The sequence below is a fragment of the Actinacidiphila sp. bgisy145 genome (genome assembly GCF_057708125.1).
This window is the reverse complement of sequence record NZ_JBYIRL010000054.1, coordinates 1-51,127: the sequence shown is the minus strand read 5'-3', so window position 1 is coordinate 51,127 and position 51,127 is coordinate 1. Positions and strand designations below refer to the sequence as shown.

42 protein-coding genes are annotated in these 51,127 nt (G+C 73.7%); 26 read left to right on the top strand and 16 right to left on the bottom strand.

The window, feature by feature from the left end; all coding sequences use genetic code 11:
* Positions 1-98: 98 nt before the first annotated feature.
* The 5 genes from AC3ERT_RS33055 to AC3ERT_RS33035 all read left to right on the top strand — a co-directional run bounded on the left by AC3ERT_RS33055 (position 99) and on the right by AC3ERT_RS33035 (position 6,515).
* Positions 99-1,061 carry a carbohydrate ABC transporter permease gene (locus AC3ERT_RS33055; protein ID WP_335982667.1) on the top strand — a complete coding sequence of 321 codons (963 nt, stop codon included), beginning with the start codon at positions 99-101 and terminating at the stop codon, positions 1,059-1,061.
* A 5-nt stretch (positions 1,062-1,066) separates the two neighbouring features.
* Positions 1,067-1,960, top strand: coding sequence for a carbohydrate ABC transporter permease (locus tag AC3ERT_RS33050; RefSeq protein ID WP_335982664.1), 894 nt, complete (start codon positions 1,067-1,069; stop codon positions 1,958-1,960).
* A gap of 123 nt (positions 1,961-2,083) precedes the next feature.
* Positions 2,084-3,745, top strand: a complete 1,662-nt coding sequence (locus tag AC3ERT_RS33045; protein ID WP_435178565.1) for a glycoside hydrolase family 13 protein — start codon at positions 2,084-2,086, stop codon at positions 3,743-3,745.
* Between the two features lie 150 nt (positions 3,746-3,895).
* Entirely contained in the window at positions 3,896-5,650 is a 1,755-nt protein-coding gene (locus tag AC3ERT_RS33040; RefSeq protein WP_435178563.1) for an NAD+ synthase, read from the top strand.
* Between the two features lie 97 nt (positions 5,651-5,747).
* The gene (locus AC3ERT_RS33035) at positions 5,748-6,515 is read left to right on the top strand and encodes a class I SAM-dependent methyltransferase (RefSeq protein ID WP_435178561.1); all 768 of its coding nucleotides are present in this window, start codon (positions 5,748-5,750) and stop codon (positions 6,513-6,515) included.
* Between the two features lie 52 nt (positions 6,516-6,567).
* Here AC3ERT_RS33035 and AC3ERT_RS33030 read toward each other — a convergent pair whose 3' ends face one another.
* The 3 genes from AC3ERT_RS33030 to AC3ERT_RS33020 all read right to left on the bottom strand — a co-directional run bounded on the left by AC3ERT_RS33030 (position 6,568) and on the right by AC3ERT_RS33020 (position 10,192).
* Complete coding sequence (locus AC3ERT_RS33030; RefSeq protein ID WP_435133053.1) at positions 6,568-7,488, bottom strand: endonuclease/exonuclease/phosphatase family protein; 921 nt, start codon at positions 7,486-7,488, stop codon at positions 6,568-6,570.
* A gap of 503 nt (positions 7,489-7,991) precedes the next feature.
* A complete protein-coding gene (locus tag AC3ERT_RS33025) occupies positions 7,992-8,600 on the bottom strand; it encodes a TetR/AcrR family transcriptional regulator (RefSeq protein WP_335982653.1) in 609 nt (202 codons plus the stop codon).
* On the bottom strand, positions 8,597-10,192 hold the full coding sequence (locus AC3ERT_RS33020; protein WP_335982652.1) for an MFS transporter: 1,596 nt from the start codon (positions 10,190-10,192) through the stop codon (positions 8,597-8,599). Before AC3ERT_RS33020 ends, AC3ERT_RS33025 begins: the two co-directional genes overlap by 4 nt.
* A 260-nt stretch (positions 10,193-10,452) precedes the next feature.
* On the opposite strand from AC3ERT_RS33020, the gene panB reads away from it, so the two are divergent.
* From panB to AC3ERT_RS32995, 5 genes are all read left to right on the top strand, one after another.
* Positions 10,453-11,316, top strand: coding sequence for a 3-methyl-2-oxobutanoate hydroxymethyltransferase (gene panB, locus AC3ERT_RS33015; protein ID WP_335982650.1), 864 nt, complete (start codon positions 10,453-10,455; stop codon positions 11,314-11,316).
* Between the two features lie 339 nt (positions 11,317-11,655).
* Positions 11,656-12,147, top strand: a complete 492-nt coding sequence (locus AC3ERT_RS33010; RefSeq protein ID WP_335982774.1) for a sigma-70 family RNA polymerase sigma factor — start codon at positions 11,656-11,658, stop codon at positions 12,145-12,147.
* Positions 12,148-12,152: 5 nt separating this feature from the next.
* On the top strand, positions 12,153-12,860 hold the full coding sequence (locus AC3ERT_RS33005; RefSeq protein WP_435178573.1) for an anti-sigma factor family protein: 708 nt from the start codon (positions 12,153-12,155) through the stop codon (positions 12,858-12,860).
* A gap of 124 nt (positions 12,861-12,984) precedes the next feature.
* Complete coding sequence (locus AC3ERT_RS33000; protein WP_435132920.1) at positions 12,985-14,037, top strand: ATP-binding cassette domain-containing protein; 1,053 nt, start codon at positions 12,985-12,987, stop codon at positions 14,035-14,037.
* Positions 14,034-14,864 (top strand): ABC transporter permease, encoded by an 831-nt coding sequence (locus AC3ERT_RS32995; protein ID WP_335982646.1) that lies wholly within the window; start codon positions 14,034-14,036, stop codon positions 14,862-14,864. The genes AC3ERT_RS33000 and AC3ERT_RS32995 overlap by 4 nt, the downstream gene beginning before the upstream one ends.
* A 68-nt stretch (positions 14,865-14,932) precedes the next feature.
* Here AC3ERT_RS32995 and AC3ERT_RS32990 read toward each other — a convergent pair whose 3' ends face one another.
* Positions 14,933-18,427, bottom strand: a complete 3,495-nt coding sequence (locus AC3ERT_RS32990) for an AfsR/SARP family transcriptional regulator (protein ID WP_435178558.1) — start codon at positions 18,425-18,427, stop codon at positions 14,933-14,935.
* Between the two features lie 217 nt (positions 18,428-18,644).
* On the opposite strand from AC3ERT_RS32990, the gene AC3ERT_RS32985 reads away from it, so the two are divergent.
* Positions 18,645-19,430: a site-2 protease family protein gene (locus AC3ERT_RS32985; RefSeq protein WP_335982642.1), complete on the top strand. Its 786-nt coding sequence runs from the start codon at positions 18,645-18,647 to the stop codon at positions 19,428-19,430.
* Between the two features lie 26 nt (positions 19,431-19,456).
* Here the strand turns inward: AC3ERT_RS32985 and AC3ERT_RS32980 are convergent, their stop codons facing one another.
* The 4 genes from AC3ERT_RS32980 to AC3ERT_RS32965 form a co-directional block, all read right to left on the bottom strand.
* The gene (locus AC3ERT_RS32980) at positions 19,457-19,651 is read right to left on the bottom strand and encodes a hypothetical protein (RefSeq protein ID WP_335982639.1); all 195 of its coding nucleotides are present in this window, start codon (positions 19,649-19,651) and stop codon (positions 19,457-19,459) included.
* Positions 19,652-19,725: 74 nt separating this feature from the next.
* Positions 19,726-20,445, bottom strand: coding sequence for an NADPH-dependent F420 reductase (gene npdG / locus AC3ERT_RS32975; protein ID WP_335982635.1), 720 nt, complete (start codon positions 20,443-20,445; stop codon positions 19,726-19,728).
* Between the two features lie 45 nt (positions 20,446-20,490).
* Positions 20,491-21,747 (bottom strand): MFS transporter, encoded by a 1,257-nt coding sequence (locus AC3ERT_RS32970; RefSeq protein ID WP_435178571.1) that lies wholly within the window; start codon positions 21,745-21,747, stop codon positions 20,491-20,493.
* Positions 21,748-21,931: 184 nt separating this feature from the next.
* Positions 21,932-22,126, bottom strand: coding sequence for a hypothetical protein (locus tag AC3ERT_RS32965; protein WP_335982630.1), 195 nt, complete (start codon positions 22,124-22,126; stop codon positions 21,932-21,934).
* 117 nt (positions 22,127-22,243) lie between these two features.
* Here AC3ERT_RS32965 and map point away from each other — a divergent pair, with 117 nt between their 5' ends.
* Complete coding sequence (gene map / locus AC3ERT_RS32960; RefSeq protein WP_435178556.1) at positions 22,244-23,101, top strand: type I methionyl aminopeptidase; 858 nt, start codon at positions 22,244-22,246, stop codon at positions 23,099-23,101.
* A 62-nt stretch (positions 23,102-23,163) separates the two neighbouring features.
* Complete coding sequence (locus AC3ERT_RS32955) at positions 23,164-24,198, top strand: SCO2278 family lipoprotein (protein WP_435178554.1); 1,035 nt, start codon at positions 23,164-23,166, stop codon at positions 24,196-24,198.
* 74 nt (positions 24,199-24,272) lie between these two features.
* On the opposite strand, the gene AC3ERT_RS32950 is transcribed toward AC3ERT_RS32955, so the two are convergent.
* Positions 24,273-25,061, bottom strand: a complete 789-nt coding sequence (locus AC3ERT_RS32950) for a bifunctional DNA primase/polymerase (protein ID WP_435178552.1) — start codon at positions 25,059-25,061, stop codon at positions 24,273-24,275.
* 214 nt (positions 25,062-25,275) lie between these two features.
* Between AC3ERT_RS32950 and AC3ERT_RS32945 the strand changes: the two genes are divergently transcribed.
* Positions 25,276-25,926 carry a biliverdin-producing heme oxygenase gene (locus AC3ERT_RS32945; RefSeq protein WP_435178550.1) on the top strand — a complete coding sequence of 217 codons (651 nt, stop codon included), beginning with the start codon at positions 25,276-25,278 and terminating at the stop codon, positions 25,924-25,926.
* 68 nt (positions 25,927-25,994) lie between these two features.
* Here the strand turns inward: AC3ERT_RS32945 and AC3ERT_RS32940 are convergent, their stop codons facing one another.
* Positions 25,995-27,245 carry an NsdA family TPR-like regulatory protein gene (locus tag AC3ERT_RS32940; RefSeq protein ID WP_488180751.1) on the bottom strand — a complete coding sequence of 417 codons (1,251 nt, stop codon included), beginning with the start codon at positions 27,243-27,245 and terminating at the stop codon, positions 25,995-25,997.
* Between the two features lie 309 nt (positions 27,246-27,554).
* Here AC3ERT_RS32940 and AC3ERT_RS32935 point away from each other — a divergent pair, with 309 nt between their 5' ends.
* Positions 27,555-28,457 carry a helix-turn-helix domain-containing protein gene (locus AC3ERT_RS32935; protein WP_435178548.1) on the top strand — a complete coding sequence of 301 codons (903 nt, stop codon included), beginning with the start codon at positions 27,555-27,557 and terminating at the stop codon, positions 28,455-28,457.
* Positions 28,458-28,476: 19 nt separating this feature from the next.
* On the opposite strand, the gene AC3ERT_RS32930 is transcribed toward AC3ERT_RS32935, so the two are convergent.
* Together AC3ERT_RS32930 and AC3ERT_RS32925 are read right to left on the bottom strand one after the other, a co-directional pair.
* Positions 28,477-30,048 carry an HtaA domain-containing protein gene (locus tag AC3ERT_RS32930; RefSeq protein ID WP_435178546.1) on the bottom strand — a complete coding sequence of 524 codons (1,572 nt, stop codon included), beginning with the start codon at positions 30,046-30,048 and terminating at the stop codon, positions 28,477-28,479.
* 111 nt (positions 30,049-30,159) lie between these two features.
* Positions 30,160-31,716: an HtaA domain-containing protein gene (locus tag AC3ERT_RS32925; protein WP_435178544.1), complete on the bottom strand. Its 1,557-nt coding sequence runs from the start codon at positions 31,714-31,716 to the stop codon at positions 30,160-30,162.
* Between the two features lie 173 nt (positions 31,717-31,889).
* On the opposite strand from AC3ERT_RS32925, the gene AC3ERT_RS32920 reads away from it, so the two are divergent.
* From AC3ERT_RS32920 to AC3ERT_RS32910, 3 genes are read left to right on the top strand one after another with little or no spacing between them, the layout of a single operon-like run.
* Positions 31,890-32,900 (top strand): heme/hemin ABC transporter substrate-binding protein, encoded by a 1,011-nt coding sequence (locus AC3ERT_RS32920; RefSeq protein ID WP_435178542.1) that lies wholly within the window; start codon positions 31,890-31,892, stop codon positions 32,898-32,900.
* Entirely contained in the window at positions 32,897-34,018 is a 1,122-nt protein-coding gene (locus tag AC3ERT_RS32915) for a FecCD family ABC transporter permease (protein WP_435178540.1), read from the top strand. The genes AC3ERT_RS32920 and AC3ERT_RS32915 overlap by 4 nt, the downstream gene beginning before the upstream one ends.
* Positions 34,015-34,923: a heme ABC transporter ATP-binding protein gene (locus AC3ERT_RS32910; RefSeq protein ID WP_435178538.1), complete on the top strand. Its 909-nt coding sequence runs from the start codon at positions 34,015-34,017 to the stop codon at positions 34,921-34,923. Before AC3ERT_RS32915 ends, AC3ERT_RS32910 begins: the two co-directional genes overlap by 4 nt.
* Here the strand turns inward: AC3ERT_RS32910 and ddaH are convergent.
* On the bottom strand, positions 34,856-35,674 hold the full coding sequence (gene ddaH, locus AC3ERT_RS32905; RefSeq protein ID WP_435178567.1) for a dimethylargininase: 819 nt from the start codon (positions 35,672-35,674) through the stop codon (positions 34,856-34,858). The genes AC3ERT_RS32910 and ddaH overlap by 68 nt on opposite strands.
* 293 nt (positions 35,675-35,967) lie before the next feature.
* Here ddaH and AC3ERT_RS32900 point away from each other — a divergent pair, with 293 nt between their 5' ends.
* Both AC3ERT_RS32900 and AC3ERT_RS32895 read left to right on the top strand, forming a co-directional pair.
* The gene (locus AC3ERT_RS32900; protein ID WP_435178536.1) at positions 35,968-37,560 is read left to right on the top strand and encodes a phytoene desaturase family protein; all 1,593 of its coding nucleotides are present in this window, start codon (positions 35,968-35,970) and stop codon (positions 37,558-37,560) included.
* A complete protein-coding gene (locus AC3ERT_RS32895) occupies positions 37,557-38,684 on the top strand; it encodes a magnesium and cobalt transport protein CorA (RefSeq protein ID WP_435178534.1) in 1,128 nt (375 codons plus the stop codon). Before AC3ERT_RS32900 ends, AC3ERT_RS32895 begins: the two co-directional genes overlap by 4 nt.
* A gap of 36 nt (positions 38,685-38,720) precedes the next feature.
* Here AC3ERT_RS32895 and AC3ERT_RS32890 read toward each other — a convergent pair whose 3' ends face one another.
* On the bottom strand, positions 38,721-39,788 hold the full coding sequence (locus AC3ERT_RS32890) for a small ribosomal subunit Rsm22 family protein (protein WP_435178532.1): 1,068 nt from the start codon (positions 39,786-39,788) through the stop codon (positions 38,721-38,723).
* A 320-nt stretch (positions 39,789-40,108) separates the two neighbouring features.
* Between AC3ERT_RS32890 and AC3ERT_RS32885 the strand changes: the two genes are divergently transcribed.
* The gene (locus AC3ERT_RS32885; protein ID WP_435178530.1) at positions 40,109-41,725 is read left to right on the top strand and encodes an exopolysaccharide biosynthesis polyprenyl glycosylphosphotransferase; all 1,617 of its coding nucleotides are present in this window, start codon (positions 40,109-40,111) and stop codon (positions 41,723-41,725) included.
* Between the two features lie 8 nt (positions 41,726-41,733).
* Here AC3ERT_RS32885 and AC3ERT_RS32880 read toward each other — a convergent pair whose 3' ends face one another.
* Positions 41,734-42,696 carry a GDP-L-fucose synthase family protein gene (locus AC3ERT_RS32880; protein WP_435132875.1) on the bottom strand — a complete coding sequence of 321 codons (963 nt, stop codon included), beginning with the start codon at positions 42,694-42,696 and terminating at the stop codon, positions 41,734-41,736.
* A gap of 135 nt (positions 42,697-42,831) precedes the next feature.
* Here AC3ERT_RS32880 and gmd point away from each other — a divergent pair, with 135 nt between their 5' ends.
* The 5 genes from gmd (at position 42,832) to AC3ERT_RS32855 (ending at position 48,817) form a co-directional block, all read left to right on the top strand.
* Complete coding sequence (gmd, locus tag AC3ERT_RS32875; protein ID WP_335982920.1) at positions 42,832-43,845, top strand: GDP-mannose 4,6-dehydratase; 1,014 nt, start codon at positions 42,832-42,834, stop codon at positions 43,843-43,845.
* A 129-nt stretch (positions 43,846-43,974) separates the two neighbouring features.
* The gene (locus AC3ERT_RS32870; RefSeq protein ID WP_435178528.1) at positions 43,975-46,194 is read left to right on the top strand and encodes a LamG-like jellyroll fold domain-containing protein; all 2,220 of its coding nucleotides are present in this window, start codon (positions 43,975-43,977) and stop codon (positions 46,192-46,194) included.
* The gene (locus AC3ERT_RS32865; protein ID WP_435178526.1) at positions 46,191-46,994 is read left to right on the top strand and encodes a hypothetical protein; all 804 of its coding nucleotides are present in this window, start codon (positions 46,191-46,193) and stop codon (positions 46,992-46,994) included. Before AC3ERT_RS32870 ends, AC3ERT_RS32865 begins: the two co-directional genes overlap by 4 nt.
* A complete protein-coding gene (locus AC3ERT_RS32860; protein ID WP_435132867.1) occupies positions 46,991-47,815 on the top strand; it encodes a glycosyltransferase family 2 protein in 825 nt (274 codons plus the stop codon). The genes AC3ERT_RS32865 and AC3ERT_RS32860 overlap by 4 nt, the downstream gene beginning before the upstream one ends.
* Before the next feature lie 120 nt (positions 47,816-47,935).
* Positions 47,936-48,817, top strand: a complete 882-nt coding sequence (locus AC3ERT_RS32855; protein WP_335982814.1) for an NmrA family NAD(P)-binding protein — start codon at positions 47,936-47,938, stop codon at positions 48,815-48,817.
* An 88-nt stretch (positions 48,818-48,905) separates the two neighbouring features.
* Here AC3ERT_RS32855 and AC3ERT_RS32850 read toward each other — a convergent pair whose 3' ends face one another.
* Positions 48,906-50,960 (bottom strand): LamG-like jellyroll fold domain-containing protein, encoded by a 2,055-nt coding sequence (locus AC3ERT_RS32850; protein ID WP_435178524.1) that lies wholly within the window; start codon positions 50,958-50,960, stop codon positions 48,906-48,908.
* Positions 50,961-51,127: the final 167 nt, after the last annotated feature.

Below are 51,127 nucleotides of genomic sequence, written 5' to 3'. Positions count from 1 at the left end.
GTCGGGAGACGGCCCCCGCGGGCACCCGATCCGACCCGCGGCAGCATCCGCGCCACCCCAGCGTCAGCTCCACCTCCAGCTTCAGCCGAGGAGCCCCCATGGCGGCGACGACCGTCCCCGAGAACACGACCAAGCGCCACGCCGGGCGCCCGGCCGGCCCGGACCGGCCCGGCGCCAGACGCGGCCTGCCCCGCAAGGCGGCGGCGAACCTCCAGGCATACGGCTTCCTCGTCGGCGCGGTGGTCTGCTTCCTGGCCTTCTCCTGGTACCCGATGGTCCGGGAGTTCATCATGAGCTTCCAGGACAAGAAGCGCGGGGTGACCTCCTGGGTCGGGATGCGGAACCTCGACCGCGTCTACCACGACCCGTTCTTCTGGACCGCGTGGAAGAACACCGCCGAGTACACCGGCTACGCGCTGGTCATCGGCTTCGCGCTGCCGTTCTTCGTGGCGATCGTGCTCAACGAACTGCGGCACGCCCAGGCCTACCTGCGCATCCTGGTCTACCTGCCGGTGATGCTCCCGCCGGTCGCCGGCGGCCTGCTCTTCAAGTACTTCTACGACCCGGACTACGGGCTCTTCGACCACATCCTGAAGACCCTGCACCTGCCGACCTCGCAGTGGCTGGACTCCTCGCACACCGCGATGATCTCGGTGGTGATCGCGGCCACCTGGATGAGCATGGGCAGCGCCACCCTGGTCTACCTCGCCGCGCTCCAGAACATCCCCGGTGAACTGTACGAGGCGGCCGACCTGGACGGCGCCGGGCTGTGGAGCAAGATCTGGCACGTCACCATCCCGCAGACCCGCATGGTGCTCTCGCTGATGCTGCTGCTCCAGATCGTGGCGACCATGCAGGAGTTCACCAACGTCTTCGTGCTGGCCGGCGGCAACGGCCCGGAGAACTCCACGATGACCGTGGTCTACATGATCTACCAGTACGGATTCCGCTACAACAACCTCGGCAGCGCCGCCGCGCTCGGCCTGTTCCTGCTGCTGGTGCTGATCGTCTTCTCGGGCGTCTACACGCGGCTCAGCCGGACCGACGAGCAGGAGGGATGACGGACATGGCAGCCATCTCCACACCGCAGAACCGCACCCTGATCTCCGCGGCGGCGCTGAACCGCCGCAAGGGCCGGATCACCTACCGGATCGTGCTGACCGTGGTGCTGGTCGTCTTCACCCTGGTCTTCCTCGGCCCGCTGTACTGGATGGTCACCGGCGGCCTGAAGTCCGCGAGCGAGGTCGTCGCGAACCCGCCGACGTACTTCCCCAAGCACCCCAAGCCCGGCACCTACCACACCGCGTGGACCCAGCTGAAGCTCGCGCGGCTGCTGTTCAACACGCTGTACTACGCGTTCGGCGCGCTCGCCTTCCAGCTGGTCTTCGACGTCGCCGCCGCGTACGCGGTCTCCAAGCTGCGCCCGGTGTTCGGCAACGTGATCCTGGCCGGGATGCTGGCGACGCTGATGATCCCCTCGGCGGTGCTGATCGTCCCGCAGTACGTCACCGTGCTCGACCTGCCGCTGCTGCACCTGAACCTGGTCGGCACCCCGTGGGCGATCTGGCTGCCGACGGTGGCCAACGGCTTCAACATCTTCCTGCTGAAGCGGTTCTTCGACTCGATCCCGAACGACCTGATGCACGCCGCCGCGATCGACGGCGCCGGGCCGCTGCGCACCCTGTGGTCGATCATCCTGCCGATGTCCCGGCCGATCCTCGGCGTGGTGTCGATCTTCGCGGTGGTCAACGTCTGGAAGGACTTCCTCTGGCCGATGCTGGTGGAGCCCGACCCGGACAAGCAGCCGATCAACCTCGGCATCAACTCGCTGTCGCAGGGCGTCCCGGAGAACGTGATCATCGCCGCGCTGGCCATCTCCGCGGTGCCCACCCTGCTGATCTTCCTGCTCTTCCAGCGCAACATCATGTCCGGTCTGACCGCGGGCGGCCTGAAGGGCTGACGCCCGCGGCACCGCCTGCGCACCACTTCCGCAGCACCCCTCAGCACTCCGCCGCCGGCCCCTGCCATCATCCCCGCGATCGGGGCCGGCGGCGGAGTCCCACCTGCCCGAAAGGACGTTGACGTGGCAGACACCCCTCAGCCCGAGGCCGACGAGAACTGGTGGCGCGACGCGGTCATCTACCAGGTCTACCCGCGGAGCTTCGCCGACAGCAACGGCGACGGGACCGGTGATCTCGCCGGCGTGCGGTCCCGGCTGCCGTACCTGGCCGATCTGGGCGTCAACGCACTGTGGTTCAGCCCCTGGTACCCCTCGCCGATGGCCGACGGCGGCTACGACGTCGCCGACTACCGCGACGTGGAGCCGGTCTTCGGCTCGCTCGCCGAGGCCGAGAAGCTGATCTCCGAGGCCCTCGCGCTGGGCATCAGGACGATCATCGACATCGTGCCGAACCACGTCTCGGCCGCGCACCCCTGGTTCCGGGAGGCGCTGGCGGGCGGGCCCGGCTCGGCCGCGCGCGAACGGTTCTGGTTCCGGCCCGGCCGCGGCGCGCACGGCGAACTGCCGCCGAACAACTGGCCCTCGCAGTTCGGCGGACCGGCCTGGACCCGGACCACCGACCCCGACGGCACGCCCGGCGACTGGTTCCTGAACCTCTTCGACTCCGGCCAGCCGGACCTGAACTGGAACCACCCCGACGTGCTCGCCGAGCACGAGGACATCCTGCGGTTCTGGTTCGACCGCGGCGCCGGCGGCGTACGCATCGACTCCGCGGCCATGGTCTGCAAGGACCCCGACCTGCCCGACCTGCCAGATCCGGGCGCCGGCGCCGAGGCGGCACTGCCCGCGCACCCCTACGTCGACCGCGACGACCTGCACGACATCTACCGGAGCTGGCGGCGGATCGCCGACTCCTACCCGGGCGTGCGCATCCTGGTCGGCGAGGTGTGGCTGCCGGACGCCGAGCGGTTCGCCCGCTACCTGCGGCCGGACGAGATGCACACCGCGTTCAACTTCGACTTCCTGGCCTGCCCGTGGGAACCGGACCGGCTGCGCACCTCGATCGACGTCACGCTCGCCGCGCACGCCCCGGTCAGCGCCCCCGCCACCTGGGTGCTGTGCAACCACGACGTGACCCGCACCGTGACCCGCTACGGCCGGGCCGACACCGGCTTCGACTTCGCCACCAAGGCGTTCGGGATTCCGACCGACCTGGAGCTGGGCACCCGGCGGGCCCGCGCGGCCGCCCTGCTGACCCTGGCGCTGCCCGGGTCGGTCTACCTCTACCAGGGCGAGGAGCTGGGACTGCCCGAGGTCGAGGACATCCCGACCGGCAAGTTGCAGGACCCGATGTACCTGCGCTCGGCCGGCACCAACCCCGGGCGCGACGGCTGCCGCGTACCGCTGCCGTGGTCCGGTGCCACCCCGCCGTTCGGCTTCGGACCGGACGGCTCGGCCGAGTCCTGGCTGCCCCAGCCGGCCCAGTGGGCCGCCCGCACCGCCGAGGTCCAGTCCGCCGACCCCGGCTCCATGCTCTCGCTGTACCGGGCGGCGATCCGGCTCCGCAAGGACACCCCGGAACTCGGCCACGGCACCGCCTTCACCTGGCTGGACAGCGCCCCCGGCGTGCTGGCCTTCCGCCGCTCCCCCGGCTTCGTCTGCGTCGTCAACCTCTCCCCCGACCCGGCTCCCCTCCCCGCGCACCGCACCCTGCTGCTCGCCTCCGCCCCCCTCGCCTCCGACGGCCTCCTCCCGCAGGACACCGCCGCCTGGCTCCTCGCGTAGCGCCGCCTCCCCCTGGGGCCGCCCTCCCCCACAGGCGGCCCCTTCGGTGTGCCCACCCGCCGGAAGTCCCCCGGAAGCCGTGAGAAGTCCCCTCGGAAAGGAGGAGGGCGGGAGCGACATCGCGTCGGGGTGACGATTAGAGTGGGGGGCGTGCCTCAACTACGTCTCGCTCTGAATCAGATCGACTCCCGTGTCGGCGACATCGCCGGGAACCGCGCGGAGGTGGTGCGCCGGGTCCGGTACGCGGCCGAGCAGGGGGCCCACCTGGTCGCGTTCCCGGAGATGATGCTGACCGGCTATCCCGTCGAGGACCTGGCGCTGCGGTCGTCCTTCGTGGAGGCGAGCCGGACGGCGCTGGTGGAGCTGGCCGCGGAACTGGCCGCGGAGGGCCTGGGCGCGCTGCCGGTGGTCGTCGGCTACCTCGGCCGCAGCGAGAACGCGCAGCCGAAGTACGGCCAGCCGGCCGGCGCGCCGCAGAACTGCGCGGCGGTGCTGCACGAGGGGAGGGTCGCGCTGCGGTTCGCCAAGCACCACCTGCCGAACTACGGGGTGTTCGACGAGTTCCGCTACTTCGTGCCCGGCGACACCATGCCGGTGGTGCGGGTCGGCGGCGTGGACGTGGCGCTGGCGATCTGCGAGGACCTGTGGCAGGACGGCGGCCGGGTGCCGGGCGCGCGGGAGGCCGGCGCGGGCCTGCTGCTGTCGGTGAACGCCTCGCCCTACGAGCGGGACAAGGACGACACCCGGCTGGAGCTGGTCCGCAGGCGGGCCCGGGAGGCCGGCTGCACCCTGGCGTACCTGGCGATGGTCGGCGGCCAGGACGAGCTGGTCTTCGACGGCGACTCGATCGTGGTCGGCGCGGACGGCGAGGTCATCGCGCGGGCGCCGCAGTTCACCGAGGAGTGCGTGCTGCTCGACCTGGAGCTGCCCGCGGCCGCCGCCGAGGTGCCGGCCGGGCGGGTCGCGGACGGCCTGGAACTGCGGCACGTGGTGCTGTCCGCCGAGCCGGTCCCGGCGTACACCCCCCGGTACCCCGGCACCGAGGCCGAGCCGCTGGGCGACGAGGCGGAGATCTACGGCGCGCTGGTCACGGGCCTGCGCGCGTACGTCGCCAAGAACGGCTTCCGGTCGGTGCTGATCGGCCTGTCCGGCGGGATCGACTCGGCGCTGGTCGCCGCGCTGGCGTGCGACGCGATCGGGGCGGAGCACGTGTACGGCGTCTCGATGCCGTCGGCGTACTCCTCGGACCACTCCAAGGGCGACGCGGCCGAGCTGGCCCGCCGTACCGGCCTGAACTTCCGTACGGTGTCGATCGCCCCGATGTTCGACGCGTACATGGAGTCGCTGAAGCTGACCGGCCTCGCCGAGGAGAACCTCCAGTCGCGGCTGCGCGGGGTGACGCTGATGGCGATCTCCAACCAGGAGGGCCAGATCGTGCTGGCCCCGGGCAACAAGAGCGAGCTGGCCGTGGGCTACTCCACGCTCTACGGCGACTCGGTGGGGGCGTACGGCCCGATCAAGGACGTCTACAAGACCACCGTCTTCCGCCTCGCCCGCTGGCGCAACGAGGACGCGGCCGCCCGCGGCGAGACCCCGCCGATCCCGGAGAACTCGATCAGCAAGCCGCCGAGCGCCGAACTGCGCCCGGGCCAGGTCGACACGGACTCGCTGCCGGACTACGACGTGCTGGACCGGGTCCTGGAGCTGTACGTCGACCGGGACCGGGGCCGCGAGGAGATCGTCGCCGCGGGGTACGACGAGGAACTGGTCACGCGGGTGCTGAAGCTCACGGACACCGCCGAGTACAAGCGGCGGCAGTACCCGCCGGGCACCAAGATCTCGGCGAAGGGCTTCGGCAAGGACCGCCGCCTGCCCATCACCAACCGCTGGCGCGAGGGCGGCTGACCCCCCGCCGCCCCGGCCGCCCGCAGCGGGGGCGGCAACATTCGGCCCGGCCCGGAACTCTTGCCCGGGCCCGGGGGCGGCTGCTGTGATCCGGCCCATGGATGCTTCTGCTGCGGGGCCCGGGCCGCTGACGGCGACGTACGACCGGATCGGGGTCGGGTACCGGGACGTGCGGCGCGCCGATCCGCGGCTGGCCGCCCTGATCGACCAGGCGCTGGGCGGGGCGCGCACCGTGGTCAACGTCGGCGCGGGCGCCGGGTCCTACGAGCCGGCCGGCCGGGAGGTGACCGCGGTCGACCCGTCGCAGGTGATGCTCGACCAGCACCCGGGGGCGCGGAAGGTGCTGGCCGGCGCGGAGCGACTGCCCTTCGCCGACGGCGCGTTCGACGCCGCGATGGCGGTGATGACGGTGCACCACTGGCCCGACCTGCGCCGCGGCCTGGCCGAGCTGCGCCGGGTGTCGCGGCGGCAGGTGCTGTTCACCTACGACCCGTACCACCGGCCGGAGTTGTGGCTCCTGACGGAGTACCTGCCGGAGATCGGCGCGTTCGAGCGGGCCCGCTTCACACCGCTGGCGACGGTGGTGGCGGCGATGGACGCGCACACGGTGCTGCCGTTCCCCATCCCGCACGACTTCACCGACGGCTTCCAGAGCGCGTACTGGCGCCGCCCGGAGCTGTTCCTCGACCCCGACGTGCGCCGGGCGAACTCCACCTTCGCCCAACTGCCCGCCGCCGTCGTCGAACCGGCGATCGAGCGGATGCGCGCGGACCTCGCCTCGGGCGCCTGGCACCGCCGCCACGCCGACCTGCTGGCCTTGGACGCCGTCGACTACGGCTACCGCCTCCTCGTCGCGGGGGGCTGACCCCGCCCGGCAACAGCGCCGCGGCAACGGCAGCGCGGCAACAGCGCGTTGGTCAGGGGACGTCGAGCCGGGCGGCCACCGGCAGGTGGTCGCTGCCGGTGCGGGGCAGCGTCCAGGACGAGACCGGCTCGATGCCCTTGACCATGATCTGGTCGATCCGCGCCATCGGGAAGGACGCCGGCCAGCTGAAGCCCATGCCGTTGCCCGCGGCGCCCTGGGTGGAGCGCATCTGCGAGGTGACGGAGGCGAGCGCGCGGTCGTTCATGGTGCCGTTGAGGTCGCCGAGGAGCACCACGTGCGGCAGGGTCTCCGCGGCGATCGCCGAACCGAGCGCGTCGGCGGCCCGGTCGCGCTGCCCGGCGGTGAACCCGGCGTCGAACTTGACGCGTACGGACGGCATGTGCGCGACGTACACCGCGACCTTGCCGTGCGGGGTGGCGGCGGTGGCGCGCATCGCCCGGGTCCAGCCGAGCCGGATGTCGACCGGACGCACCGAGCTGAGCGGGTACTTGCTCCACAGCCCGACGGTGCCCTGCACCGAGTGGTAGGGGTAGGCGGCCGCCAGGTCGCGGCTGTAGCGGGCGACCTGCCCGGCCGCCAGCTCCTCCAGCGCGACCACGTCCGCGTGCGCGGCGATCACGTCCTTGGCGGTGCCGTCCGGGTCGGGGTTGTCGGCGTTGACGTTGTGCGTGAGCACCGTGAGATTGCCGCCGGTCCCGGCCTTGTCGGTGAGCAGCCCGCCGAAGAGGTTGAACCAGACCGCGGTCGGCAGCAGTACCGCGATCAGCGCGGTGACCGAGCGCCGCAGCAGCGCCACCACCAGCAGCACCGGCACGAGCAGGCCGAGCCAGGGCAGGAACGTCTCCAGCAGGCTGCCGAGGTTGCCGACCCGGTTGGGCACGTCGGCGTGGAAGAGCAGCAGTCCGGCGAGCACGACGGCGACCACCGCCGTGACGATGCCGCGCCGCCACATCCCCGCGGGCCGCCACCACCGCAGGAAGCGGGCGCGCAGCCGGTCCCGGGCCCCGGCCGCCCCGGCGTCCGGCCCCACCGGGTCCGTGCCGTCCGTGCTGGTGTCCGTGCCGTTCTGCGCCTGGGTCATAGAAGTCCTTGCCTGCCTGCCACTTGCCGGTGCTTCGAACCCTAGAGCCTGCCGCGGTGATCGCCGCGACCGCCGCGGCGCCGCGCCGCCCGGCACGCGGATCCGCCCGGCACGCGCATCCGCCGTACCGCACCTCCGTCGTACCGCCGCGGGCACGCGCGCCGGTAGGGAGCGCCGTCGTACCGTCACCGGTCGCCGACTCCGAGCGACCGACTCTACGGGATTCGTATGTGAAGCGACGGTCAGGTGCGGGTCGCGGGTTCCGCGGGCGGTACGGATCGCCCGGACTGTGACGAGACCTGGACATAAGCGGCCGGCGGCCGTTGGCCGTTCCGGTGGTCGTGACGGTGGCCGTTCCGGCGGCCGTTCGCGGGTCAGGCGCGCGGGCGCATCCCGTCCAGCAGCGTGTCCACCACCCGGTCGGCGAGGTCCGCCGGGAGCGACGCGTCCGGGTAGAGCGTGGCGCGGGACAGCACCGGGCCGACCACCATGTCGCAGAGCAGTTCCAGGTCGGCGCCCAGCTCGGGGCGGATCTCGCCGCTGGCGATGCCGCGTTCCAGCACCGCGACGAGCATCCGGCGGCGGCCGGCGATCACGGTGTCGTGGTAGCGCTGCCACAGGCCGGGGTTGCTCCGCATCTGCGTCACCATGGTGCGCAGCAGCGCCGACTCCCGCTTGGCGAGGCCGCGCCGGCGGATGAACTCCACCGCGCGGACCAGGTCCTCGCGCAGGTCGCCGGTGCCCGCGCCGGCCGGTGGCGGCGGGCCCTCGACGGTGGCGAGCACGTCGAGCAGCAGCGCCTCCTTGCCGGGCCAGCGCCGGTACAGCGTGGCCTTGCCGACGCCCGCGTGCCGGGCGATGCCCTCCATCGTCAGCTCACCGATCTGGGTGCCGTCGGCGATCAGCCGCAGGACGGCGTCGATGACGGTGCCGTCGACGGCGGCGTTGCGCGGGCGTCCGCGGCCGGAGAGGCCCTCCGTCACTGCTCGGCACCCACCATCTCCCGCTCTCCCGAGCCGCCGCCGGGCGCCGGGGACAGCGCGGACTTGGGCGGCAGGAAGACGTAGGCGACGACGCCCCCGAGGATCGCGACGGTCGCCGAGGCGGTCGCGGTGATGTGCATGGCGTGGATGAACGCGTCGTCGGCGGGCCGCACCAGGCTCGCGCCGCCCGGACCGAGGCGCTGGGCCACCCCGAGGGTCGCCTCGATGGACTCGCCAGCCGCGTGCCGCTGGCCGGCGGGCAGGTGGCCGAGGTGGGAGCTGATGCCGTTGCGGTAGACGGTGGACATCACCGAGCCGAGCACGGCCACCCCGAGGGCGCCGCCGACCTGGCGGAAGGTGTTGTTGACCGCCGAGCCGGACCCGGCCTTCTCCCGCGGCAGCGCGGACATGATCATCACCGTGGCGGGCGGCATGATGTGCGCCATCGCGGTGCCCATCACGAAGAACAGCACCTCCAGCTCCCAGATCGGGGTGGTCCGGCCGAGCAGGAGGAAGCCGAGGAAGGCGATGCCGGTCAGCACCATGCCGCCCGCGCACACCGCGCGGGCGCCGATCCGGTCGACCAGCAGCCGGGCGCGCGGCGCGAAGATCATCTGCGAGGCGGCGAGCGGGATCAGCAGCAGCCCGGAGCGCAGGGCGCTGTAGCCGCGCACCGACTGGTTGTAGAAGACGACGAAGAAGGTCACGCCCATCAGCGCGAAGAAGACCAGGCCGATCGCGGCGACGGAGGCGGCGAACTGCCGCTTCTTGAAGTAGCGCACGTCCAGGGCGGGGTGGTCGCTGCGGGCTTCGTACCAGACGAACACCCCGAGGATGGCCAGGCCCGCCACGGAGGTGCCCCACACCTCGGGGCGGGTGAAGTCGCCGTACTGGCCGCCCTTGATGATGCCGTAGATCAGCAGTACCAGGCCGGCGATGGACAGCAGCACGCCCAGCGGGTCGAGCCGGCCGGGCCGGGGGTCCTTGGAGTCGGGCACGATCAGGAACATCGCGATCAGCGCGACGACCACGATGGGCACGTTGACCAGGAAGACCGAGCCCCACCAGAAGTGCTGGAGCAGCAGCCCGCCGGTGATCGGGCCGACCGCGATCGCCAGGCCCACCACGCCGGCCCAGATGCCGATGGCGCGCGGCTGCTCCTCGCGCTCGAAGACGTTCATGATGATCGCCAGGGTGGCCGGCATGATCAGCGCGCCGCCCAGGCCCATCACCCCGCGCCACGCGATCAGTTGCCCGGCGGTCCCCGCGAACGCGGAGAGCGCCGAGCCGCCGCCGAACACGAACATGCCGGCGAGCAGCACCTTCTTGCGGCCCAGCCGGTCGCCGAGCAGCCCGGCGGTGAACAGCAGGCCGGCGAAGACCAGGGTGTAGGAGTTGATCGCCCATTCCAGCTCGCTCTGGCTGGCGCCGAGCCCGGTCGGGGCCGGCTGGGCGATCGTCTTCATCGCCACGTTCAGGATCGAGTTGTCCAGCACCACGACCAGCAGGCTGAACAGCAGGACGGTGAGGATCGCCCAGCGGCGGCGATGGATCACCTCGGGCACTTTTGTGACTATCGCATCAGCGGCCATCCCCCGAGCCTACCGCTTTTACGATACGACCCCGTCTCGTATCGCAAAGCCCCGGCAAAGCCCCCAGCTCAGCCACGGATCGGCCGCGGCAACCGGGAACGGTCACGGGGAGGGGGTTGCCCGCGGGCGGCGGCCGGGCGGGTCCGGGGGTTTCCCGGCGGGTCCGGGGGTTTCCCGGCGGGGCCGGGCGTGCCAGCATGGGAGGTGGTCCGGGGACGCCGTCAGGGCGCCTCGAGATGACAACTGAAGGAGCCGTCACCATGACGCAGCTTCCGGCTGCCCAGAAGGCCGCCGACAACCCGAAAGCCCTCTACGGCGGGTCCGGCACCCGCCGCGTGACCGTGCGCGACCTCGGCGCCGCCAAGGAGCGCGGCGAGAAGTGGCCCATGCTCACCGCGTACGACGCGATGACCGCGTCGGTCTTCGACGAGGCCGGCATCCCGGTGCTGCTCGTCGGGGACTCGATGGGGAACTGCCACCTCGGCTACGACACCACCGTGCCGGTCACGCTCGACCACATGGCGATGCTGTCCGCCGCCGTGGTGCGCGGCACCCGGCGGGCCCTGATCGTCGCCGACCTGACCTTCGGGTCGTACCAGGAGGGCCCGGTGCAGGCCCTGCGCAGCGCCACCCGGCTGGTAAAGGAGGCGGGCGTCGGGGCGGTGAAGCTGGAGGGGGGCCGGCGCTCGCTGGCGCAGACCGAGGCGCTGGTCGAGGCCGGCATCCCGGTCATGGCGCACATGGGGCTGACCCCGCAGTCCGTGCACACCCTGGGCTACCGCGTCCAGGGCCGCGGCGACGAGGCGGCACACCGCCTGGTCCAGGACGCGAAGGCCGCGCAGGACGCGGGCGCCTTCGCGCTGGTGCTCGAACTGGTGCCGGCGGAGGTCGCCGCCGAGATCACCAACGCGCTGGAGATCCCGGTGATCGGGATCGGCGCCGGGCCGGACACCGACGCGCAGGTGCTGGTGTGGACCGACATGGCGGGGATGACCGGCGGGAAGGTGCCGCGCTTCACCAAGCAGTACGCGGACCTGCGCCGCACCCTGGGCGACGCGGCGAAGGCGTACGCGCAGGACGTGGTGGGCGGGGAGTTCCCGGCGGCGGAGCACACCTTCCACTGAGCGGGGAGCACACCTTCCACTGACCTGACGCAGGCGGGCGGGTCCGGTACGCCGGGCCCGCCCGGACTTTTCACCCCGCGATCTGAGACATTCCGCCCCCGCGCCCGTATGGACCGGTGAGCGCCGCGGCCGCGGCGACCCTCCACACCTCCGGGAAGCCGTCCGCCGATGTCTCGATCCGCGATACGCGAACTCGACCGGGAGCCGCCGGTGCGGCAGGATGCGCCCGTGGACGGACCCCCGCCGGAGATACCGGAACAGGCCGGCGCGGTGCGCCCGCCCGGTCCCGGCCCGGAGCCGGACCTCGGCCCCGACCGCTCGGGCCCGGAGGAAGACCTCATGCGGGCCCTGTACCGCGAGCACGCGGGCGCCCTGCTGACCTATGTCCTCAAGCTCGTCGCGGGCGACCGCCACCTCGCCGAGGACGTCGTCCAGGAAACCCTGCTGCGGGCCTGGAAGAACGCCGCCCGGCTCGACCCGCGGGCCCGCTCCCTGCGGCCCTGGCTGATCACGGTGGCCCGCCGGATCGTCATCGACGGCCACCGCAGCCGCCAGGCCCGCCCGCCGGAGACCTCGCCCGCCGTGCTCGACCAGCTGCCCGCGCGCGACGAACTGGAGCGCTCGCTGCGCCTGATGACGATCTCCGACGCCCTCCAGGACCTGTCCGAAGCCCACCGCGAGGCGCTCGTGGAGACGTACTTCAAGGGCCGTACGGTCAGCGAGGCCGCCGAGGAGCTGGGGCTGCCGCCGGGGACCGTGCGTTCCCGGGTCTTCTACGCGCTGCGCGCCGCACGGAACGCGCTGGAGGAGAGAGGGGTGACCACCTCGTGACCCCCATGCCGCCCCATGTGGACGTGGGCGCCTACCTGCTCGGGGCGCTGGACGACGCGGAGATGTCCGCGTTCGAGGAGCACCTCGCCGAGTGCGACGCCTGCGGGCGGCAGCTCGACGAGCTGAGCGGCGTGGTGCCGGTCCTCGCCGAACTGCGCGCGGACGGTGTCGGGATGCCCGGGCCGCCCGGCGACGCGCTGCTGGAGCGGATGCTGCGGCAGGTCGCCGGTGAGCGCCGGGCGCGGCGCAGGCGCCGGCTGGTCGCGGTCGCGGTGGCCGCGGTGCTGGTGGTCGGCGGCCCGGCGATCGCGGTGCTGGCCACCCGCGGCGGTGGCTCGGCTGCCCCTGCTGCCGCCGCGCAGGACTCGGCGAGCGACCCGTCGACCGGGCTGTCGGCGGTGGTGGGCCTGACGGACAAGGCGTGGGGCACCGAGGTGAGCCTGCGGCTGGCCGGGGTCTACGGGCCGGACCACTGCCACCTGGACGCGGTCGGCCGCGACGACTCCCGGGAGACGGTCGCGACCTGGTCGGTGCCGCAGGCCGGCTACGGCACGGGCGCGCATCCCCAGGCGCTGACCGTCAGCGGCGCCACCGGCATGCACCCGACGGCGATCAACCGGTTCGAGGTGCGCACGGCCGACGGCACCCTGCTGCTGACCATCCCGCAGTCCGGCACCCAGCCGACCGACCGGCCGCGCGGCACCACCGGCTGACCTGCGGCGGTGCCCCCCGCCGTACCACCGGTCGGGCGGGGCGCCGGCCGCCGACATCCCGCCGACAGGGCGCTGTCGGCGGGATGTCGGTGCCGTGTCGGTGAGCCCGTGCAGGGTGGTGGACATGACGACGCGACTGACAGACAACGGTGGGACCGCCGCCGTCGAGGTGCGCGGTCTGGTCAAGCACTACGGACCGACCAAGGCACTGGACGGGGTGGATCTGGAGGTGCGCCAGGGCACGGTACTCGGCGTGCTCGGCCCGAACGGGGCCGGCAAGACCACGCTGGTACGGGTGCTGTCCACGCTGGTGCAGCCGGACGCGGGCACCGCGCGGGTGGCGGGCTTCGACGTCCTCAGGCAGCCCCGGCAGCTGCGCCGGGTGATCGGCCTGACCGGGCAGTACGCCTCGGTGGACGAGAAGCTGTCCGGCCGGGAGAACCTGTACATGATCGGGCGGCTGCTGGACCTGCCCCGCAAGGACGCCCGGGCCCGCGCGGACGAGCTGCTGGAGCGGTTCTCGCTCACGGAGGCCGCCAAGCGGCCGGCGATGCAGTACTCCGGCGGGATGCGCCGCCGGCTGGACCTGGCGGCGAGCATGATCGGCCGGCCCGCGGTGCTCTACCTGGACGAGCCGACCACGGGCCTGGACCCCCGCACCCGCAACGAGGTGTGGGACGAGGTGCAGCGGATGGTCGCCGACGGCGCCACGGTGCTGCTCACCACGCAGTACATGGAGGAGGCCGAGCAGCTCGCGAACGAGCTGACGGTCATCGACCGCGGCCGGATCATCGCCGGCGGCAAGGTGGCCGAGCTGAAGGCGAAGGTCGGCGGCCGGACCCTGCGGATCAGGCCGAGCGAGCCGGCCGCGGCGGCCGGAATGGCCGACGCGATCGCGTCGGCGGGCCTGGACGGCGTCGCCGGCGCCCGGATCGACGAGGACGGCCTGGTCAGCGTGCCGATCCTCAGCGACGACCAGCTCACCGCGGTGGTGGGCGTGCTGGGCTCGCGCGGCTACGGCATCGCGCACATCGACACCCATCTGCCCAGCCTGGACGAGGTGTTCCTCGCCATCACCGGCCAGAAGTCCTCGGCGGCGCCCGGGGAGCAGCAGGACGCGGACGGCACGGCCGACCGTGCGCAGGACACGACGGAGAACGTGGAGGTCCCGGTATGAGCACCGCGACGGCGACGGTGACCGCCCCGGCGCGGGTCGCCTCGGACGAGGGCAGGATCGGCCTGCGGGCCAACCTGCGGCACATCGGCGCCCTCGCGCGCCGCAACATGCTCCAGATCAGGCAGGACCCCGAGTCGATGTTCGACGCGGTGCTGATGCCGGTGATCTTCACCCTGCTGTTCGTGTACGTCTTCGGCGGCGCGATCTCCGGCAAGGGCCACCAGCACGAGTACGTGAACTACGTGGTGCCCGGGCTGATGGCGATGATGGGCATGAACCTGTCCATGGCGGTCGGCAGCGGCATCAACGACGACTTCCGCAAGGGGGTCATGGACCGGTTCCGCACCATGCCGATCGCCCGGTCCACGGTGCTGATCGCGAAGATCGTGGTGGAGGTCGGCCGACTGCTGATCGCGATCGCCATCCTGCTGGGCATGGGCTTCGCGCTGGGCATGTCCATCGGGACGGACGTGATGCACCTGGCGGCGGCGATCGTGCTGTCCGTGGTCTTCGGCGCCTCGCTGATGTGGATCTTCATTCTGCTGGGCCTGACCATGAAGACCGCCCAGGCGGTGCAGGGGGTGGGCATGCTCGTACTGATGCCGTTGCAGTTCGGCAGTTCGATCTTCGCCAGTCCGACCACGATGCCGGGGTGGCTGCACAACTTCACCAAGGTCAATCCGCTCTCCAACCTCGCGGACGCCTCCCGGGCGCTGATCAACGGCGGGGCGGTGGCGCACTCGGTGTGGATGACACTGGCCTGGGCGGTCGGCATCACCGCGGTCACCGCGCCGCTGGCGGTCGCCCGCTTCCGCAAGAAGACCTGATCCACGGCGGGCCCCGGCGGGCGGCCCGGCCCGCGAGGAGCCCGGCCCGTACGGGCCCCGAGGAGCGGTCAGTCCACGTCGCACATCAAGGCGACGGCCCCGGCGACGTCGAGGCCGTCGCCTTCGGCGTACGCGGCGGCGTAGCCGTCCTCGCCGAGCAGTTCGCGCAGCCGGGCGCGGGTCCGTTCGATGTCCCGCTTCTCCAGCGGCGGGATCGCCACCGGCCGCAGCCGGTCGTGCGCCGCCAGCAGCCGGACCGCCCGGGTCAGCCGGGCCGGCCCGGCGCCGGGCTCGGCCGCACCGAGGAGCAGCAGCAGTTCGGCGACGGCGGGCGTCATCACCATCGCCACCCGGGGGGCGATCACCCGGGCCAGCGGGTGGGCGTTCATCGCGTTGACGCCCGCGGAGAGGATGGCCAGGCCGCCGGCCGGGTCACCGGAGCGGCCGACGAGGTAGCCGCGGACGCCCTCGAGCATCCCGTCGACGAACCCGGGCACCGGGAAGGCGTTCTCCTTGCTCTCCGCGACAGTCCGCTCGACCAGGGCCAGCGCCTCGGGCACCCGGTCCAGCCGGGAGAGCAGGCCCGCCAGCTGCACCCGGCCGTAGAAGGCGGCGCCGAAGCTGGCGTTGCCGAACCGCTCGGCGTCGGCGATGCCCTCGCGCATCACCCGCTCGCCCTCCTCCACCTCGCCCAGGCTCGCCAGCGCCTCGCCGAGCCGGACCAGCACCACCGGCACGTGCTGGTGCGCGCCGACCTTGCGGGCCAGCACGATGCCCTCGCGGCAGCAGCGGGCCGCGCGCTGCCAGTCGCCCATGTTGCCCGCCGCCTCGGCCTCCCCCGACAGGGTCTCCGCGGTGCCCCACTCGTCGCCGATCCGCTCGAACAGCCGCCGGCTCTCGCCGATGTCGGCCAGTGAGAGGTCGAGCCGTTCGCTGATGTCGTTGTTCACCTTCGCCCGCAGTTGCAGGGTGTAGGCCAGCTCCCAGGTCCGGCCGAAGCGCCGGCAGCACTCGATGGTCTCGTTCATCAGCTCGTGCACCCGGTCGAAGTCGCCGGAGAAGAACGCCCCGAAGGCGCGGGTGATGCCGGGCTGGCGGGCCGACTGCGGCAGGTGCGGCGGGTAGGTCTCGATGAGGGCTGCGCCGGCCCGGATGATCCGCTCGTTCGACCACCAGTCGTCCTCGCCGTCATGACTGGACAGCTCCATGACGTGGACGTAGCGGCGGGCCTCCAGCAGCTGTTCGCCCTCCAGCGGCGGCGGGTCGTCCAGCAGGCCGCGCTCCAGCGGCACCAGGCTCGGCGGCTCGGCGAACGGGTCGGGGCCGAGCGCGACGACCGCGGCGGGCCAGTGCCTGCGCTCCGAGACGTAGTTGCGCACCTCCCAGAACCAGGCGCAGCCGATCACCAGCAGCAGCGCCTCCTGCTCGTCGCCGCCCGCCACCGCCCGGCCCAGCGCGGCCCGCAGGTTGTCGTGCTCGGTCTCCAGCCGCTCGAACCACAGGAGTTGGCCGCGCTCGCGCAGCTTCGGGTCGGCGGTGCGGACGTACTCGCGGAAGTGCACGATGTGGCGGCGCTCGATCAGGGCGCGCTCGCCGGACGCGTCGAGCCGCTCGGCGGCGTACTCGGAGATGGTCTCCAGCATGCGGTAGCGGGTGCCGTCGCCGCGCTGGTCGGCGAGGACCAGGGACTTGTCGACGAGGGAGGCGAGCAGGGCGGCGGTGTCGGGCGGGGCTATCCACTCGGCGGGCGCCCCGCGGGCGGGGTCACCGGTCACGGGGTCGGCGGTTCCGGGGGCCGGGTCGGCGCAGACCGCCTCGACCGCGTCCAGCGTCCAGCCGCCGCGGAAGACCGCGAGCCGGCGCAGCAGCACCCGCTCGGCCGGCTCCAGCAGGTCCCAGGACCAGTCCACGACGGCGCGCAGCGTCTGCTGCCGCGGCAGGAGCGTACGGCTGCCGCCGGTGAGCAGGCGGAAGCGGTCGTCGAGCCGGTCGGCGAGCTGGCGCGGCGAGAGGCTGCGCAACCGGGCCGCGGCCAGCTCGATCGCCAGCGGCAGGCCGTCCAGCCGCCGGCAGAGCTCCGCGCACGCCACCGGGTCGTCGTCGACCCGGAAGCCGGGGCGGGCGGCGGCGCCGCGGTCGGCGAGCAGCCGCAGCGCGGTCGGGTCCGGCAGCGGGTCCAGCGGCCGCACCAGCTCGCCCGGCACGCCCAGCGGTTCGCGGCTGGTGGCGAGCACCGACAGGCGCGGGCAGGAGGCGAGCAGCGACGCGGTGAGGGCGGCGGCCGCGTCGATGACGTGCTCGCAGTTGTCCAGGACGAGCAGCAGTTCGCGGCCGGTGCAGTAGTCGACGAGCTGCCGGGTCGCGTCGCGCGCGCCGGCCGCCTCGGCCGCGAGCGCCACCCCGGCGGCGCTGCCGTGGTGCAGCAGCGTCTCGCGCAGCCCGAGCGAGCTGATCACCGCTTCGGGGAGGGTGCGCGGGTCGCTGACCGGGGCCAGTTCGGCGTACCAGACGCCGTCCGGCCAGCGGCCCGCGACCAGGTCCCCGGCCTCCTGCGACAGCCGGGTCTTGCCGGTGCCGCCCGGCCCGGTGATCGTCACCAGCCGGCCCTGCGCCAGGTCGTGCCGCACCGCCGCGAGGTCCCGCTCCCGGCCCACGAAGCTGGTCAGCCGTGCCCGGGCGTTGCCGGGCGCGCCCACGGTGCCGCCGCGCGGTTCCGCCCCGGCGCCGGGCGTGCGGTCGTACGTCCACCCGGCGGGTCCGGAGCCGTTCGCGCCGGGCGGCGGCGCGGTGTCCGGGGTGCGCGCGGCGTCCGGGGCGGGCTCGGCGGGCGGGGGCTGGACATGCGGGGGCTGAAGGAGTTCCGCGTGCAGGCGGCGCAGCTCCTCGCCGGGGTCGGTGCCGAGTTGCTCGGCCAGGTCCCGGCGGACCGCCTCGTAGGCGGTGAGGGCTTCCGCGGTGCGGCCGGCGGCGCGCAGGGCCCGCAGGTGCAGGGCGCGCAGCGGCTCGTCCAGCGGGTGCGCGGCGGCCAGTTCGGCGAGTTCGGGCAGCACCTGCCCGGCCCGGCCGAGGGCGAGGTCGGCGGTGAGGCGGTGCCGGTGGGCGTCCAGCCGCAGGGCCTCGCTGCGGACGGCGGCGGTGCCGCGGTCGGGCAGGTCGGCCAGCGCGGGGCCGCGCCACAGCGCGAGCGCGTCGCCGAGCAGCCCGCCGGCCTTGACCGGGTCGCCGTCGGCCAGGGCCCGGGCGCCTTCCTCGGCGAGCCGCTCGAAGCGGTACAGGTCCACGTCGTCGCGGGCGGCCTGGAGCCGGTAGCCGCCGCCGAGCGAGGCGACCGCGTCGTGGCCCAGCGCCCGCCGCAGCCGTCCGACCAGGGCCTGGAGCGCGCCGACGGCGTCGGCGGGCGGCTCGCCCTGCCACACCTCGTCGATCAGGGCGTCCGCGCCGACCACCCGGCCGGGCCGCAGCGCCAGCGCGGTGAGCAGCGCGCGCAGGCGCCCGCCCGCGAGGGCGACGGGGGCGCCGTCCTCCCGCAGGGCCTGGGTGGGGCCGAGGATCGTGTATCGCACGGCCCCATTCTTACGGAGTCGGCGCGGCCGGTGTCACGAGGTGCGGCGCCCGGTACGGGCCGCTCGGGCCGGTGCAGGCCGTCCCCCGGGTGGCGCACCGGGCGGAACCGGGGCCGGCCGCCGTCCGTTCTGCGGACGAGGCACGTGTCCGAGCCCGCCCGGGATGGCATGATCGGGCGGCACCGCACCCGAACCCCGCCCCGCGAGGAGCCCGTACATGACCGTCACCCCGCTGCGTATGACCAGGAGAGGCGAGAACCGCCGGATCAGCCCGGTGTTCCTCGGCATCACCGCGGTGATGGTGGTCTCCGGCTGGGCGGTGTGGTCGGGCTACGCGTCCGACGCCGGCTTCGCGGTGTTCCTGTTCGTGCTCTCCGGCTGGCTGTTCTCGCTGTGCCTGCACGAGTACGCGCACGCCCGCACCGCCCTGCACAGCGGCGACACCAGCATCGAGGCCAAGGGCTATCTGACGCTGAACCCGCTGAAGTACGCCAACGCGGCGCTGTCGATCCTGCTGCCGCTGATCTTCGTGGTCCTGGGCGGTATCGGCCTGCCGGGCGGCGCGGTGCTCATCGAGCGCAACCGCATCCGCGGCCGGCTGCGGCACAGCCTGATCTCGGCGGCGGGCCCGCTGGTCAACGTGGCCTTCGCGGTGCTGCTGATGCTGCCCTTCACGCTCGGTCTCGCCGACTCCTGGCCGCAGGACTTCCGGGCCGCCCTGGGGTTCCTCGGGCTGCTCCAGGTGACCGCGGCGATCATGAACTTCCTGCCGATCCCGGGCCTCGACGGCTACGGCGTGCTGGAGCCGTGGCTGTCGTACGAGGTGCGCCGGCAGGTGCAGCCGTTCGCGCCGTTCGGGATGCTCGCGGTCTTCGGGGTGCTCTACATCCACTCGGTCAATGTGAAGTTCTTCAACGCGATGTACCACGTCATGACGTGGTTCAAGGTGCCGGACTGGATGCCGTCCTACGGCTACTACCTCTTCCAGTTCTGGCGCCACTGAGCGGCGCGGGACACTGCCGCGCCGCCTCACCCGGCGGTGTGCTGCTGCCCGGCGGCCGCCGCCAGCTTGGCCCTGCGGTAGTAGTACCAGCACATGTTGCTGGTCAGACCGGCGAGCAGCACCCAGACCACCCCGATCCAGTGGCCGTTGACGAAGGAGACCACCGCGGCCGCCACGGCCAGCAGGCACACGATCAGGGAGTAGAGGGCGAGGCGGGGCATGGCGGTCGGGCTCCTGTGCTGGTCGGGGGTGCGGCGGGAAGTTCGGCGGGGGGATTCGGCCGGGGCCGGGCCGGTCACACGTCGGTGAGGCGCAGGCCGGCGTGGGCCTTGTAGCGGCGGTTGACGGAGATCAGGTTGGCCACCAGGGACTCGACCTGGTGGGCGTTGCGCAGGCGTCCGGCGAAGACACCGCGCATGCCGGGGATGCGGCCGGCGAGGGCCTGTACGAGGTCGGTGTCCTTGCGGGAGTCGCCGAGCACCATCACGTCGGTGTCGATCGTCTCCACCCCCGGGTCCTGGAGCAGCACCGCGGACAGGTGGTGGAAGGCGGCGGTGACGCGGGAGTCCGGGAGCAGCGCGGCGGCCTGCTGGGCGGCGCTGCCCTCGTCGGGGGTGAGCGCGTAGGCGCCCTGCTTGTCGAAGCCGAGCGGGTTGACGCAGTCGACGACGAGCTTGCCGGTGAGCGGCTCGCGCAGCGCCTCGAGGGTCTTCGCGTGGCCCTCCCAGGGGACGGCCACGATCACGATGTCGCTGCGGCGGGCGCACTCGGCGTTGTCCGCGCCCTGCACGCCGGTGGCGCCGAACTCGCCCGCGGCCAGTTCGTCCGCGGCGGCCTGGGCGCGGGCGGCGTCGCGCGAGCCGATCACCACGGACTGCCCGGCCCGCGCCAGGCGGTAGGCCAGGCCCCGGCCCTGGTCGCCGGTGCCGCCCAGCACCCCCACGGTCAGGTCGGACACGTCGGGCAGCGCCCAGGGGTCCTTGGCGGCGGGCTTCTTCACGTCGTCAGCGGTCATGGCCCCATCTTCCCACCGGCCGCCCTCCCGCCCGCTTCCGGGCGGCTACGCGGGCAGCGCGTCGTCGGCGGTCGCGTCGTCGGGGACGTCGGCCGGGCTGTCGGCGGGGGCGTCGGCGGAGGCGACCGGTTCCACCGGAGGCGCGTCCCGCGAGTCGTACGCCATCAGGGCGGGCAGGAACAGCGCCAGCAGGCCCACGGAGGCGACGCAGGCCAACCCGCCGGACCAGACCGAGATCCGCGCGGTGCCGAGCGCGGCGACGCCGCCGGAGCGGACCTGCCCGAGCTGCGGCCCGGTGGAGTACGACAGCAGCTCGATCCCGGCCAGCCGCCCGCGCAGGGAGTCGGGGATGGTCTCGTTCCACATGGTGGAGCGGCCGATGCCGCTGACCATGTCGCAGGCGCCGGCCGCCCCGAGGAAGACCAGCACCACCCAGATGTGGGCGGTCCAGCCCGCGCAGGCCATCGCCAGCCCCCAGCCGGCGGCCGCGTAGACCACCATCCGGCCGTGCCGCCGCACCCGGGTGGCCCAGCCGCTGGTGAGGCTGACCAGCAGCGAGCCGACCGACCCGGCGGCGTACATCAGGCCGAGCGACCAGCGGGCGTGCAGGTCGTCGGCGAGGAAGGGGAAGATCGCGGCCGGGTAGGCGAAGAACATCGCGGCCATGTCGATCAGGTAGGTGCCCAGCAGTTCCTTGCGGCTCCAGGCGTAGCGGGCGCCCTCGGCGATGCCGCGCAGCGACGGCGGGCGGGCGTCGTGGGCGGCGGGCGAGCGGCGCAGGAACACGCTGAGGGCGACGGAGACGGCGAAGGTGGCCGCGTCGACGCCGTAGGACCAGCCCAGGCCCGCGTAGGCGATGACCAGGCCCGCGGCGGAGGGGCCGGCGATCGCGCCGATCTGCCAGCGCAGGGCGTTCAACGAGGCGGCCGCGGCCAGTTGGTCGCGGGGCACGATGCGCGGCACGATCGCGTCCAGCGCGGGCCGTTGCAGGCCGGCGAGCGCGCTGGACAGGGCGGCGCCGGCGTACAGCGGCCACACCGCGGGGTGCGGGGCGAGCGCGTTGGCCAGCAGGCCGACCACCAGCAGGCCCTGCGCGGCCTCGGCGGCGACGATCAGCGTCTTGCGGTCGACGGCGTCGGCGAGCGCGCCGCCGTAGAGCCCGAAGACGATCAGCGGCACGAGCTCGACCGCGCCCACCGCGCCGACCGCGACCGCCGAGCCGGTGATGTCCTTGATCTGGACCGGCAGCGCGACCATCGTCAGGAAGCTGCCGAAGTTCGTCACCACCCCCGCGGTCCACATCAGCCGGAAGTCGCGGGAACTGCGCCAGGGCGCGAGGTCGGGCAGGAGACGCTTCAGCTTCACCCGGGTGAATCTGCCGGGCGCAGGGGGGCGCGGGCAACGTGTTTTCCGGCACGTCCGCCGCCCGCGGTGCAGGTCAGGCGGGTGGACGGCGCCTGGCGGGCGGTGCCTTGGGCCCGGGGGCTCAGTCCTGGGCGTCCCAGTCGTCGTTGCGCTCCGCGACCCGCTCCATCGCGTGCTCGGCCTCCGCCTTGGTCGGGTAGGGCCCGAAGCGGTTCTTCGCCGGGCAGTCCGGCCCCTCCTCGACCCGCTGGTGCTTCAGGCAGTAGAACCACTCGCCCGGCTTGCCCGCGGGCTTGTCCGCCTTGTGGAACACCATGACGCTCTCCCTCGCTCGCGGCCGCCACCGGCCGTGTCCCGACGCCGCCCGCCGTAGGCGGCCGCACGGCCCGGACCTCCTCATCGTGCCCGATCTCCCGTGGATACACTCGTCGGCATGTCTGGTCAGTCGCCGCTCGTGCCCGGCACTCTGTCCCCCTCCCGCCAGGTCCCGGGGTCGATCCCGCGGCCCGAGTACGTCGGCCGGCCGGGCCCCGCCGCGTACACCGGCTCCGAGGTGCAGGACGAGGAGACCGTCGAACGGATGCGGGTCGCCTCGCGGATCGCGGCGCGGGCGATGGCCGAGGCCGCGAAGGCGGTGGCGCCGGGGGTGACGACGGACGAACTGGACCGGATCGCCCACACCTACATGGTCGACCACCGGGCCTACCCCTCCGACCTGGGCTACCGCGGCTTCCCCAAGTCGATCTGCACCTCCGTCAACGAGGTGATCTGCCACGGCATTCCGGACTCGACGGTGCTGCGCGACGGCGACATCGTCAACCTCGACGTCACCGCGTTCATCCACGGCGTGCACGGCGACTGCAACGCGACGTATCTCGTGGGCGACGTGAGCGAGGAGTCGCGGCTGCTGGTGGAGCGCACCGAGGAGGCGCTGAACCGGGCGATCAAGGCGGTCCGGCCGGGCCGCCGGCTCAATGTGATCGGGCGGGTCATCGAGTCGTACGCCAAGCGCTTCGGCTACGGCGTGGTGCGGGACTTCACCGGGCACGGCATCCACACCGCCTTCCACTCGGGCCTGATCGTGCCGCACTACGACGACCCGCGGGCCACCACGGTGCTGCGGCCCGGGATGACCTTCACCATCGAGCCGATGCTCACGCTGGGCACCCACGAGTACGACATGTGGGCGGACGGCTGGACGGTCGTCACCAAGGACCGCAAGCGCACGGCCCAGTTCGAGCACACGCTGGTCGTGACGGCCGACGGCGCCGAGGTCCTCACGCTCCCCTGACGGGCGGCGCCCGGTAGGGTTTGCGGCGATCCCCATCGGGTACGAAGGAGAGCCGACGCGCCATGATCCGCCGCAGGTTGTGCCTCGGGGCCGCCGCCATCGCGCTGACCGTGCCGCTGGCCGGCTGCGTGACCGTGCACGGCGAGCGCGCACTTGTTCCGTCGCTCCGGCCCGCCGAGGCGGCCAAGGTGCTGGCGGACTTCGCCGCGCAGAACAACAAGGCGACCAAGGCCTACGACGAGCAGGCGATCACCGCCGCCGAGGCGGGGCCGCTGGGTGCGATCGACCAGGCCGGGGTACGCGCGAAGCACGCCAACAACCCGGGCGGGAACAAGAGTTACTCGCCGCTGAAGTTCTCCGACGCGAAGTTCCTCATCCCCGAGCAGCGCGGCTGGCCGAAGTTCTTCGTCGCGGAGGCGAAGACGAACCGCAACGGGGACGCGCGCTGGCTGCTGGTGTTCCGCCACGGCGGGGCGGGGCAGCCGTGGAAGGCGGACTTCCTCGGGGTGGCCACGGCGGACGAACTGCCGGACTTCGCCGTCGACAAGGACGGGCACGCCGAGGCGGTGCCGCTGGCGGGTACCGATCTGGCGGTGCAGCCGGGGCAGTTGAGCGCGCAGTACGCGAACTATCTGGACAGCGGTGCCGGTGCGTCCGGGGGTTCCGGTGCTTCCGGCGGGTCCGGTTCCGGGTCCGGGAAGAACGGGGCCGCCGCGGCCGGGGTGTTCGCGGACGGGCCGGCCACCTCCGGGCTCAAGGACAGCCGCGCGAAGTCCGCGCACACCGCCAGCACCGTGACGCAGTACGCCGACCAGGCCGATGTCGCGGGCGACTTCGCGCCGGTCGCGCTGCGCACCACCGACGGCGGCGCCGTCGTCTTCTTCGGCTCCCGCCACCAGTCGCGGGCGACCTTCCGCGCCGACCACCCGCTCACCCTCGACGACGACACCAAGGCGCTCACCTCCGGCACCCCGAAGACGTCGATCACCCTCTACCGGGTGGCGCAGAGCATGGTGCGGGTGCCGCCGAAGAAGGCGGGCGCGAAGGTCACGTTCGTGAGCTACCTGACGGGCCTGGTCTCGGCGAAGGGCGAGTAACCGGGCCGGGAGCCGAACCATCGGCCGGGCCGCCGGCGGGCGGTGCGGGTCGGCGCCTGGCGGGCGTGCCGGTGTCAGCGGCCCCAGGCGACCGGCGCGGGCTCGAACTCGTAGCCGAACTGGGCGCAGGCGTCGGTGAGGATGGCGAGCACCGGCAGCGGGTCGGGCAGCGGCAGGTCCGGGCCGTGGCCGTCGAGCCACTGGACGCTGTGGCCGGAGGGCAGCCGCGCGGGCGGCAGCAGGACGTAACTGCCGCGGCAGTGCCAGCGGATGCCGGGGTGCTCGTCGGCGGTCTCGGGGTGGCTGTCCAGCGCGCAGGGCCACCACTCGTCCTCGTCGGCGGGGGTGCCGCGGGTGGCGGTGAAGAACAGCAGCCGCTCCTCGCCGTGGGCGGCGACCGGCCCGAGCGTCGCCGCGTCGGCCGTCAGCCGCTCCAGGGCGAGCCGGCCGGCGTCCGCGGGCACGTCGAGCACGTCGTGGCCGATGCCGGTCGCAGTGACGAAGTTCGCCAGCGGGTGGGTGCGCAGCCAGTCCTCGACGCGCTGGGGATCGGTGGACGCCTGGGTCTGCCAGGCGAGCGAGACCGGGTGCAGGCCGGGGATCGGACAGCCGATCCGCTCGCAGGAACAGCCGTAGTTCTCCGGGTGGGCCGCCGGGACCAGCCGGAAGCCGGCCACGGCCGCGGCCCGGGTCAGCTCGTCGCGCCGCGGGTCGGGGCCGGAGCGGGAGCCGCGCGCGCCGCGCGGTGTCCGGGCGGGGCGGACCGGGCGGGTGGGGCGCTCGGCGGGAGAGGCGGACGAGGCGGACGAGCCGCTGTCCGCGCCGCGGCGCAACCAGTCGGACAACCTGTTCCTGCCTGCCATCGAGCTCCTTCCCTCGCCCCTGGGCCACCGCGATACCCGACACGGTACGCCGACGGTGGAGGCAATCCTGCCTCCTACCTGGATTGAACAGCCACTCGGGGTGGAAGTCTTCCCGTGCAACCTTTACCGACGAGATGTCGGCAAGACCTTGACCGATCGAACGCGGCACGTCTTACTTAGGTATACCTAACTCGTTGACTTCCGGGAGACCGCCTTGCCGCCGCTGCCTGTCGCCACGCCCTTCTCGACCGTCATCCGCACCGCGAGCCAGGACCTGCACACCGAGGTCAACAACACCTCGTTCATGAGCGACATGCTCGGCGGGCGGCTCGGCGTCGAGGCGTACGCCCGCTACACCGAGCAGCTGTGGTTCGTCTACCGCGCGCTGGAGGACGGCGCGGCCGCGCTCGCCGGCGACCCCGTGGCCGGTCCCTTCCTCTTCCCCGAGCTCTCCCGGGTGCCCTCCCTGGAGCGGGACCTCGCACACCTGCGCGGGCCCGGCTGGCAGCAACGGGCCACCCCCGTGCCCGCCACCGCCGCGTACGCCGCCCGCATCGCCGAGGTCGCGGAGACCTGGCCGGCGGGCTACGTCGCCCACCACTACACCCGCTACCTCGGGGACCTCTCCGGCGGGCAGGTCGTGCGCGACACCGCGCAGAAGACCTGGGGGTTCGACCACAAGGGGGACGGCGTCCGCTTCTACGTCTTTGACGGCATCCCCAACCCCGCCGCCTTCAAGCGGTCCTACCGCGCCCTGCTCGACGCGCTCCCCCTCGACGCCCCCGAACAGGCCCGCGTCATCGCCGAGTCCCGCCGCGCCTTCACCTTCAACGGCGCCCTCCTCGCCGACCTCGCCACCGCCTGACGTCTTTTGGCGGCGCCGTATTGCCCCCCGGGTGCGCTGATCCCCCCGGGGGCCCGGGCGGAGGACGGTCAGATGAGGAGGAGGTGGCCGTGGGCGTTCATCAGGTCGCGGACCTCCGGCAGGTCGTCGTACGCGCGGAGTCTGGTGAGGACGACGCGGACGCGTTCGGAGGTGCGCGTGCTGGTGAGGTCGCCGGACACGTCGATGGTGCGGTGCGCCTCTTCCACCGCGCGCTCGGGCTCGTTCGCATCGGCGAGGGCCACGGCCAGCCACGAACGGTAGAGCGCCACCTCGCGGGTGTGCGTGGCGTCGTACCGGCCGAGCACGTCTTCGAGCAGGGGGACCGCCCGGAGCGGCCGGCGCAGTTCGGTGTAGGCGCGGGCGTCCATCACCTCCAGTTCCGCCTGGGTGACCCAGTAGGCCCAGGCGGGTGCGTCGTCGGTGTCCGCTGATCCGAGTGCGTCGTGGGCGTCACCGAGTGCCTGGATGGCGGACCGCGCTTCCCCGGCCTTCGCGTGGGCCCATGCGACCCGGTCGAGGAACAGGGCTCGGGTCTTCGGCGGCGCGTCCGGTCCGGCTTCGTCCACCGCCGCGTGGGCGAGGTCGATCCCCTCGCGTTCCCGGCCGGTGTTGGAGTGCTGGTAGGCGAGGGACCCGGCGAGGTTGGCGACCAGCGGCCGGTCACCGGCCTGGCGTGCGGCGGAGATACCGAGCGTGTAGGCCCGTTCGGCGTCCGAGTGGCGTCCGGCGTCCGACGCGATCCAGCCCGCGATCTGGGCCAGCTCCCCGATCTGCACGAGCAGTGCGCGACCGGTGCTTTCGCTGAACGCCGCCTCTCGGTGCAGGCGCACCCCGGCATGGAGTGCGCGGAAAGCCGGTTCGATCAGGTCGCCGCCGGAAAGCACGTCGTCGGCCAGGCGCAGGGCATGTACGCGGGCGGCCAGGTCGGCCACGGTCTCGGCGCCGATCCGTCGGCCTCGTGGGGCACTCAGGGGGGCCATGAGGTCACCGTCGGGAAGCAGCTCCGCCAAGGTGGCGGACGGGCCGGGCAGAACTCCACCGGGAGCGTTGCGGGCATACGCGGCGGCCCGCTCCATCTCGGATGCGGGAACTCCCAGCGCCTGGGCCAGAAACGGCAGCCAGGTATCCGGAATGCGTTCGCCACGCTCCCAACGTGACACTTCATTACGGGTGATCGACTGCGTGCCCGACAGATCCGACAGCCGCAGCGCAAGAGTTCGCTGGGACTTGTCGGCCCGCCGCCGAAGCTGTGCCACGTACGCGCCGAACCGGCGCCGCCGTTCGATTTCGCTCGCCATCTGGCCCCCTTCCTCCCCAGTCTGGCCCCTCTCTGGCCCCCTGTCTGGTTCCTCACCCGCACGCGCCGAACGGCTTCGATGGACGGTGAGACCCCGGCGGCCGTGCAACCGGCCCCGGGGCGTGGCCGGTCCGACACCGTTCCGAGGAGCAGCAGATCGACATGCAGGAAACTACTGGGTTTGCGGGCCTGGACACGGACCCAGCGCATCGCCTGTCGCCAGCGGCATTGCTGGAGGACCTCTCGTAGCTCGGTCGCAGCAGAACCCGAACCCTTCGGACCACATCGGAGAAAAGGAAGAGACGTCCGCATGGAGAACGACGACGACAGCACGATCGGCGACGGCAACGGAAACGGGAATGCCAGGGGTAAGAACGTCCGGGCGGTGGACCGGTTTTCGGCGCGGGCGCTGTACGCCAACCGGCTCGCGTACGAACGCGAACGCTCCGGGATGAGCCTGGTGCAACTCGGCGAGAAATGCCGGTACGAGCAGTCGTACCTGCACCGCCTGGAGACCGGCGGCCGCTTGGGCACCGTACAAGCCGCCCGCGCGCTGGACGCGGTGTACGGGACCGGGGACCTGCTGGAGCGGCTCTGGTGGCTGGCGAAACGCGAGACCAAGGACCGACTCGTCCTCGGCCTCGCCCCGTTCGAGGCGAACGCGGCCGGCATCCAGGAATACGCGAACAGCACCGTCCCGGACCTGCTCCAGACCCGCGCCTACGCACACGAGCAACTGCACCTCGCGCAACTGAGCGACGAACAGGCCGAGGAGCAGGTCACGGCACGGCTCGACCGGCACGCGCGGCTGACCGGACCCGAGCCGGTGCACTACCGGGCCCTGATCGACGAAGCCGTCCTACGCCGCAAGGCCCGCGACCCCAAGACGTGGACCGCACAACTGGAGCACCTCATCGAGGCAGCCCAGTGGCCAGGCGTCGCCCTGCACGTACTGCCCTACGGCACCGGACCCCACCACCTTCGCAGCGCCCTGGAACTGGTCTACCTGCGCAACGGCGCCACCGTCGCCTACACCCAGGGAAGTTGGAGCGGCCACCTCACCGACGACCCCGAGGAAGTCGAACCCCTGCGCATCGCCTTCGACTCCCTGCGCGACACCGCACTGCCCCCCGCCGCCTCCCTGACCTTCCTACGAGCCCTGCTGGACGAACACACGCAGCACGGGACGCCGGAGGAGGGTGCCGCGTCGTGAGCCCGGTACCCCGGGGGCGTCAGCCGGTGGTGCGGCGCGGGCGGGGGGAGCGGGCTACGAGGGCCGTGGCCGCGGCACCGGTGACGACGAGGGCGGCGGCCGCGCCGAGGAGGAGGGGGACGGGGGTGTCGGACCCGGTGGACGCGAGCGTGGCGCCGTCGGTGGTGCCGTCGGTGCCGCCGACCGTGGCGGCACCGTACGACGTGTCCGCCGCGGAGGTGCCGGTGGAGGCGGTCGAGGCGGTGGGGAGTGCGGCGCCGTCCTCGAGGGAGACCGCGACGGTCACCGGGTCGAGCGCGTCACCGGCCTGGTAGAACCCGCTGAAGACGCCCGCCCCGTCGGCGGTGAGCGAGGCGGCGGCCGAACTGACGGTGACCACCTCCCCGTTGACCGTGGGCGACACCTTGCTGAGGGTGGCCACGTCGAGGTCGTCGTAACTGCTGGTCTTCCCCGTGGACATGTCCTTGCTGGTGACGTCGGCGGTCAGGGTGCCGGTGCTGCCGCTGGTGGTCACCTTGAGGTTGCTGAAGGACAGGTCGAGCAGGTAGGTGCCGTCGGTGAGGTGCCCGAGGAAGTGGACGCCGCCGGCGAAGGACACGTTGAGCGCCTTGCCGTCGGCGTCCCAGGTGCCGGTTCCCTTCGGAAAGCGGTAGCCGGCGGCGGTGTCGGCGGCGCCCCCGCTCAACTCGGCCTTGCCGTCGGCGATCGGGCCGGTGACGTAGCTGCGGAAGGACTCCTTCACGCCCCAGTCGAGGTTGCCGTCCACCACGGTGGCGCCGGTGCCGGTGCCGGTGTCGGTGGGAGCCGCGGGCGCGGTGGTCGCTGGGTCCGTCGTGGCGGGAGCCGACGTGGTCGGCCCGGTGGTCGGCCCGGTCGTGGCCGGCTCGGTGCTCGGTGCCGTCGTGGGTGCCGTCGTCGGCGAGGTGGTGGGCGGGGTGGTCGCCGGGGTCGTCGTGGCCGAGCCCGCCGTCACCGCGAGGTTCGCGGGGTCGAGCGCCGTACCCGCCTGGTACATCCCGTTGAACGCCTGCGCACCGTCCGCGGTCAGCGCGGTCGCGATCGCGTCGTAGGTGATGCTGCCGTCGGAGCCGTGGCCCGCGGTGGCCGCGGACAGGTCGAGTGCGGCGAAGTCCACGTCCTCGGAGGTGGTGCCCGCCGAGGTGACGTCGGCGGTGAGGGTGCCGGTCGTGCCGGTGGTGGTCAGCTTGATGTCGGCGAGCTTGATGTCGAAGCCGTGCAGCGCGGAGGCGAACTCCACGCTGCCGTCGAACGCGACCGTCACGGAGTGCGTGCTGGTGTCGTACGTGCCGGTGCCGTGGGTGAAGCGGTAGGTGCCGTCGTCGTTGGCGGTCGCGCCGTCGGCGGTGGTGATGGTGCCCGCCGCGATGCCGGTGACGTAGCCGCGGAAGGACTGCTTCACGCCCCAGTCGAAGGTGCCGCCGCTCAGCGGCAGGGTCGGCGGTGGGGCGTCCGCGGCGGTGGCGAGCGCGGGCAGGCCGAGCGCGGCGGCGCCCCCGGCGGTGGCGGCGGCGATGGCGAGGGCGAGCAGGCGGGAGCGGTGCCGTCGGGGCATGCGGGTGAGCGCGGACATGGCGGAATGCCTCCTTTGGGGCGCAACGGGTGCGATGCGCAAGGGGTGTACGGGCAACGGGAGTTGGGGGGACCGGCGGCAGCGGGCGCGGGGTATCCGCTGCCGCCGGCTTCAGTCGGCCTCGGGCCCGGATGTCGGTCCGGGCCCGAGACCGGGCTCAGGGGCGGGTCCGTCGCCGGACCCGGGTACGGTGGCGGCCCCGTCGCGGCGGCGCCCGCGGCCGCGGACCCGGGCGAACGCGGCCGCCGCGAGGACGGCCGCCGCGCCGAGGGACAGCGCGGTGACCGTCCCGGCGCCGGTGCCGGTGCCGTCGGAGGCGTTTTCGGGGTGCAGAGCGGCGGCGGGCGCGCTGCCGGCGGGCGGTGCGGGCGTCGTCGCGGGTGCGGAGGCGGCCGTGGTCGGGGCGGTGCCGATGTCCGGCAGCGCGGGCAGCTTCGCGCTCGCCGTCAGGGCGGCGGACACGCTGATCGGGTCCATCGACGTGCCCGCGGTGTACAGGCCGTTGAACTTCGCGGCGCCCCGCGCGGTCAGTTCGGTGGGCGCGTCGGCGACCGTGAGCAGGCCGTTCCTGGGCGTGGGCGCGGCGGGCGCGGTGAAGGTGGCGAAGGCGGTCCCGTCGGCGTAGAGGGTGCCCTTGGCGCCGGCGAGGTGGACGCGTACGCCGCTGAGCGCGAGGTCGAGCCCGTACGATCCGTCGGCCGCGCGCAGGCCGAGGAAGCGGACGGTTCCGGTGAACGAGGCGTCCAGAGTGCGGGTCTTCGCGTCGTAGCTGCCCTTGCCGCTGCCGAAGCGGTAGACGGCGCCGCCGTCCTGGGCCCCGCCGGAGACCTGCGTCCGGCCGTGCGCGATGTCGCCGCTGACGTACTCGCGGAAGGTGCGGCGTATGCCCCAGTCGACGGCGCCGCCGGTCAGCGGGCCGGACGTGGTGCTCGAACTCCGGCTTGCTGAGGGCGACTTGGCGGGTGTGGTAGCGGACGCGGCGGCGGGGCGGTGCAGGTCGACGGAGAAGGTGACCGGGTCGAGGGCGGTGCCCGCGGTGTAGTAGCCGGCGAAGGCGCGGGCGCCCTGCGCGGTGAGTGTCGCCGGGACGGTGCCGAGGTCGAGCTGCGTGCCGGTGGCGCCCTTGGTGCTGACCTTGCCCAACGCGAGGGAGGCGAGCGGCACTTGGGCGGTGGTGGTGAACTTACCGGTGTCCTTGTCCTTGCTGCGCATGTCGGCGTAGAGGGTGCCGGTGCGGCCGGAGATCCGCACGGTGGGGCGGGAGATGGCCAGGTCGAGGACGTAGCTCCCGCCGCTCTGGCGGTGCCCGACGAAGTGCACGCCGCCCTGGAAGCCGGCGGTGAGCGCGCCGGTGGCCGGGTCGTACGTGCCCTGCGCGGACGGGAAGCGGAACTGGCTGCTGCCGACGGTGTCGGCGCCCCCGGTCAGGCTCCAACTGCCTTGTGCGATGGGTCCGGTGACGTAGCTCTGGAACGACGCCTTGATGCCCCAGTCCAGCCGGCCGCCCAGCACCGTGCGGGTGGGCGCGTCCTGCGGAGCCGCGTGCGCGGCGGTCACCGGCGCGAGGAGCGCGGCGGCGAGCAGGGCGAGGCAGGTGGCGATGCGCGGCCGGAGCCGTACGCGGCGGCGCACACGGGCCCGGACCCGGGCAGGGCGGAGCAACGGCATACGGACCTCTCAAGAAACCGACCGACTTAGGTAAGGCTAACCTAAGCTAACCTCATGGGCGGCGGGAAGCCCGCCCCCGGAGGTCCGGGACGGTGACGGTGACCGTGACGACGACGAGGAGGCGGCGAGCAGTGCGAAGAGGGCCGGTACACAGCACGGACGGGACGGGGAACGTGGGGTCGCGCTCGACGGAATGGCGGTGGGCCGCCGCACTCGCCCTCGCACTGGCGGTCCTGCTGGCCGGGTGCGGCGGCAGCGCCTCGCCGGGCACGCCCGCCCCGGCCGGGTCCACCGCCTCCGCCGCCGACCTGGTACAGCCGCTGTCCGGCACCCCCGCGCCCCAACTGCCCGCCACCGTAAGGTCGTCCGACGGCCGTACCGTCACCGTGCGCAGCGACGACCGGATCATCCCGCTCACCGGCGGCCTGTCCGAGGTGGTCTTCACCCTCGGGCTGGGCAGCCGTGTGGTGGCCCGCGACATCTCGGCGACCTTCGCTCAGGCGGCCAAGCTCCCCCTGGTCACCCGCGCGCACGACGTGTCCGCGGAGGGCGTGCTCTCGCTGCGTCCGACGGTCGTCCTCGCCGAGTCCACCACCGGCCCGGCAGACGCGATCGCGCAGATCCGGGCGGCGGGCGTACCGCTGGTGGTCCTCCCGGCCGCGACCTCGCTGTCCGACGTCGGCCCGCGGATCGACGCGGTGGCCGCCGCGCTCGGCGTGGCGTCCGCGGGGAAGAAGCTGCGTACGCGCACCGCGCAGCGGATCGCCGCCGTCCGCCGGGAGGTTCCGGCCGAGGCGCGCAGGCCGCGGGTCGCCTTCCTCTACCTGCGCGGCACCGCGTCCGTCTACCTGATCGGCGGGCGCGGCTCCGGCGCCGACTCCCTGATCGCCGCGGCCGGCGGCACCGACGCGGGCGTAGCGTCCGGCCTGACGAAGGACTTCACCCCGATCACCGCCGAGGCCCTGGTGAAGGCCGCGCCCGACGTCATCCTGGTGATGACCGAGGGGCTCCGGTCGGTGGGCGGGGTCGCGGGCCTGGAGAAGGTGCCGGGCGTCGCCCAGACCCCGGCCGGACTGGACCGCCAGGTGGTCGCGATCGACGACGGCACCCTGCTGAACTTCGGCCCGCGCACGGATGTGGTGCTGCGCGAACTGGCCGACGGGATACGGGAGTCGGCGAAGTGACGGCATCCCAGGACACCACGGCCGCCCCCGCGGGACCCGATGCCGGCGCGCCCGCCGCCAAGCCCGCTGCTTCCGGCGTCCGTTGGCCATGGGGGCGGCGCAACACCCTGCTCGGTACGGGACTTGCCGTCGGCCTGGTGCTGGTGGTGCTGCTGTCGGTCGGCGTGGGGGCCTATCACCTCGGCACCGGTGACGTCATGGCGTCGGTGGCGCACCGGGCCGGGCTCGGCGGCCACCGGCTGGACCGGGTGGGCGAGTCGGTGCTGTGGGACGTGCGGATGCCGCGGGTGGTGCTCGCGGTGCTGGTCGGCGCGTCGCTCGGCTGCGCGGGCGCGCTGATGCAGGGCGTGTTCGGCAACCCGCTGGCCGAGCCGGGCGTGATCGGGATCTCCTCGGGCGCCGCGGTCGGCGCCGCCGGGTCGATCGCGCTCGGCCTCGGCTTCGCCGGGAACTGGACGGTCACGGTCTGCGCGTTCGCCGCGGGTCTGCTGACCGTCCTGGTGGTCTACGGGCTGTCCCGCTCCGGCGGCCGTACGGAGGTGGTGACGCTGGTGCTCACCGGCATCGCCGTCAACGCCTTCGCGGGCGCGGCGATCGGGCTGTGCGTGTTCTCCGCGGACAGCGCGCAGCTCACCGAGATCACGTTCTGGCAGCTGGGTTCGCTGGCGCAGGCGACCTGGCCGAAGGTGCTCGCGGTGCTGCCGTGCGCGGCGGCCGGGCTGGCCGTGGCGCCCTGGTACGCGCGCCGGCTGGACCTGCTGGCGCTCGGCGAGCGGCAGGCCCGGCACCTGGGGGTCGACGTGGAGCGGACGCGGCTGGCGCTGATCGCGGTGGTGGCGCTGCTGACCGCCGCCGCGGTGGCGGTCGCGGGCATCGTCTCCTTCGTCGGGCTCGTGGTGCCGCACCTGCTGCGGATGGCGGCGGGCCCCGGCCACCGCTTCCTGCTGCCGGGCAGCGCGCTGGGCGGGGCCCTGGTGCTGGTGGCCGCGGACCTGGCCGCGCGGACCCTGGCGGCGCCGGCCGAGTTGCCGCTCGGGGTGCTGACCGCGCTCGTCGGCAGCCCGTTCTTCTTCTGGCTGCTGCGCAGGACCCGTGGCCGGCAAGGGGGTTGGGCGTGAGCGGGCGTACGCTGCCCGGCCGCCGGGGGCTGCGCGGGCTGTTCACGGCGCGGCCGGCGCCTCCCGCGCCCGCCCGGCCCGGCGACGTGCTCGCCGCCGCCCGCGAGGTGCGGGTGTCGCTGGGCGGTCGGGAGGTGCTGGCGGGGGTGTCGCTGGACGTGCGGGCCGGGGAGGTGCTGGCGCTGGTCGGGCCCAACGGGGCCGGCAAGTCCACGCTGCTGGCCGCGCTCGCCGGTGACCTGCCCGCCGGGGACGGTGAGGTGCGGGTGGACGGCGCGCCCGTGGCGTCCTGGACGGCCGCCCAACTCGCCCTGCGCCGGGCGGTGCTGCCGCAGTCCGCGCCGCTCGCCTTCCCGTTCACCGTCGAGGAGGTGGTGCGGATGGGCCGGGCGCCCTGGGCGGGGCGCGACGACGGCTCCGCGGTCGCCGCCGCCATGGCCGCCACCGAGGTGCGGGCGCTGGCGGCGCGCCCCTGTCCCGCGCTGTCGGGCGGGGAGCGCGCCCGCGTCGGCCTCGCCCGCGTCCTGGCCCAGCAGGCGCCGCTGGTGCTGCTCGACGAGCCGACCGCGGCGCTGGACCTGCGCCACCAGGAGCTGGTGCTGCGGGTCTGCCGCGGTCAGGCCGCCGCCGGGCGGGCCGTCGTCGTGGTCCTGCACGACCTCGGGCTCGCCGCGGCGCACGCCGACCGTGTCGCCGTCCTGGCCGGCGGCCTGATCGCCGCCGACGGCTCCCCCGCCGATGTGCTCACCGCGCCGCTGCTCACCCGGGTCTACCGGCACCCGGTGGAGGTCCTCCCCCACCCGCGCACCGGCCGCCCTCTGATCCACCCGCACCGCACTACGGAACCGGGGGCACCGGAGGCGCCGGGGGCACCTGCGGGCGCAGCTCCATCGTGCAGCACTTGACGCTGCCGCCTGCCTTGTGGAACTCGGACAGGTCGACGGCGACCGGCGCGAAACCGCGGCGGCGCAGCGGCCCGCGCAGGCCCTTGGCGGCGCGCGGCAGCAGCACGTTGCGGCCGTCGCTGACGGCGTTGAGGCCGAAGGCGGCGGCGTCCTCGGCCGTGGCGAGCAGCGCGTCGGGGAAGAGCCGGGCGAGGACGGCGCGGCTGCCGGGGGTGAAGGCGCCCGGGTAGTACATGATCTCGTCGGCGGCGTCGTCGAGGACGGCGAGCGCGGTGTCGAGGTGGTAGTAGCGGGGGTCGGTGAGTTCGAGGCTGATGACGGGGCGGCGGAAGAACTCCTGTGCCTCGTCGTGCGCGAGGGGGCTGCTGCGGAAGCCCTGCCCGGCCAGCAGCCAGGAGGACGTCACCGCGAAGTCGCCCTCCCCTTCGTTGACGTGCTCCGGCTCGCGGATGTCGGGGTAGCCGTGCGCGCGGAACCAGGCGAGGTGCGCCGGGGCCTCCGCGGTGCGCTCGGGGTTGGCGAACCGCGCGCCCAGCACCCGGCCGTCCACGACGGTGGCACCGTTCGCCGCGAACACCATGTCGGGCAGGCCCGGCAGCGCGTCGAGCACCTCCACGGTGTGGCCGAGCCCGCGGTAGCGCTCCCGCAGGTCCTCCCACTGGAACATCGCGAGCGCCGGGTCCACCGGTTTCCGCGGGTCCATCCAGGGGTTGATGCTGTACGTCACTCGGTAGTGCGCCGGTGGGCACATCAGGTACCGGCGGGGCGTCGCGATGCGCAATGGGGGCTCCTCGGAGGGTGGTTGAGTGCCTGACTTGCACGGCGCCCCCGCACCGGACGGTCGGCCCGGAGCCGGGGACGCGGAATCGCACGGCCCCGTACGGCAGTTCGTCCGCACGGGGTCGTACGCCTGCATTGTGCGCCCGGTTCGCCCTACCGGTCCCTAGCCCGTTCGGGCCCCCGGCCCGCACCCCGCCGGGGAGGGCGCCGTACCCGAGGGACAAGGTCCAGCCGGGGCGGCCCGGGGCGCCGTACAGTGCGGGGATGGACGTGGGAAGCGGGGCGCGGCAGGACGTCGTGATCGTGGGCGGCGGGCACAACGGTCTGGTGGCCGCGGCGTATCTCGCCCGGGCCGGGCGGAGCGTGCTGGTGCTGGAGCGGCTGCCGGGGACCGGGGGCGCCGCGGTGTCGACGCGGGCCTTCCGCGGGGTGGACGCGCGGCTGTCGCGCTACTCGTACCTGGTCAGCCTGCTGCCGCGGAAGATCGTGGACGACCTGGGCCTGCGCTTCGCGGTGCGGCGGCGCCGCATCTCGTCGTACACCCCGCACGGGGACACCGGGCTGCTGGTGGACGCGGTGGACGGCGGGCGCACCCGGGAGCAGTTCGCGCGGCTGACCGGCTCGGACCGGGAGTTCGAGGCGTGGCAGCGGTTCTACGCGATGACCGCGCACGTGGCCCGGCAGGTCTTCCCCACCCTCACCGAGCCGCTGCCGACCCGGGCGGAGCTGGAGCGCCGGGTGGGCGACAGCGCCGCCTGGGAGGCGCTGTTCGAGCGGCCGCTCGGGGAGGCGGTGGAGGCGGCGTTCGCCGACGACACGGTGCGCGGCGTGGTCCTCACCGACGCGCTGATCGGCACCTTCACCCACGCGCACGACCCGTCGCTGCGGCAGAACCGCTGCTTCCTCTACCACGTGATCGGCGGCGGCACCGGCGACTGGGACGTGCCGGTCGGCGGGATGGGCGCGTTCACCGACGCCCTCGCGGACGCGGCGCGCGCGGCGGGCGCGCGGATCACGACCGGCGCCGAGGTCACCGCGATCACCACCGACGGCACGGTCGCGGAGGTGGCGTACGAGGACGCCGGGAGCGGCCGGACCCGTACGGTCGCCGCCCGCGACGTGCTCGTGAACGCCTCCCCGCACACGCTGGCCGGGCTGCTCGGCACACCCCCGCCGCCCCGCCCGGAAGGCGCGCAGCTGAAGGTGAACATGCTGCTGCGCCGCCTGCCGCGGCTGCGGGACCGCGCGGTGGACCCGCGCGAGGCGTTCGCGGGCACCTTCCATGTCGCCGAGGGCTACGGGCAGTTGCAGGCGGCGTACGAGCAGGCGGCCGCCGGGCGGGTGCCGGACGCGCCCCCGTCGGAGATCTACTGCCACTCGCTGACCGACGCCTCGATCCTCTCCCCCGAGCTGGCCGCGGCCGGTGCGCACACCCTGACGCTCTTCGGGCTGCACGCGCCCGCCCGGCTCTTCGCCGCCGACCCGGAGGGCGCCAAGCGCGAGCTGCTGGCGGCGACGCTGGACCGGCTCGACGCGGTGCTCGCCGAGCCGCTGGCGGACTGCCTGGCCACCGACGCGGACGGGCGGCCGTGCCTGGAGGCGAAGTCGCCGCTGGACCTGGAACGGGAGGTGGGGCTGCCCGGCGGCCACATCTTCCACCGGGACCTGTCCTGGCCGTACGCGGCCCCGGTCGGCCCCGGCGCCGACGGCGATGTGACCCAGAGCACAGACCGTTGGGGTGTCGGCACCGGATGTGCGAACGTCTTCCTCTGCGGCGCGGGCGCGGTCCGCGGCGGCGGGGTCAGCGGTGTCCCCGGGCACAACGCGGCGAGAGCGGTACTGGAGAAGGCACGATGACGGACACCCCCGCGGTGGCGCACCGCAAGGACGGCTCCCGGCGCGGTTTCGGGCGGCAGTGGCGGCGCGGCGGCCGCTGGCACGCCCTGGACGGCGCGGAGCGCGAGCTGCCCGAGCAGCGGCGCTGCACCACCGACGTGGTGGTGGACTGCGCGGTGTACGAGGAGGGCTGCCGGGCCGCGTCGCTGCCGCCGCAGGAGGCGCTGGACGAGGCCCGCAAGCGCGGCGGTTTCGCGTGGATCGGGCTGCACGAGCCGGACGCGGAGCACCTGGAGGAGATCGCGCAGGTCTTCGGGCTGCACCCGCTCGCGGTGGAGGACGCGGTGCACGCCCACCAGCGGCCGAAGCTGGAGCGGTACGGCGACACGCTCTTCCTGGTGCTCAAGACGGTCGTCTTCGTGGAGCACGAGAAGCTCACCGCGACCAGCGAGGTGGTCGACACCGGCGAGGTGATGATCTTCCTCGGCCCGGACTTCGTGGTCGTGGTGCGGCACGGCAGCGCGCCCGGGCTCTCCCGGGTCCGGCGCGCCCTGGAAAGCCGCCCGGAGATCCTGGCGCACGGCCCGACCGCAGTGCTGCACGCCATCACCGACCAGGTCGTGGACGACTACGTCGACGTCGCCGACGCGGTCGAACTCGACGTGGACACTCTGGAGTCCGACGTGTTCTCACCCGAGCACGGCGACGACGCCAGCCGCATCTACCAACTCAAGCGCGAACTCATCGAGTTCAAGCGCGCCGTCTTCCCGCTGGCCCGCCCGCTCGAACGCCTCACCGAGGGCGCCGACGGCCTGGTCAGCGCCGAGATGGGCCGCTACTTCCGGGACGTCTCCGACCACCTCTCCCACGTCCGCGAACAGCTCCTGGCCTTCGGCGAGTTGGTGGACGGCCTGCTCCAGGCCAACCTCAGCCAGCTCGCCGTGCAGCAGAACGTCGACATGCGCCGGATCAGCGCCGGCGCGGCGATCCTCGCCATCCCGACGATGATCGCCGGCTTCTACGGCATGAACTTCCACCACATGCCCGAACTCGCCTGGACCTACGGCTACCCGGTGATGCTCGGCGTCACCGCCGTCCTGTCCGCCCTGTGCTACCGCGCCTTCCACCGCGTCGGCTGGCTGTAGGTCGTGTCTGAACAAATCCCGCCTGGCTGACGGGGCCTAGACCGCCCCTTCGCGGTCCGACCCTCCGCCGCTGGCGGGCTGGTCGTCGGGGGGCCAGGGGGCGCTCCAGCGGGCGTCGCGGGCGGCGCGGTAGAGGGGGCCGTGGCGTTTGGTGACGGTGGTGCGGGTGATGTCGCCCGCGGCGGCGCACAGGTCGAGGAGGACCTGGCCCTTGCGGGTCTGCGGGTGGCGCACCACGCGGTTGGCGGCAGGTGCGGGAGGGGTCCCGGCGCCGTCGGGGCGGACGGCGGCGACGTAGCTGAACTTCTCGTCCTCGTACGGCAGGGTGCCGCCCTTGACCTGGCGGTGCAGCGCGGACCGCGGCACGCGCGCGGCGAAGTGGCACCAGTCGGTGCCCGTGACCGGGCAGGGCCCGCTGTGCGGGCAGGGCGCCAGCACCCTGAACCCGGCGGCGACCAGCCGGTCGCGGGCGGCGATCACCCGCGCGTAGCCCTCGGGCGTACCGGGTTCCGCGACCAGCACCACCCCGCCCGCGCGGGCGGCGCCGGCGGCCGCGTCGACCAGCGACGCGCGGTCGCCGGGGGTGAGTTCGCCGAGCACGTAGGAGACCGTGACCAGGTCCGCCGCCGGGAGCTCGGGCGCCCCCGACAGCGGCGCCCGGGTCCAGGTGGTGGCCCGCACCGAGGGCGCCGAGGCGTCGGCGGCCAGCGCCCGCCCGAGGTCGAGCGCGGCGGCCGACCAGTCCAGTACGGTGCCGCGCGGCCCGGACTCCCCCGGCCAGGTGTCGGCGACCGCCCACCGCGCGGCGCCCGTCCCCCCGCCGAGGTCGAGGTGCGCCCGCGGGGTCCAGGCCCCCGTACGGGCCCGCAGCTCGGCCAGCGCCGACCGCGCGGCCGCGTACGTCGCGGGCATCCGGTACGCCGCGTACGCCGCCGCGTCACCCGCGTCCCGCAGCACCGGCGCGGCCGTGGGTGTCGCCCCGCGGTAGTTCTCGATCAGCCGGTCCACCTGCGCGGACGCCTCGGTCGGCGCGGTGGCGGCAAGCCGGCGCGTCAGCGCCGCGGCAAGGTCGTCGGGCAGGTGCACGGTGGGAACGAGAGACACGAAGCCCCACTCTAGGCGGTCCGCGGCCGGCCCCCGCACTCCCCGCGCCCAGCCCCCGCACGTCCCCGCGCCGCCGGCGGCGGCACTCCGGGCTGCGCGCCGGGAGGGGACGCCCTCTTGCGCGGGCGGCGGGGGTCGGAGACCGTCGAAGCGGCCAAGAGCACACGCAGACAGTCAACTCTGTCATCACATCCACTCGAATACGTGCAATCGACGGCGCAACGGACCCTTGGTGGCTTACCGTTCGCAGGTGTCACGGAGCGCCAGCACTTGGGGAAGTGCTGGGGCTCCTCGTCGGTCGCGATGTGCCAGGGGGGTCCATGCGGCGTACCGAAACAACCCCGGCTACACCCGTACTGCCCGCAATACCCGTGGAAGGCGAGCCACGGCGCCGGTTCCGCCCGCGCTCCGCGCGGCCCGCCCCGCCGGTCCTGCCCGCCTTATCCGGGGCGGCGGAGACACCGCCGTCCCCGTACCGCGCCCGCGCCCTGCCCGGCTGGCACGGCGTGCACCGCGCACACAGCGGCTACGGCGACAAGGCGCTGTGGTACCTGCCGCTGACGCTGACCGCCGACGCGCTGGCCGCCGCCCTCCCGCCGGCCGCGCTGCTGCACCGCGCCGGGCAGCCGCACGCCGCCGCGGCGGGCGCGGCGGCGGCCGCGGCCTGGCTCGCCGTCCGCGCCTGCCGCCGCCGCTACACCGCCGCCGAACTCGGCGAGCGCAGCGGTGTGACCGCCGTCGTCGCCGACTGGCTGGTGCTGCTCGGGGTGCTGGCGGTGCTGCTCCTGGCGGCGGACGAGCAGGTCGGCGCCGCGCAGGCGCTCGCCGGGGTCGCCGCCGCGCCGCCGGTCGCGGTGGCGACCCGGACCGCCGCGCACCGCCACCTGGTCGCCGCCCGGCGCTGCGCGCACGCGGTGCGCCGGGTGCTGGTGGTCGGCGAACCGGCCGCCGCGGACGACGTGGTGGGCCATCTCGCCGCCCGCACCGACCACGCCTACGTGGTGGTCGGGGTGGTGCCGGTCGGCGGCGCGCGCGTGGCGAGCGGGGCGCCGGTCACCACGCGGCTCGGGCCGGTGGCGCCCAGCGGCCCGGCCGAGGACGCGGGCATCGTGCTGGGCGCGGTCCGCGAGCACCGGGCCGAACTCGTCCTGGTGCTGCCGGGCCCGCGGCTGTCCGCCGAGCGGCTGCGCCGCCTGTCGTGGGCGCTGCACGACGCGCTGGTGCCGCTGGCGGTGGCGCCCGGCCTGGTGGACGTCGGGGTGGGCCGTATGCAACTGGACGCGCCCGCGGGCCTGGCGCTGCTGCACATCGCGCCGCCGGCCCGCTCCGGTGCGCCCGTCGCGGTGAAAGCGGCGCTGGACCGGGCCGGGGCGGCGCTCGGACTGCTGCTGCTGGCCCCGCTGTTCGCGGTGCTGGCCGCCGCGGTCCGCTGCTCCTCGCGCGGGCCGGTCTTCCACCGGCAGACCAGGCACGGGCGGGCGGGCGCGCCGTTCACCATGTGGAAGTTCCGCACCATGGTCGCCGACGCGGAGTCCCGCCGGGCGGAGTTGGAGCAGGCCGGCGGCAACGAACACGACGGGCTGATGTTCAAGATGCGCCGCGACCCGCGGATCACCGCGGTCGGCCGGGTGCTGCGGCGCTGCTCGCTGGACGAGTTGCCGCAGCTGCTGAACGTGCTGCGCGGCGAGATGTCGCTGGTCGGCCCGCGCCCGCCGCTGCCGGACGAGGTGGCCCGCTACGACGAGGTGGCCCGCCGGCGGCTCTCGGTGCGCCCGGGCATCACCGGGCTGTGGCAGGTCAGCGGGCGCAGCGAGCTGTCGTGGGACGAGACGCTGGCGATCGACCTGCGGTACGTCGACAACTGGTCGCTCGCCGGGGACGTGGACGTGATGGCCCGCACGCTGCGGGCGGTCGTCGACGGGCGCGGTGCGTACTGATGGGCCGGTCAGGAGCCGGACACAGACCGGGCGGCGGCGGGCGCGGTGCGCCAGTGGTCGTAGACCGCGGCGATGCCGTCGCGCAGCGCGATCCGCGGCCGCCAGCCCAGCGCGTGCAGCCGGGTCACGTCCAGCAGTTTGCGCGGGGTGCCGTCGGGCTTGCCGGTGTCCCAGCCGATCGCGCCGCGGTAGCCGACCACGTCCCGTACGGTCTCGGCGAGTTCGCGGATGGTCAGGTCGGTGCCGCAGCCGACGTTGACCGGTTCGTCCGCGTCGTAGCGGCGCAGCAGCAGCGCGCAGGCCGACGCGAGGTCGTCGACGTGCAGGAACTCTCGGCGCGGGGTGCCGCTGCCCCACAGCACCACTTCGGGCAGGCCGCCCTGCGCGGCTTCGTGGAAGCGGCGGATGAGTGCGGGCAGCACGTGCGAGGTGGCGAGGTCGAAGTTGTCACCGGGCCCGTAGAGGTTGGTGGGCATCGCGGAGACGAAGCCGGCGCCGTACTGCCGCCGGTAGGAGCGCACCTGGACGATGCCGGCGATCTTGGCGAGCGCGTACGCCTCGTTGGTGGGCTCCAACGGGCCGGTGAGCAGGGCCTCTTCGCGGATGGGCTGCTCGGCCAGCCGCGGGTAGATGCAGCTGGAGCCGAGGAAGAGCAGGCGGGCCACGCCCGCCTGGTGGGCGCCGGCGATCACGCTGAGCTGGATGGCGAGGTTGTCCTCCAGGAACTGCACCGGGTGGGTGGCGTTGGCCATGATCCCCCCGACCCGGGCGGCGGCCAGTACCACCGCGTCGGGCCGGGTGCCGTGCAGGTAGGCGGCCGTGGCGGCGGCGTCGCGCAGGTCGAGTTCGGCGCGGGTGCGGGTGAGCACCCGGTGGCCGTCGGCGGTCAGCCGGCGGGCGATCGCGGAACCGACCAGCCCGCGGTGGCCGGCGACGAATATCCGGGCGCCGGGCGGCAGCAGTTCGCTCATGGCGGCGATTGTGCCAGCCGATCGGGACACCGCGGTGCCGATCCCTTCTTTCCGTCCATTCCCTGACTTCGGCCGACTCGCCCTGGCACCCTGTCCCGGGTGTCCGCCCGACCACTCCACCTCTTGGGGGAACCCGTGGGCAAGACCGCCCTCATCACCGGCGTCACCGGGCAGGACGGCTCGTACCTGGCCGAACTGCTGCTGTCGAAGGGCTACACGGTGCACGGCATCGTGCGGCGCTCCTCGTCGTTCAACACCGAGCGGATCGACCACATCTACCAGGGCCCGCAGGAGGCGCACCGGTCGCTGGTGCTGCACCACGCGGACCTGGCCGACGGGGTGGGGCTGGTGAACCTGCTGCGCGAGGTGCGGCCGGACGAGATCTACAACCTCGGCGCCCAGTCGCATGTGCGGGTCTCCTTCGACGCGCCGATGTACACCGGTGACGTCACGGGGCTCGGCGCGCTGCGGCTGCTGGAGGCGGTACGGGCCAGCGGCAGCGACGCCCGCGTCTACCAGGCGTCCTCCTCCGAGATGTTCGGCGCCACCCCGCCGCCGCAGCACGAGGGCACCCCCTTCCACCCGCGCAGCCCATACGCCTGCGCGAAGGTCTTCGGCTACTGGGCGACGGTCAACTACCGCGAGGCGTACGGGATGTACGCGGTGAACGGCATCCTGTTCAACCACGAGTCGCCGCGCCGCGGTGAGACCTTCGTGACCCGGAAGATCACCCGCGCGGTGGCCCGGATCAAGGCGGGCCTCCAGGACCGGCTCTACCTCGGGAACCTGGACGCGGTCCGGGACTGGGGCTACGCGCCGGAGTACGTGGACGCGATGTGGCGGATGCTCCAGCGCGCCGAGCCCGAGGACTACGTGGTGGCCACCGGACGGCCCGCCACCGTACGGCAGTTCCTGGACACGGCGTTCGCGCATGCCGGCCTGGACCCGGCCGAGCACGTGCGCTACGACCCGAAGTACGAGCGGCCCAGCGAGGTGGACGCGCTGATCGGCGACGCCTCCAAGGCCCGCGAGCTGCTCGGCTGGCAACCACGGGTCGGGGCCGAGGAGTTGGCCCGGCTGATGGTGGACGCCGACATCCAGCAGGTGGCGGACCAGCTCGCGGGCGCGGCCGTCCGCATCGACCGCTAGCGCCCCCGCGCGTACGGCAGCACAGCACGTACCGGAAGCACGGCACCTACCTGAAGCAGCACGCACGGCACGCACCTGAGTACAACGCCCCCGCACCACCCGCCTATCCGTTCCAGAGGAGAGCAACCCATGCGCAGATGGCCGGTGTTGACCGCTGCCCTCGCCTTGGCAGCCGCGGCATTGGGGATGGTGGGGCCGCCGTCGGCGACCGCACTGCAAGCACCCGTCGGGATCACCGCGGGAAACCTGCCCACCTACCAGACGAACGGCATCGTCTGGGCGATGGCGCAGTCGGGCGGTGACGTGTTCGCGGGCGGCACCTTCTCCACGATCCGCCCGCCGGGCGCGGCCGCGGGCACCCAGGAGACGGCGGCGGCGAACTTCGCGTCCTTCGACGCGGCCACCGGCCAACCGGCCGGCTGCCAGCCGTCGTTCACGGTCGGCTCGGACAACGCCACCGTCCGCGCCCTGGCTGTCTCGCCCGACGGCAAGACGCTCTACGCGGGCGGCTTCTTCGGCTCGGTCAGCGGCACCGGCGTCAGCAGCCTGGCCGCGATCGACCTGGCCACCTGCACGGTGCGCACCACCTTCCGCCCGGCGGTCTCCGGCACCGTGCGCACCATCGTGGCCACCGACGACGCGGTCTACTTCGGCGGCGACGTGACCTCGGTCGGCGGCACCACCCGGCACCGCTACGCGGCGGTCAGCGCCTCGGACGGCGCACTGCTGCCGTGGGCGCCGAACGTCGACAACCCGGGCCGGGCCCTCGCGCTGACCCCCGACGGCAAGGACGCCATCCTCGGCGGCGACTTCAACACCGTGGACGGCACCGACTCGCACTCCCTGGCCGTGGTCGACGCGACCACCGGCGCGCTGGTGAAGGCGTACCCGACCGGTTTCTTCGACGCCGCCTCGGTCACCAAGACCATCTACGTCGACCCGGCGAGCAACAGCTTCTACACCGGCAACGAGGGCACCGGCGGCGGGGTGTTCGACGGCCGGGCGCGCTTCAGCCTCACCGACTTCAGCCAGGTCTGGCGGGACAACTGCCTGGGCGCCACCCAGACCGTCGCGGTCTACGGGAGCGTGCTGTACAGCGGCAGCCACGCCCACGACTGCTCCAGCATGGGCGAGTACCCCAACGGCGTGCGCAAGCACCTGCTCGCCGAGCCGGTCGGCGACCCGCACCTGGTCTCCTGGTTCCCCGACACCAACGACGGGATCGGCGAGCAGATCGGCCCGCGGGTGATGTCGTTCTCGAAGGTCGGCAGCACCGAGTACCTGTGGGTCGGCGGGGAGTTCACCACCGTCAACGGCACCGCGCAGCAGGGCCTGACCCGCTTCCCCAGCACCCCCGACACCACCGCGCCCAGCCTGCCGCAGACCTCGGTCACCAGCATCAAGCCCGGTGCGGTGAAGGTGAGTTGGCAGTCGAGCCTGGACAACGACGACAGCCTGCTGACGTACCGGGTGTACCGCAACGGCGCCACCACGCCGATCTACACCACCACCGCCAGTTCGCTGCCGTGGGTGCGCCCGCAGCTGTCCTTCACCGACACCGACGTGAGCCCGGGCGTGAAGTACACCTACCGGGTCACCGCGAGCGACGGCACCAACACCACCGCGCTGTCGCCCAACGCCTCGGCCACGGTGCCGGCTTCGGCGGAGGCGTACCCGACGCAGGTGCTCGCCGACGGCGCCACGCTGTACTGGCGGTACGACGCGGCGTCCGGCTCCTACACCGCGGACTCCTCGGCGTCCAACGAGAGCGGGGTCAGCGTCGGCGGCCCGGTGCACGGCGTGACGGGCGCGGTGCCGGGCTCCAAGGCGTACACGTTCAACGGCAGTTCGCAGTGGACGTACGGCGACCGCTCGCACCCGCAGCCGAAGACGTTCAGCGTCGAGGCGTGGTTCAGGACGACCACCACCACCGGCGGCAAGATCATCGGCTTCGGCAACGACCCGACGCAGACCAGCGTCTACTACGACAAGCACATCTACATGCTCAACAGCGGCCAGGTGGTCTACGGCGCGGTCAGCACCAAGGTCCAGACGCTCACCAGCTCCGCCAAGTACAACGACGGTGCCTGGCACCAGGTGGTCGCCACCGAGGGCAGCGGCGGCTCGAAGCTCTACGTCGACGGCGTGCTCAAGGCGTCCAGCACGACCATGACCGGCAGCCAGGCGTACACCGGCTACTGGCGGGTCGGCGGCGACAACCTCAACGGCTGGCCGAACCGGCCGACCAGCGACGACTTCGCCGGCTCGATCGACGAGGCCGCCGTCTACCCGACGGTGCTGACCGCCGCGCAGGTCGCGAAGCACTACACGCTGGGGACGGCCAAGTGAGCGTCCGCCCCGCGCGCGCCCGCCGCGCCGCCGCCGCCGTCCTCGCGACGGCGGCGGCGGTGGCGCTGCTCGCCGCGTGCGGCAGCGGCGGGCACCACGCGACCGCGGCGCCCGCCACCGCCTCGGCGGGCAGCGGCGGCGCGCACGGCGCCGACGCTCCCAGCGAGGCGGCCGGCTCGGCCGCCTCCGGCCCGAAGGTGCCCGACAGCCGGCTCACCCCGCCCGGCGGCGGCGCCTTCAGCGCGCCGGAGAAGAAGTACCTGTCCGGGCGGGTGCCCAAGGGCGAGGACCCGGTGGCCGTCCTCGAAGGCGGCCAGGAGGTGTGCGACCGGCTGACCCGTACCTCCGCGATCGACCCGGCGGTGGCGGCGAGCGCCGTCGTCACCGGCGACATCAGCCTGTCCGGCGCCACCGCGGCCGTCCGCACCCTGTGCCCGGACCAGGCGTACGTCGTGACCGCGGCCGCGCACGGCTTCGGCGACGGCACCCACCCGGTGGCGGCGCGGGCGGTCGCGGGCACGTCGGTGGCGCCGGGGCGCTACCGGGCGCCGAGCGTGTCGCCCACCTGCACCTGGCGGGTGACCGGCGCCGACGGCACAACGCTCGCGTCGGGTGCGGCCGCGACCCCGGCGAAGGCGGTGCTGACGGTGGCGCCCGGCGCGCGCACGGTCAGCTCCAGCGGCTGCTACGCCTGGCTGCCGCCGATCACCGCACCGGCCCCGTCGGCCTCGGCGTCCCCGAGCACGTCCCCGGGCGCGCCCTCCTCCCCGTCCGCCACCCCTTCCGGAAGGACCTCGTGAGCACACTCCCGCTGGTCGTGGTGATCCCGACCAGGAACGAGGCGGAGAACATCGCCCGTACGGTCTCCTCCGTCATCGGCCACGTCCGGGCGGTGGTCGTGGTGGACTCGCACAGCACCGACGACACCTGCAAGATCGCGGCGGGGCTGGGCGCGGAGGTGGTCGAGTACACCTGGGACGGCGGCTACCCGAAGAAGAAGCAGTGGTGCCTGGACCGGGTCCGGCCCGAGATCCCGTGGGTGCTCTTCCTCGACGGCGACGAGACGCCCAGCCGCGAACTGCTCGCCGAACTGCGGGCCGCCTTCGCCGCCGGGCCGCCGTCGGTGGCCGCGTTCGACATCCCGCTCGGCTACTGGTTCGCCGGGCGGCGGCTGCGGCACGGCCACACCATCGTCAAGCGGGCCCTGCTCGACCGCACCCGCTGCCGCTTCCCCGAGCCCGCCGACCTCGACGCACCCGGCATGGGCGAGCAGGAGGGCCACTACCAGCCGCTGGCGCCCTCCGCGGCGCGGCTGCGCGCCTCGATCGAGCACGAGGACCTCGACCCGGTGCGCACCTGGTTCGAGCGCCACAACCGCTACTCCGACTGGGAGGCGTGGCTGGAGGTCCACCCGGCGGTGAAGGAGGACATCCGCCGGGTGAAGTCCCGGCAGGGGCAGCTCTTCCACCGGGCGCCGCTGAAGCCGCTGGTCTCCTTCGCGTACGCCTACGTCTACCGGCGGGGCTTCCTCGACGGCCGGGCCGGCCTGGACTACGCGCTGGCGATGAGCTTCTACCGCTGGCAGATCGGCCTCAAGGCCCGCGAGTACCGGCGCGGTTGAGCCCGATCCACCCCGTGCGGGCGCCCCGGCCCGGCCGGCCCGCCCGCACGGGTGCGGGCCTCCCCCGGCGATGAAGTAAACTCTACGGTGGAGTTTACTTCACGAACTGGAGGACGCATCGTGATCGTCGTCACCGCACCGACCGGACACATCGGCAGCCGGGTCCTGACCGACCTGCTGGACCACGGCGAGCAGGTCCGGGTGGTGGTGCGCGACCCGGACCGGCTGCCGGCGGCCGTGCGCGAGCGGGTGGAGGTGGTGGTCGGCTCGCATCGGGACCGCGAGGTCGCCGAGCGCGCGGTCGAGGGCGCGGAGTCGGTGTTCTGGCTGGTCCCGGCGGACTCGCGCGCGGCCAGCGTCTACGACGCCTATGTCACCTTCAGCATCCCCTTCGCCGACGCGGTCGTCCGGCACGGCGTGCGGCACGTCGTCACCGTCTCCGCGCTCGGCCGCGGCACGCAGCTGTACGCGGGCCATGTCTCGGGGTCGCTGGCGATGGAGGACCTGATCCGCAGCACCGGCGTGCACTTCCGGGCGCTGGCCATCCCGAGCTTCATGGACAACCTGACCCGGCAGGTGGCGCAGATCCGGCAGCGCGGGGTCATCACCGAGACGGTCCCCGGGGACGTCAAGCTGCCGTTCACCGCCACCCGCGACATCGCCGACCTCGCCGCCCGCCTGCTGCGCGACCGCGGCTGGACCGGCCAGGACACCCTGGACCTGCTCGGCCCGGAGGACCTGACCTTCGAGGAGGTCGCCGCGCTCGCCGCCGAGGTGCTCGGCATCCCGGTCCGCTACGAGCAGGCCGACCGCGAGCAGACCCGGCAGCAGCTGACCGGGTACGGGTTCTCCGAGGCGATGGCCGGCAGCCTGCTCGACATGGCCGCCGCCAAGGCGCGCGGCCTGGACAACGCGGCCGTGCGCACCCCGGAGAACACCGCGCCGACGAGCTACCGCCAGTGGATGCGGGAGGTGCTCAGGCCCGCGGTCGAGGCGGGCTGAACACCCTTACGGCGGCGGGCGGACGCGCACCGCTCCGCCGCCGTCGGGCCGTCGGGCCGTCCGAGGCGTCCGGGCCGTCCGGGGGGCCTCAGGCGTTCATGAAGCTGCTCGGCGCGAGCGCGCGGTCCACGATGCGCACGTCGCCGATCGAGCCGTGGAAGACCTGGCTGACCGCGCCGGCCCACTCGTAACCGCCCAGCAGGAAGGGCAGGTCGAGCGCGGTCAGGCCGGTGTTGGTGCTGTTGGGGTTGCGGCCCTCCTCGCAGCCGTTGACGTACAGCTTGGTGATCCGGCCGTCGTTGACGACCGCGACGTGCCACCACTCCTCCTGCTGGAGCAGGTGGCTCCAGTTGGTGGCCGCGCCGTCCTGGTTGACCGGGTAGACGTTCCACTGGAGTTCGATCGAGCTGGACAGGCTCAGCGTCAGGACCGGCTCGTCGGCGGTCGCCGAGGCGCCGGTCTTGCCCGCCTTGCCCGCGCTGCCGCTGCGGCTGAGCATCGACGACCAGCCGTTGCGGCCGCCGTCCCAGTCGGAGGGCACCTTGAAGAAGACCTCGAAGGTGTAACCGCGGGTGAACGTCTCGGCGTTGATCGGCGCGCCGTCCACGGTGCGGAAGTACGCGCCGGTGACCGGGTTGCCCTGTCCGGCGAAGACCAGGCTGCCGTGACCGGGCTGGTCGGGGTGGTGGTCGCCGGTCCAGGTCAGCGCGTCGGCGGCGCTGCCCGAAACGCTGTGCAGGGCAAGGTCGTTGCCCTGGCCGGTCTGGTCCTTGACCACGGTGCCCGCAGCAACGTTCGACCCCGACTTGCCGCCCTCGTCGAAGCGCCAGTACGCCAGGGTGCCCGGCACCAGCATCCGCCGCGCGGGGCGGGCCGCGCGCGCCGGCACCGGTGCGAAGCCCGCGAACCGCTGGTCGAAGTCGATCGCCATCGAGAACCGGTCGACGGAGGAGGTCAGTTCGATCTCCTTCGCGGCGAGGTCGTTGAGCTCGTCGTCGGCCGCGAGCTCGCGAATCCAGGGCGAGAACGTCGCGACGTCGATCACCCCGCGGGTCAGGTCGAAGCGGTAGGAGCGGATCATGCCCGCGCCGCCGTAGTACCGGTCCTGGTAGTTGGTGATGTGCAGGTGCACGTCGTTGCCGGCGCTGTTCTTCATCACGGTGCTGCCGGGCGGCCAGTAGTGGCCGTTGAGGGTCAGGAAGATCTGGTCGTTGTCCTTGATCAGGCCGTCCCACATCTGCTGGCCGTAGTCCGACAGGCCCGCGGTGCCGTCGTCGTAGGAGCCGACGATCTCGTGGGTGGTCACGATCACCGGGAGCGTCGGGTTGGCCTTGATCACCGCGTTGGCCCACGCGAAGCCCTGCTCCGACAGCCGCCAGTCCAGCGAGAGCAGCATCCAGGAGCGGCCGCCGGCCTTGAAGACGTGGCTGGTGTTGTAGCCGTCCGGGCTGGAGGAGTGGTAGCCCGCGGTGCGCTTGGCCCGCGCCGGGGTGAAGGTCTGGAGGTAGGGGGTGGAGCCGCGCTGGTCGTCGCCGGAGACGTCGTGGTTGCCCGCGAGGACGCCGTACGCCGCGCCCGCCCGGTCCAGCATGTCGAAGACCTTGGTGGCCGCGGTGTACTCCTCGGCCAGGCCGTTGTTGGTGACGTCGCCGAGGTGCGCGAGGAAGACGATGTTCTCGTCGTCGCCGCCGGCGCGCCCGGCCGGGTCCAGCACGTAGCGGAACGACGCCTCGACCGGCACCGGGTGGATGCGGTCCTGGTCGAACATGTACTGGGTGTCGGGCATCACCACGACGGTGAACCGGGGGTCGTCCGGGTCCGGGCTCCACTTGCCGCGCGGCGCGGGCGTCATGGCCGTCTGGCCGTACGGGTCGTCGTCCTTGCCGCTGCCGCCGCTGCCCTTGGCGCCCTTGCCGTCCTTGCTGTCGGCTGCGGCGTACGCGGGGGCCGTGCCGAGCAGGCCCGCCGCGGCCGCGCCCGCGCTCAGCACGCCGGCGCCGCGCAGGAAGGTGCGGCGGCTGGCGGCGGCGATGCCCTCGCCGTCCAGGTCCGCGGTGCGCGGGCAGGCGCACTGCCCGTCCTCGCCGCCGCTGGTCTCGTGCGCCTGGTGGGACCCGGGCGCGCTGTCGGGTGAGCCGTGCATGTCCACTCCAAAGGTGGGGATTCGAACGGCGTCACGCTAGGGATCTTCCGCCTACGGCGGCACGGCACTTCGGGGTCCGTCCGCCGAACTCTCCCCCAACTCCGGGCCGGGGGGGGGGGGGGGGGGGGGGGGGGGGGGGGGGGGGGGGGGGGGGGGGGGGGGGGGGG

What these genes read in the sequence shown, in the direction of transcription:
- AC3ERT_RS33055 (WP_335982667.1), top strand. Translation starts at nt 99, where the DNA reads ATGGCGGCGACGACCGTCCCCGAGAACACGACCAAGCGCCACGCCGGG.
- AC3ERT_RS33050 (WP_335982664.1), top strand. Translation starts at nt 1,067, where the DNA reads ATGGCAGCCATCTCCACACCGCAGAACCGCACCCTGATCTCCGCGGCG.
- AC3ERT_RS33035 (WP_435178561.1), top strand. Translation starts at nt 5,748, where the DNA reads ATGGATGCTTCTGCTGCGGGGCCCGGGCCGCTGACGGCGACGTACGAC.
- AC3ERT_RS33030 (WP_435133053.1), bottom strand. Translation starts at nt 7,488, where the DNA reads ATGTGGCGGCGCGGCATCGTCACGGCGGTGGTCGCCGTCGTGCTCGCC.
- AC3ERT_RS33020 (WP_335982652.1), bottom strand. Translation starts at nt 10,192, where the DNA reads ATGGCCGCTGATGCGATAGTCACAAAAGTGCCCGAGGTGATCCATCGC.
- panB (WP_335982650.1), top strand. Translation starts at nt 10,453, where the DNA reads ATGACGCAGCTTCCGGCTGCCCAGAAGGCCGCCGACAACCCGAAAGCC.
- AC3ERT_RS33010 (WP_335982774.1), top strand. Translation starts at nt 11,656, where the DNA reads ATGCGGGCCCTGTACCGCGAGCACGCGGGCGCCCTGCTGACCTATGTC.
- AC3ERT_RS33005 (WP_435178573.1), top strand. Translation starts at nt 12,153, where the DNA reads ATGCCGCCCCATGTGGACGTGGGCGCCTACCTGCTCGGGGCGCTGGAC.
- AC3ERT_RS33000 (WP_435132920.1), top strand. Translation starts at nt 12,985, where the DNA reads ATGACGACGCGACTGACAGACAACGGTGGGACCGCCGCCGTCGAGGTG.
- AC3ERT_RS32995 (WP_335982646.1), top strand. Translation starts at nt 14,034, where the DNA reads ATGAGCACCGCGACGGCGACGGTGACCGCCCCGGCGCGGGTCGCCTCG.
- AC3ERT_RS32985 (WP_335982642.1), top strand. Translation starts at nt 18,645, where the DNA reads ATGACCGTCACCCCGCTGCGTATGACCAGGAGAGGCGAGAACCGCCGG.
- AC3ERT_RS32980 (WP_335982639.1), bottom strand. Translation starts at nt 19,651, where the DNA reads ATGCCCCGCCTCGCCCTCTACTCCCTGATCGTGTGCCTGCTGGCCGTG.
- npdG (WP_335982635.1), bottom strand. Translation starts at nt 20,445, where the DNA reads ATGACCGCTGACGACGTGAAGAAGCCCGCCGCCAAGGACCCCTGGGCG.
- AC3ERT_RS32970 (WP_435178571.1), bottom strand. Translation starts at nt 21,747, where the DNA reads ATGTGGACCGCGGGGGTGGTGACGAACTTCGGCAGCTTCCTGACGATG.
- AC3ERT_RS32965 (WP_335982630.1), bottom strand. Translation starts at nt 22,126, where the DNA reads ATGGTGTTCCACAAGGCGGACAAGCCCGCGGGCAAGCCGGGCGAGTGG.
- map (WP_435178556.1), top strand. Translation starts at nt 22,244, where the DNA reads ATGTCTGGTCAGTCGCCGCTCGTGCCCGGCACTCTGTCCCCCTCCCGC.
- AC3ERT_RS32955 (WP_435178554.1), top strand. Translation starts at nt 23,164, where the DNA reads ATGATCCGCCGCAGGTTGTGCCTCGGGGCCGCCGCCATCGCGCTGACC.
- AC3ERT_RS32950 (WP_435178552.1), bottom strand. Translation starts at nt 25,061, where the DNA reads ATGGCAGGCAGGAACAGGTTGTCCGACTGGTTGCGCCGCGGCGCGGAC.
- AC3ERT_RS32940 (WP_488180751.1), bottom strand. Translation starts at nt 27,245, where the DNA reads ATGGCGAGCGAAATCGAACGGCGGCGCCGGTTCGGCGCGTACGTGGCA.
- AC3ERT_RS32935 (WP_435178548.1), top strand. Translation starts at nt 27,555, where the DNA reads ATGGAGAACGACGACGACAGCACGATCGGCGACGGCAACGGAAACGGG.
- AC3ERT_RS32930 (WP_435178546.1), bottom strand. Translation starts at nt 30,048, where the DNA reads ATGTCCGCGCTCACCCGCATGCCCCGACGGCACCGCTCCCGCCTGCTC.
- AC3ERT_RS32925 (WP_435178544.1), bottom strand. Translation starts at nt 31,716, where the DNA reads ATGCCGTTGCTCCGCCCTGCCCGGGTCCGGGCCCGTGTGCGCCGCCGC.
- ddaH (WP_435178567.1), bottom strand. Translation starts at nt 35,674, where the DNA reads ATGTGCCCACCGGCGCACTACCGAGTGACGTACAGCATCAACCCCTGG.
- AC3ERT_RS32900 (WP_435178536.1), top strand. Translation starts at nt 35,968, where the DNA reads ATGGACGTGGGAAGCGGGGCGCGGCAGGACGTCGTGATCGTGGGCGGC.
- AC3ERT_RS32895 (WP_435178534.1), top strand. Translation starts at nt 37,557, where the DNA reads ATGACGGACACCCCCGCGGTGGCGCACCGCAAGGACGGCTCCCGGCGC.
- AC3ERT_RS32885 (WP_435178530.1), top strand. Translation starts at nt 40,109, where the DNA reads ATGCGGCGTACCGAAACAACCCCGGCTACACCCGTACTGCCCGCAATA.
- AC3ERT_RS32880 (WP_435132875.1), bottom strand. Translation starts at nt 42,696, where the DNA reads ATGAGCGAACTGCTGCCGCCCGGCGCCCGGATATTCGTCGCCGGCCAC.
- AC3ERT_RS32870 (WP_435178528.1), top strand. Translation starts at nt 43,975, where the DNA reads ATGCGCAGATGGCCGGTGTTGACCGCTGCCCTCGCCTTGGCAGCCGCG.
- AC3ERT_RS32850 (WP_435178524.1), bottom strand. Translation starts at nt 50,960, where the DNA reads ATGCACGGCTCACCCGACAGCGCGCCCGGGTCCCACCAGGCGCACGAG.